The organism is Streptomyces sp. NPDC005496 (assembly GCF_042872045.1).
Taxonomy (GTDB): domain Bacteria; phylum Actinomycetota; class Actinomycetes; order Streptomycetales; family Streptomycetaceae; genus Streptomyces.
This window is the reverse complement of the sequence record NZ_JBIAJQ010000006.1, coordinates 458,753-516,423: the sequence shown is the minus strand read 5'-3', so window position 1 is coordinate 516,423 and position 57,671 is coordinate 458,753. Positions and strand designations below refer to the sequence as shown.

Here is a 57,671-nt window from a genome sequence, read left to right as displayed (position 1 = left end):
CCCAGCCGAACGCGCTGGACATCGTGCTGCGCCTCAAGCCCGCGAAGTGAGAGGGGACCGGCAATGACCGACCACGACCAAGAAGCGGCGGCACCCTTCGGCACCCGTCCCAGCCAGGCCGGTGACACCGTGCTCGAAGCACGCGGCGTCACCAAGCACTTCCCCGTCAGACGGACCGCCCGTGAAGTCCTCGGCCGTCGGCGCCGCGCCGTCCGGGCCGTCGACGACATCTCCCTGTGTCTGCGGCGCGGCAGCGTCACCGCCTTGGTGGGGGAATCGGGCTCGGGCAAGTCGACGGTGGCCCGTCTGCTGTCCCAGCTCCACCCGCTCACGCAGGGCGAGATCCGGCTCCTCGGCGTCCCGGTCACGGCCGGGCGCGGCCGGTCGTTCCGCGCCTATGTTCGGCAGGTCCAGCTGATCTTCCAGGACCCCTTCGCATCGCTCAACCCGGTCCACACGGTGCGCTACCACCTCACCCGGTCCTTGCGGATCCACGGCAAGCAGGCCACCGACGCGGAGGTGTTCCAACTGCTCGAGCGGGTGCAGCTGATCCCTCCGAACGAGTACGTCGACAAGTTCCCGCACGAGTTGTCGGGCGGCCAGCGCCAGCGCGTGGCCATCGCCAGGGCGCTGGGCGCCGACCCGAAGGTGCTCCTCGCAGACGAACCGGTCTCCATGCTCGACGTGTCCATCCGGCTCGGCGTCCTCAATCTGCTGCGGGACCTCAAGACGCGGCTGTCGCTCGCCATCCTCTACGTCACGCACGACATCGCGTCCGCACGGTACTTCGCCGACACGACCCTCGTCATGTACGCGGGCCGCCTCGTGGAAGGCGGTGACAGCGAGACAGTCACCCAGCGACCCGCGCACCCCTACACCCAGTTGCTGATCGCCTCGGCCCCCGACCCCGACCGCATCGCCGACCCAGGGGAGCAGGAGGAGACCGGCAGCGGCGAGCCCCCCTCGCTCATCTCCCCGCCGCGAGGGTGCCGTTTCCATCCCCGCTGCCCCAAGGCGATGGAGCGCTGCCGCACCGAGCTCCCGCCCCGCTTCGAGATCGGCGACGACGGGCAGTGGGCCGCGTGCTGGCTGTACGAGGACCGCCCCGTCACCACCCGGATCCCCGGTGCCGCTCCGTCCGCCGGCGCCTCGGCCCCCGGCGTGGCCGGGACCATGACGGAGGCGACGGCCTCGTGAAATACGCACTGCAGCGCATCCTCTTCTACGCCGTCACCGCATGGGCGGCGATCACCATCAACTTCCTGATCCCGCGGCTGATGCCGGGCGACCCGCTCCAGGCACTGCTCACCCGTTTCCAGGGGCAGCTCGACACCAGTGCCATCGCCTCGATCGAGGTGCTCTTCGGCCTCGACGAGGACCGCTCGCTCTGGCAGCAGTACACCGACTACTGGGGCCAGCTCCTGCGGGGCGACCTGGGTCTCTCCTTCACCTTCTTCCCCACGCCCGTAAGCGAGGTCATCTCGCAGTCGCTGCCCTGGACACTGGTGCTGGTGGGTGTCACCACGCTGCTGAGCTTCGTGCTCGGCACCGGCCTTGGGGTCTACACCGGCTGGCGGCGTGGTTCGTGGATGGACGGTCTGCTGCCCGTCACCACCTTCGTCTCCTCCATCCCCTACTTCTGGCTCGGTCTCATCTTCATCGCCGTGTTCGCCGTGAAGTGGCCGGTCTTTCCGGCCGCGGGCGGCTACGACAACTCGCTCGTCCCCGCCTTCGACGTACCGTTCGTGTCCAGCGCGCTGTACCACGGCTTCCTGCCCGGTGTCACCATCATCCTCAGCGCCGTCGCCAGCTGGATCCTCGGTATGCGGAACATGATGGTGACCGTCTCGTCCGAGGACTACGTGATGGTGGCGCAGGCCAAGGGACTGTCCGAGCGCCGCGTGATGTTCTCCTACGCCGCGCGGAACGCGGTCCTGCCCAACATCTCCGGATTCGCGCTCTCGCTCGGCTTCGTCGTCGGCGGCACGCTGCTGGTGGAGATGGTCTTCTCCTATCCGGGCATCGGCTTCCAGCTCTTCCAGGCGGTCGGTGCCCGGGACTACCCGCTGATGCAGGGCGTCTTCCTGATCATCACGCTGTCGGTCCTCGCGGCGAACCTGCTCGCCGACCTGGTCTACATGCTCCTGGATCCGCGCACCAGAAAGGAGGCCTGAGCCATGTCACTCCCCTCGACCGAGGTCGCCGTCCTCGATACGGCCCCCGCTCCGGCCCCCGCAGCCGACAAGCGCGCCCGGCTGCGCTTCCTGCGCGGCAGGAAGACCCTCGCGGGCCTCTCGATCCTCGGCTTCTTCACGCTGCTCGGCGTCATCGGGCCGTGGATCGCCCCCTACGACCCTGACGCGATGAGTGACGCACTGCTCCAACCGCCGTCCGGCGACCACTGGTTCGGCACCACGCACACCGGTCAGGACGTGCTCTCCCAGATCCTCGTCGGCACCCGGGGCGTGCTCGTCGTGGGCTTCCTGGCCGGGCTCCTCGCCACGGTGCTGTCCGTGCTGATCGGGGTCAGCGCCGGCTTCCTCGGCGGCGCGGTCGACGAGATCCTGTCGGCGCTGTCCAACATCTTCCTCGTCATCCCGGCACTGCCCCTGGTCATCATCATCGCCAGCTTCGTCACCGACGCGGGAGACCTGCTGATCGCCGTGGTGATCGCCTTCACCTCCTGGGCCTGGGGCGCCCGCGTGCTGCGTGCCCAGACCCTGTCGCTGAGGCGGCGGGACTACGTCGAGGCGGCCCGCGCCACCGGTGAACCCACGTGGCGCATCATCGTTTTCGAGATCATGCCGAACCTCACGGCGGTCATCGCCTCCGGCTTCATCGGCACCGTCATCTTCGCCGTACTGCTGGAGATCACGCTCGCCTTCATCGGGGTGGCCGACATCTCCCACTGGAACTGGGGAACCGTGCTCTTCTGGGCTCAGTCCAACCAGGCCCTCGCCCAGGGCGCTTGGTGGTGGTTCGTGCCCGCCGGACTGTGCATCGCCCTGCTCGGCACGGCCCTGGCTCTGGTCAACTTCGGCATCGACGAGTTCGTGAACCCACGGCTGCGCACCGCGGCCGGCACGTCCCGCAAGGTCCGGATGCGGGTGGGCTTCACGCCGGTGGCCCGCACGGGGCGGACGAACGGCGCCGGGCCCGGGGGCGACGAGGCTTCCGGCGGTGCCCCGAGGGCCGTGCGGACGCCGCAGCCGACCCCCGCCCGCCCGCACGACAAGGAGCCCCACGCGTGACCAGGCGCCCCGTTCTGACCATCAGTGGACTGCACGTCGACTACGGCACGGGTCCCGCTGCGGTCCACGCGCTGCGCGACATCAACCTCACTCTGCACCGCGGCGAGATTCTCGGCCTCGCCGGCGAGTCCGGTTCCGGCAAGTCCACGCTCGCCTACGCCGTGACCCGCCTGCTCTCCCCACCCGGAGTGATCACCGGCGGCGACGTCCACTACCACCCGCCGCAGGACGGCGCAGACCCGATGGACATCCTCGCGCTCACACCGCGTCAGTTGCGCGCGTTCCGCTGGCAGGAGCTGTCCATCGTCTTCCAGGGCTCGATGAACGCTCTCAATCCCGTGCACACGGTGCACAGTCAGCTCACGGATGTCCTCGCGGCGCACCGCCCGCAAATGTCGGCGGCCCAGCGCACGGCCCGGGCCGGGGAGTTGCTCACCCTCGTCGGCATCTCCCGCGACCGGCTGAGTGCCTTTCCGCACCAGCTCTCCGGCGGCATGCGCCAGCGCGTGATGATCGCGATGGCCATGGCCCTGGAGCCCGAGATCGTGATCATGGACGAACCGACCACCGCCCTCGACGTGGTGATGCAGCGCCAGATCCTCCGGAAGATCGCGGCACTCCGCGACGAGCTGGGCTTCTCGGTCGTCTTCGTCACGCACGACATCTCGCTGTTGATCGAGTTCTCCGACCGCGTCGCCATCATGTACGGCGGCCGCATCGTCGAGCAGGCGAGCGCCGCGGACATCTACCGAGACCCGCGCCACCCCTACAGCGAGGGGTTGCTCCACTCCTTTCCGGCCCTGCACGGCCCGCGCCGCGAGCTGACCGGCATCCCGGGCTCGCCGCCTCACCTCGCCGCCATGCCGTCGGGCTGCGTCTTCCACCCGCGCTGCGGGAGGTCGTTCGACCCGTGTGACCGACACGTTCCACTGTCGGCCGCGCCGGCGGACGCACCGGGCCGGTCCGTGGCGTGCTGGCTCCACCACCCGGCCCCGGGACCGGCCTCCGCCCCCGGGCACACGGCGACGACACACGTTCCCTGACCCGGTCTCGCGTCGGACGCGCGTGGCTCTGCCGAGGACGCACCAAGCGAGGCTGCGCGAGGCGGCTGCCGGATCGGGCAGCCGCCTCGCGCTGTGTGGTCTTCTCGGGCAGAGCCCGCAAGAGGTCTGCCGCCGGCCGGATGGCGGGGCGGACGAGCGACTCCAAGACCGCCACGTGCTGTGCGTCAACCCTCGGAGTGGGCGCCGTGCGCCCTGCGCCAAGCCCCGGGAGCCACCCCGCAGGTCTCCGTGAAACTCGCGTAGAACCTGCTCTGAGAGCCGAACCCGGACATCGCGGCCACATCGGAGACCGACATGCCCGTGGTCGCGAGGAGCCGTTGGGCCTCGGCGACGCGGCACTGCGTGAGATAGGCCTTCATGGTCATGCCCAGAACCGCCCGGAAGGCGGTCATCGCGTAGTTGGGATGAAGTGGAACCGCGGTCGCGATCTGCTCGACGGTCAGCTGCTCGCGGAAGTGCCGCGTGATGAACCGTGCCATGAAGACCGCGTGTCGTACCGTGCCTTCATTGGCCGCTCCGGTGCCCGGCAGACGCGCCGTGACGGACTCGCTCGCCAGCCTGCGCACCCAGGCCTCCATTTCCAGGGACGCCGTCCGTCTGCGTTCCAGGTCTCCGCTCTCCAGGTCGGGCAACCACTGGCCGAAGAGTGCCGCGTCCACTTCCCTGCGCGGGCTGGGCGGTGTGATGACCGGACGGCCGTTGAGGAGCGTCATGACGAGCTCGCCCGGGAGCTGCCAGCGCAGGAACACCCCGAGGGGCACGTTGACACCCCGCATCACGGCGCCCGGCGCCCTCTCGATGAGCTGGTGAGGAACCGCTCCCCAGAACATGACGGTCGCATCCCTCGGGACGGTCAGCTTCCGGCCGCCGTAGCGATAGGTGAGTTCACTCTCGACCGCGAGGTTGAACTCGATGTTGTCATGCCGGTGCGCACGGTCCATCAGCATCGCCTCGGCCTGCCAGCAGGACAAGTCATACACCTGATCCACGAGGTGGACGGGCGAAAAGGTCATCTGAGCTTCCGGGAAAGAGTAGAGAGGCAACGAGAAGAACACAGGGCATGGACCTGGTTCGCTGGTCGTCGTGCCGAGGCACGCGATTCGTCCACCGAACCGGGGAGTATTACGGATGTCAACCATCACAGGAGCGCCGGCCCGCGCCTATCACCTCAGTCCTGAACAGATCAAGTCCTTCGACGAGCACGGATACCTCGTCCTGCGGCAGCTCCTCGCCCCGGAGCTTGTCGAGCGCCTCCGGCAGGCCGCCGACCGGTGGATCGCGGCCGGCTCGGAGAACCCCGACCACCCGGACTATCTGTTCGCCGACCGGCCCACCGGCCGGGTGATGTGGCGCGTGGACTACCTGCACAACAAGAAGGAGGCCGCCTCTCTCGAGCTGCTGGGATGCCCTGAGGTGCTCGGCGTCGCGGAGAGCCTCGCGGGTCCCGACTTCGTGCCCACCTACGAAGCCCTCGTCTTCAAGCACGAAGGCGACGGGGTGGCGGTCCCGTGGCACCAGGACGCCGTGCACCCCCGCAGGCACCGCATCTTCAACGTGGACGTCTACCTGGACCCGTCCCGGTCCGGAGAAGGTGCTCTGCGGGTCGTTCCCGGTTCCCATCGCTCCAAGGCGGACGTGTGCGCCATCGAGGAAGGCTTCGGCTGGGAAGTCCCGAACTCGACGGTGGTGGAGATGGAGCCCGGTGACGTGCTGCTCCATGACGTCATGCTCGTGCACGGATCCGAGCCGGTGGTGGGGAACAGGCTGCGTCGCACCATCTACTACGAGTTCCGCCCGGCGCGGCAGATCCTGAGCGAAGGCCCCTGGGACGCCGAGTGGATAGACGCCCGGCTGCGGCTCGTGCCTGTCGCCCTGCGCGCCTTCCACGACCGCTATCCGGGGCGGACCGGGTTCGGGTGGAATCCCCCGGAGGCCCTGCGGCCCGAGCCGGCGGGCGACACGGAGACCGAACTCAGGGTCGCGCACAGGGTGCACACTCCCGGGTCGTACTGCAGCGCCGGAGATGTGCCCGCTGCCGAGTGAGCGGGCACATCCAGGAGCGCCGACGGGTCGAAGCCACCTCGACTCCCCTTGTCATGCGGTGGTGGTGCGGCGAACCGCCCGGGCAGTGCTGCGTGGCGGGCATGCCGTCAGGGCTGGGAAGGCATGCCCGCCACGCGGTCGGGGCGCTGCGTGGACATCAGCGACAGTGTGGACGACCGGTCGGGCGGAGGGACGTCAGCAGCACCGGCCCGGGGACTCGCTCTCGCTCCGGAGGGTGCGCAGAAGCTGGTACTCCCGGCGGGTGGGCACCGGTGCGTGCGGGTGGCGACGGTGGTGGTACCGGCAGTACCGGTCGTACTCCGCCTCGCCGGTCAGGGCGCTCCGTATCGCGGCTCACGGATCTCACATTGAGATCCGAGCCCAAACGGAGCGCAGGGCGCCGATCCTGGTGCCGGACGATCGTTGGGAGCGAAGCCCTGCCCGGGCTCGTTCCGCCAGGCAGAAAAACACCGCTCTCTGCGGCCGCGTTCTCGCCGGCCACGCAACGGACCTGGTCGCTGGATCGCTCGACTGAGGCGCGGCCGCTGACCAGTGGAAACAGCCTTGGTGCGCTCGGTGGCCCACGGGCATCACCGGGGTCCACCGAGCGCACACGCCCCTGCTTCAGCTGGCAGCGTCGGCAGAAGAGGGACGAACGAGCGTGCGCAGCTCAGTGGCGCATGCCAGAGCGACGCCTAGGCACATCGCTGTGGCGGCGGCGACGACCAGCATGTCCGGGCCGATGGCTTCCCTCGTCATCTTGGCCAGGAAAGTGACAGCGACGGCGACCTCTCCGAAGGCCAGGACCACGAGCCAGACGGCACTCAGGGCACGGGGTGTACAGGTCCGCGCTTTGTGCAGTCCCAGGAGCGCGGCTCCTCCCGCCCATGTGACCACCACGGCGATGCCGGCCGCGGCATACAGCATCCCGCCCGAACTCGAAGGGTCGGTGTGGTCCAGCTCTGCGGTGTCAGGTGCGAGAGCGAACATGGCTTCGAACAGAACGGCATACGCGAGTTGGACCAAGGCCAGGACGGACGCAATGCGTCGGCCCAGTATCCGCCTCATCCGTTGCTCCTGGCTGGGTTGCCGTTCTGGTCCATCGTCCTCGCGGCTGGTGACTGTGCCGGACAACGCCAAGGGCCTAACCGACCCCGTGGTTCTCCGCTTCACGTTCCCCCCTGTTCACTTCGCTGATCAGCCACACGGTGATCAGGGTGAGGGGGACCGTACCATGATCATTGCGCCGGAAGCCCAGGGCCGGACTGGCTCTGCCGCGCGCCCAAGTCGTTTCCGCTTCCTCCCTCAGCCGTACCGAGATGCGTCCGTCGCCCCTCGTTTTGGGGGCGCTGAAGGCATGACTGATCAGCGGGTGCGGGAACCACACCAAGCAGGACAGGTGCCCGAGGACTCCGCCGACTTGCAGGAAGTCACCGCGCTCATCCAACACCGCTTCCCCCTGCCAGCGTCCACGGGACGCCCTGCAGCCGCCCGACTTCCGGTTCCGGTGTGACGTCAGGCGGGGCCGGCCGTCGCCGTGCGGTGGTCGGCGATCAGTTGGGCGTAGCGGTGACCGCTCGCCTTGATCGTGCGTCCTTGCGTCTCATAGTCGACGTGGACGAGCCCGAAGCGCTTGCCGTATCCGAGAACCCATTCGAAGTTGTCCATCAGCGACCAGGCGTAGTAGCCGTGCAGCGGCGCGCCGCGGCGGACCGCTGATGCGGCGGCCTCGAGGTGACGCTCCAGGTACGCCACGCGGTCGGGGTCGTGCACGCTGCCATCCGCGCCGATCTCGTCGTCGTAGGCCGATCCGTTCTCGGTGACGAGAATGGACGCGGGAGCGTACTCGTCGTGCAGCCGCATGAGGAGTTGCTCAAGGCCGTCGGGGTGTACCTCCCAGCCCATCGCAGTCGTCGGGGCGCCCGGAACGGGAAGCACGCGGTAGGAAGGTGCGCGCAGTTCGGGGGCGTCCTGGATGATCTGCCGGAAGTAGTAGTTGAGGCCGAGATGATCGAGCGGGGTGGCGATGGTCTCCGCGTCGCCGGAGCGCTCCGGCAGGTCGACTCCATAGATCTCCCGCATGTCCGCTGGGAATCCGCGGCCGTGAACGGGGTCGAGCCACCAGCGGTTGTTGTGTCCGTCAGCGCGTCGCGCGGCCTGTCGGTCCGCATCCGAGTCGCCGGCTGGTTCGCAGGGAGTCAGGTTGAAGACAAGGCCCACGTTGGGCTTGGTCCCCGCGTGTGACCGGAGCGCCTGGGCGGCGAGGCCGTGTCCGAGCAGGAGGTGGTAAGAAGACCGCACGGCGGCGGTGAGGTCCTTCACCCCGGGTGCCAGGACGCCTTCGAGGTGCCCCAACCACGCCGAGCAGAGCGGCTCGTTCAGGGTGGCCCAGTCCTGTACGCGGTCACCCAGGGCGCCGGCCACCACTGCGGCGTAGTCGGCGAAGTGCTCGGCGGTGGCGCGCTCCGGCCAGCCGCCGACGTCCTGGAGCGCCTGTGGCAGGTCCCAGTGGTAGAGGGTGACGTAGGGGCGGATGCCCGCTTCGAGCAGGCCGTCCACCAGCCGGTCGTAGAAGGCCAGTCCCGCCTTGTTGACGGTGCCCTTGCCGGTGGGCAGGACCCGCGGCCAGGAGATGGAGAAGCGGTAGTCGCTGACGCCCAGCTTCCCCATGAGAGTGATGTCGTCCCGCCAGAGCCGGTAGTGGTCACAGGCGACGTCACCGGTGTCGCCGTTGGCCACGGCCCCGGGAACGCGGCTGAACGTGTCCCAGATCGACGGGCCTCGCCCATCCACGTCGGCTGCCCCTTCGATCTGGTAGGCGGCCGTGGACACTCCCCAGCGGAACTCGGGGGGAAAGGACTGGATGGACTGCATGGGTCACTCCCGGGAGAGATGGATGATGCCGCGGACGAGGCGCGACGGCGTACGTGTGGGGATGTCGGTTGGGAGGCGCGGCGTACGTGCGCCGACGGATTGATAGGCCACACCGGTTGCCCTGGCCGGTCCGGTCCGAACGCCGGCCGCGGAACCAGCCGTCGTCCAGGACGTCTCGCCCGGCGCCCACTCCGGCGACGAGTCCGGACAGCGAGCGATGCGTCGGATGCCTGCCGGAGGGGCGGCCTGGTCGCCCGGCACTGCGGGTCGCCTTCAGGGGCCGGTGACCGCAGCGGAAATGGCCAGTGCCCGATCGAGGACCGGGTGGTGGGAAGGAGCGAATCCACCGGGCAGACTTCTCTCGTCGCAGGGGGAACAACGCAGGACGTGCGGCTTCCGGACCACCACTGAAGGCGGGCCGACGTCGCTGCCGCCTTTCCGTTCACTCACGGTTCCGGCGGTCTCCATCACATCGCCGTTCGCCTGCTGTTTCCTCCCGCTGGCCCCTTCGTCCTTCCAGGATTCTCAGATGCTCTCCGGACCAGGCACCGGCCGGGACCTCTCGACCGTGGCCCGCGCCACTGCCGGATCCACTCCGGCGACTTCGTTCGACGGGGTGCTGCTGCGATGGGCACGGCGGTAGTTGCCGGGCGAGGTTCCGCAGAGCTCCGTGAAACTCGAGTAGAAGCTGCTCTGCGAGCCGAATCCGACGGCGGAAATCATCTCGGAGATCGGCAGTTCCGTGGTGATCAGAAGGCGTTGGGATTCCGCGATCCTGCATTGTGTGATGCGGGCGTTGATGGTCGTTCCCAGCACTTCCTTGAAGAGGGACATGGCGTAGTTCGGGTGCAGGGGCACCACGCTCGCTATGTGCTCGACGGTGATGGGCTCGCGGAAGTGCGCGGCGATGAACTCGGCCATCCGCGCCGCGTGTTCCACCGACCGATGTCCAGTGGGTTCTTCCGGGCCGAGCACGCCGCCCAGAGCACCGTGGGTGAGTCTGCGCAGCCGCGCTTCGATTTCGATCTGGCAGATCCGGTGGAGCTCGGCGTCGCTCGTCGACAGGTCGAGCTGCCAGCGTTTCAGCAGTACGGCGTCGTCCCGGTGACACTCGTGGGGAACGGCCCGCATCGGCTGCCCACGCAGGAGAGCCCTTACGCCGGCGGAAGGCAACCGCCAGCCCAGATAGGTCCGCAGCGGCACGTTCAGCCAGTACATCGGAGCAAGCGGCCGGGCCTCGATCAGCTGATGCGGTATCGCTGCCCAGAAGGCGACCAGTTCCCCCGGAGGCACGACCATGCGGCGGCCTCCCAGCAGGTAGACCAGTTCGGAGTCGGTCGAGAGGTTGATTTCGATGTCGTCATGCCGGTGGGCCCGGTCCATGGGGGTGGGCGTTCCGTGCCAGCAGGCCAGCATCGAGACGTCGTTCCGCGGCGGCAGCGTGTCCATCTGAGGATCCTGGAAGGTCGGAGGAGCCCACAGGAGGCACCTGGAGGTGTGCTGGAGTTGTATGGCGGTCGACCGCAGCGTTCACTTCCGGTCCCCACATCGGCCAAGGGATCAGGCCGCCTCCACGGTCCTGTTCACCCCGGGAAAGTACCTGACAGATACGGACATCAGGAAGGCCCAGAGGACGCGAACCCGGCACTCCGAGGTACTTCGGCCGGGGCCTTTGCACGAGGCCCCGACGGTGTAACGGGATACGCCGTCCTGATGGAACCCGCGCGCCGGGTGATGTCCCTCAGGGAAGACAGCCACCGGAGCCACACCCAATGGATCTCCGCCTGCCAGTGGAAGGAGCCGATCGGCATGGCCGTTCATTCGACCGGAATCCTGGAAGCACTGTCCGCGTCAACTGCGCTGCTGGTGACATCCCTCCTGGCGGTGCCACGGCGCAGCCTACCGGGCGGACCTATTACGTCAGTGCGTTGACGGGCTCGGGCTCCAGCAGCGGCCGCTCCGCCACACACCCGTTCAAGACGATCCAGAAGGCCGCCGACCAGTCACCTCCCGGCGGCACCGGGTACCTCGTGCACGGGAAGTACGACGACCTGAACCGAGGTGGCCTCGTACGGATCACTCTTTCCGGCTCCCCAGGGAGGCCCATCACCTGTCGTCCGCGCGAACCGTCCGTAGAAGAACCGGCTTTCGTCCGCACGAAATACGTATCCGTGAGCGACCGTAAGGCAGCAGAGATGTCGGCAGGGCATGACGGGGAACCACGGTTCGGCGTGAACTACGTACCGAGCAAGCACTGGTGGTATGCGTGGCTGGAGTGGGACGCCGCGTCCGTCCTCGAGGACCTACGGGCGATCGCCAGCCTGGGAATGGACCACATTCGCGTGCAACTGCTGTGGCCCGTATTCCAGCCCGATCCGTCGGTGGTCAGCGCGATGGCATTGGAGCGGCTGCGTGATCTGCTGGATCTCGCCGATCACCCCGACGTCTCGCTGGATGTCTCGGTCTGCGTCCTCGACGGATGGCTGAGCGGTTTCACGTTCCTTCCCGCGTGGCTGTCCGGCCGCAGCATGATCACCGACAACGAGGTGGTGTGCGCGGAGCTACTGCTCCTCGACACGCTCGCCGGACACATCGGCGGCCATCGGCGCTTCCTCGGCTTCGACCTGGGCAACGAGCTGTCGGTGCCCAACGGCGACGTTCCCGCGGAGCGAGGCGACCAGTGGGCCGCGCTGCTCCTGGACCACTGCGAGCGCGTCGCACCCGGACGCTTCCACGTCAACGGCATCGACAACCAGCCCTGGTTCGAGGCGCGGACGTTCACGCCGGCAGGAGCGGCTACCCAGGGCCGGGCCAGCGTCCTGCACACCTACCCGTACTGGACCGGTGCGATCAAGCGCTACGGGCCGGACGGCACCGGCGTGCTGCATCTGGGCGAGTACATGGCCGAGCTCGCCGAGGCCTTCTCCCCCGTCCGCGGGCGGGCGAAGTGGCTGCAGGAGTTCGGTGCCTCGCCAACGGAACGGCCGGTGGACTCGATCCCGCAATGGGCCGCGTCCTTCGTGCGCAACACCCTGTCCTCCGGCGGCATATGGGGCTGCACCTGGTGGGGCAGCCACGACATCGACCGCCGGTTCACCGGCTTCGTCGAGTACGAGTACGACCTGGGCCTGCTCACCGTCGACAACGCCGTCAAGCCGACGGGAGCCCGGCTCCGCGACCTGATCAAGGAGCTGCGTGACGCACCGGTCCGGCCCGCCGCCCGCCCGGTCGCACTGGTCCTGCCGGATTCCCGGGAACTGGGGCTCCAGGTCGCCGACCGCTTCTTCGCCCTCGTGGAGGAGGGGGTCCGGCCCGCGCTCGTCACCAGCGAGAGAGCCGACGACGCGGCGCACCTGTCGGCCCGCGGCATCACCGAACTCGTGCACTTCTGACGCCCCCCAGCACCCGTACACGCCGTTCCACGCCCCGAGGAGCCCTCCGTGTTCGCACCGTTCCCCGTACTGCACCGCCAACTCCGCGTCATGCTGCGAGACAAGGAGGAACAGGGCAGGGACGTCACCGGCCTCGCGGAGCGGCTGGCGCGGCTGCCGGACGACTACCAAGCCGTCGCGGACCTCGCTGCCGCCATCGACACAGCGCCGATGCGGGAGGACTGGCCCTACGTCGAGCCCAGCGACCTGGACGGTATCCGGGCGGAGCAGGCACGGCCCGCCGAGGAGCCGTCCGCGCCCCTGGTGCCCGGGGCGGGAGAGCGCGCACGCGCGGGCTTCCTCGGCTCGGTGGCCGGATGCATCCTGGGCAAGCCGGTGGAGGTCATGCCGACCCTCGACGAACTGCGCGACGCGTTGCGTCGGACGGGCGAGTGGCCGTTGCGGGACTACATTCCCGCGCGGCTGTGCACGGACGGAGGATTCCGCGCGTTCCATCCGGACTGGCCCGGGACGGTGCGGGAGAACATCAGCCGAGTCGTTCCGGACGACGACATCAACTACACCTTGCTGGGCATGATGGCGCTGGAACGGCACGGAGCCGGTTTCACCAAGTCCGACCTGTGCCGCCTGTGGCTCGACAACATCCCGCTGGGTCATACCTGGGGCCCCGAACGCACCTTCCTGACCCGGCAGGGGCTGGCGATGGGCATGGACGACTGGCCGGCGCTGAACGAGGAGGTACTGGCGGTGGCGCCGGCCCGGCTCAATCCCGGCGACGAGTGGTGCGGAGCCATGATCCGGGCCGATGCGTACGGGTACGCCTGTCCCGGCCGTCCCGGCCTGGCCGCCGAACTCGCTTGGCGCGACGCGTCGTTGACGCACCGAGGCAACGGCATCTACGGCGCCATGTTCGCCGCGGCCGCCATCTCCGCCGCCTTCACCGCGAGCGGCCCACTGGAGATCTTCACCACCGCGTTGCGCTACGTGCCGCAACGCAGCCGTTTCTTCGCCATCGTCAGCGACTCGCTGGAACTTGTGGCCGGGGCCCATGACTGGCTGGAGGGCTACCGCGCCATCCACGGCCGGTACTCCGCCTACGGCCACTGCCGGGTCTTCCAGGAGAGCGGGACGCTGATCAACACTCTGCGCTTCGCCACGGACGTCGGTGACGGAATCTGCAAGCAGGTCAGCCAGGGCAACGACACCGACAGCTACGGCGCGACGGCGGGCTCCATCCTGGGGGTGTACTTCGGCCCCGGCCACCTGGAAGAACGCTGGATCACCCCATTCCGCGACGTCCTGCACACCAGGCTGGCCGGCTTCCACGAACTGTCTCTGACCAGGACCGCCGACCGCATCGCCGCGCTCCCGGTCCGCATCCCGGGACAGGGCTGAGAGGTTCGTTCAGGTCTCCCCCAGCAATCGGACCGCGATGCGGGACAGACGGCACGCGGCCACTCCAGGCGGCCATGTGGGCAGGACGAGGTGACTGATGGTCATCCGCACCACGACATCGACCACCTCCTCCAGGTGCTCCTCTCCCTGGTGAGGAAATCGCTCTGCCAGCCAGGTGCGGAGCACGTTCTGCACCGCGTCGAGGAACGGGTCGGTACGCGCCGTGAGGTAAGCCAGCAGGCTGTCGGAACCTCGGCGTGCGGCGGTGACGACGGACCGCAGCAGTGGATGGTGCTCGGCCGCCGTGAGAACGAGCAGTAAGGCGGTCTCGAGGGCGGCTCGGGGGTGCCGGTCGCTGGTGGCCAGGGCGCCCGCGACGTCGTCGAGAAGCTGCCGGGTCTCACGGGCCACCAGAGCGTGGCCGAGGCGGGCGCGACTGCCGAACTCCTTGTACACGGAGGGACGGGAGACCTGCGCCCTGGAGGCGACGGCCGAAAGGCTCGCCCGGTCCCAGCCGTGGGCACAGGTCAGCTCGTGTGCCGCGTCCAGAATCCGCTCGCGCATGTTCTCACGCCGTGCGACACGAGGCGGATCGGCCGGTGCCTCGACCGCAACTGCCGGACCGGGGTTCTGGTGCATCGGCATGGAGGCAAACCTGTCCGTGCGAGGGCCACGTCACGATGGCGGCTGCAAGCACCGCCGTGACAGGGGGAAGGGAGTCGCCCGACGTCCGGACCGGGGCCCCACGAAGGACGGGGCAGCCGTTCTCGTCGACGAACGCGGCCCGTTCGGGCGTCCGGTGGAATGGGAACGCCGCGTTCTCGCTGAGACCCTTCACAAGTGCTTCTCCTGAGCTCGGGCACAGGCGATCCTCTGGCAGGATCGGGATGACTTCACCGAACCACGTCAGAGAAGTCCGTTCCTCCGACCAACTCGCCTCTCTTTCCTGGATCATCACTTGCTGCAGTCCCACGAACCTCGGAGCGACGACTTCGGCCTCGCCTGCTGGCAGGGCCGGGTCTCCGTCATGGACCGCGCGCACCGACATGACGACATCGAGATCAACTTCGCCGGCGACAGTGACCTGGTGTACCTGTTCCGTGGACGGAGGACCGTGCTCCGGCGCGGCGGGATCGCCGCCTTCTGGGCCGCTGTCCCGCACCAGCTCGTCTCCGCGACGCCGAACAGCACGATGCGCTGGCTGACCGTGCCGTGCGAGATCTTCCTCGGCTGGCGCATGCCCGATCCTGTGGTCAGGACCTTGCTGCGGGGAGTGCCGCTGCTGGAGAGCGCGCCGGGCCCGCAGGACGCCGACCACGCGCTGTTCAGCCGGTGGTCCGAGGACCTCGCCCACCCGGACGAGGAGCCACGTCGCATCGCACTGCTGGAGATCGAGGCACGGCTGCGCAGGCTCGCCCTGGCCACCGCACGGGTGCACGGCGAGGCGCACGACCTGCCACGGGACGGCGCCGTCGAGCACGCGGCCCGGATGGCACACTTCATCACGGTGCACTTCCGGGAGCCCCTCACCGTCGAACGCGTGGCGGCCGCCGTCCCCCTGCACCCGCACTACGCCATGCGTGTGTTCAAGGAGGTCGTCGGCACCACGCTGCACGGCTACCTGGCCGAGTGCAGGATGGCAGAAGCGCGGCGCCTCCTGGTGGCCACGGACATGCCCCTCTCGGAGATCGCTCTCGCCTCGGGATTCGGCTCGCAGAGCAGCTTCTACTCGCGTTTCACCGCTGCGAACACGTTGACACCCGGAAAGTACCGTCGCCTGCACCGCTCCTAGCTGAGGCGCTGCTGTGCGCGGTGGCCGCGGGTTCCGCCAGGGCCGGAACGGCCCTATTCGGCGAAGCGCGGATGTCGACCGGGATGCCGCCACGCAGGGCCGATTCGTGAGCGGAGCGGCGATGCCGGGGGCCGTGAACCGGGCCGCACGGACCTGGTCGGTCGCGGACGTCCGGTCCTCGATGACCACCGAGACGGACTTCCAGCACCGACGGGTGATCCCCCAGGTTGAAGAGGGCCTCGACCGGACAGGCCCGGCCCTGAGGTTCCTCGGCGTCCGGCGCGTACCTGGTGGCTACCGCTGCCTCGTCTCGGGCCGATCGGAGGGGTGAGGCTTCGAGCCCTGTGGTTCCCCGGACGTTCGCCGGACAGGACGGGGAGAGCCGAAGCACTCCCACGAAACGCTGATACGGCGACCAGCGAAACCAAACTGACGAAGCGTCAGAACGTTTATAGCCAGTCCCATCTTGTGCCGGCATCCGGAGTCTGCCACCGTCGCTGACTCAACCAGCACCCGCAACGTGGGACTTTACGGGCGAGGTCGCGGACGTCGACTGGGGACTCCCTGATCGACTGGCGCCGCGGTCGGCGCGCAAGCCAACCAGGCTCGGGCGAAGGCCAGGTGGGACGTCGCCCATACGCATACCGCGCATGTGGCACACGCCGGCAGGTGACCGTTCGCTCGTGAGGCCTCACGCGGAACAGGCAGCGCTCCGCCCGGGTGAGGCGCTGGAGTCCGCGTGAGCATCCCCCGAAGGAACGGCAGTAGTGAAACGCAGTAGCGCATACGTAGTGTCATCGGTACCCGTCCGATTGGGGATACCGATCACTCTTGCCGGTTCGCAGACGTCGCACGCGGCTTCTCGAACCAGCCACGTCAATCCTTCGGCTCCGCCTGCGACCCGACGACGTCGCCGGCAAAGCCGTTCCGGCCGTTGCGGAAAGCCGCTGACAGCACTGGCCCACCAGAACCGGTGTCCGAGGCGACGATGGCAGTGGGCCGCCAAGTCAGACGGGAGCCGGTCGGGCACGGCCGCCCGGACGGGCCACAGGGGCACTGGGGCCCCACCGAGGCGTCTCCTTCTTCCCTGCTCCGTGGAAAATCCCTCCTGACGGCGCCGAATTCCTCCTGGTCCCCGCTGCCCGGGCACCCTGTCGACGCCCTGAGCGGGCGCCCGGGCAGCGGCTCCGCGCGTGGTCGTCGCAGTCCCGCACACCGGCGTGGCTAGAGACCGACGCGATCCAGCCGGACACGGAGGCACAGGCCGCGGGCGCACGGGACCGGACCCTTGACCACGGGCCCGCGTCCTCACCAGACGCCCAGCTCGACGCCACACCACCCCCGTACCGGGTGCCAGTCGCACGTACCGGCAGTGATCCCGCCAGGGAGACGACGCCGATCGCCCTCCGCACCAGCATGCCCCTGCGTGCCGGCAGCCGCCCAGGTCAGACTCCTCGCCTGCCCAAAAGAAGCGCCGCCGTCAAGGCGTCGTGCCGCGACACGAGAAGCCCCGTTCATTCTCGGGCACACAGACCCAAGGAAGACACGCGACATGGCACTTCACGGATTGACTCACGCAGCGAAGGACAGGCTTTGTCAGAGATATCTCGATGCATGGTGGCCGGCCATGCTGCAGACGTCTCGGAATACGGGGCTGGCTTTCCCACGTGTAACGCTGCTGAGGACTATTGACGGACCGGCGCACTATGACGAAAAGGAGCCCTTGCCACCGATACTGACCCTCGACCGGTTATTGCATCACAGCGCTTCTCAACAGATGAACCTCAGCCGCCGTCGAGCACATATGGTGGTCATTGCCCGAGAGCGGGAGAGCTTCGAGAATGTTGTGACGCAACTTCGTGCGCGCTTCGGATCACTGGCCGATCTGCCGGTCAGGGTGGAGGTGCGGTGCGGAGACGCCGCCCGGGACACCCTGCCTGTGCTTACCGGTCTCGGCGCCTGGGGCAACCCGATCTTGGGTCTGTTCGACAGCTTGTCCGGAATCAACATTCCGCTGGAAGTGATGCGCCGGATAGCGCACAACCGCGCCAGCGAGGCCATCGTCGCCTTCGGACCACATGTGCAGAAACCTCGCGATACAGGGCCCGCTCACGCTCTCGACTCCGCCCTCGGCGGTCGCACCCCTAGGGAGGCGGCGGCTTGGGAGTCACGACTTGAAGAGAGCTGGCGCGCGTGGCTCAACGGGTACGGCCGGGCGCTGCGGCCGGCCGGTTTCGCATACCGGCTCAAATTCAGAATGACCGCGGGAAACGGACCGCCTCTTCATCTCGTCTTCGCGACCTCACGCCTCGACAGTGTGAGCGCTATGAAAGACGTCATCACGGTTTCGCGCCACCGGGACGGTGTGCGTTTCCACGATCCTCGCAACGCCGCGACCGCCCCAGCCGAATCCCTCGAGCCGGTCCAGGTGAACGGTGAGGTCAATCCCGAGCTTGCGGAGCTCGTGATCCAGCGTCTTGCCGGGGGCAGCCTTTCAGTGGAGGGCATAGGGAAGTGGCTGCTGACCGAGACGGCACTCTGGTTGCCTGCGCACGCACAGCCGGCCGTGCAGGTGATGCTCGAGGACGGCACCCTTGTGAAGCAGTCCGTGCGGAAGCTGTCCCGGAGAAGCTTGATCGACCTACCCGGCAACGGCGCTCCCTGAGCTCTGCCACGGACACAGGGAACACTCCGTAGGAGGTGTTCGGCCCGCAGGGAACCTGCCCGCCTGTGTCTTCGGCACTGCGTCCGGCCCCGCCGATCCAAGACGCAACCTCGCGTACCAGATAGCTGGCGCAGCGCTTCAGGCAAAGCACAGTTCGCTCACCCCTCAAACGATCTCGGCGACAAATCCACACCATCGGTGGTGGAGTCGCCCTCCCGGCAGGAGCTTGATTCGCATGACGAAAGTGCTGTTCGTGGTGTCTGCGGCCGACCGTTGGACGCTCAAGGACGGGGACGTGCACCCGTCGGGCTTCCGGGGAGAGGAGGTGGCGGTCCCCCACCGGATCTTCACGGAGGCCGGGTGGGAGATCACGATCGCCACGCCGGGCGGGAAGGTTCCGACGCTGGACCCTGCGAGCATGTCCCGAACGGCCGGACGTCCGTCGAAACTGCGTGGGGTCGCCTCGTACCTGGAACTGATCAAGGCCGAACTCAACAAGCCGCGGGTACTGGCAGAGATGGACCCGGACGAGTTCGATGTCGTGTTCTACCCGGGTGGGCCCGGTCCGATGGAGGATCTCTCAGCCGACCCGCTGTCGGGAGCGCTCATCGCCCGGGTCCTCGCCTCAGGCAAGCCCCTGGCCCTGCTGTGCCATGCCCCCGCGGCGGCCCTCGCTGCCCGGAACGGGGACGGATCATGGCCGTTCGCCGGGTTCCGTATGACAGGCCTGTCCAACGTGGAGGAGAAATTCACCGCTTTCGGCCGCAAGGCGCCGTGGCTGCTGGAGGACAGGCTGCGGGAGGGCGGTGCGGAGTACGCCAAGGCACGTCTGCCGCTGCGGCCGTACGTCGTCGTTGATCGCAACCTGTACACGGGCCAGAACCCGGCCTCCTCCGAGCCGCTCGCCAGGCGCATCGTCGCCGAACAGGGAGCGCCGGTGTTGGAGGTGACCGTGTCCCGGCTCATCAAGGCCCGGCGTGAAGAGCTCCATGCCTTCGTCAGCGACCTGACGCGGATGGGAGAGATCAGCCCGGAGAACAGGAGCACCCGATGGATACAGCCGGACAGGCGCTTCACCGGCCGCAACGCGATCGGCCCGTTCTACCGGTGGTCGATGGGCGGCACAGTGACCGAGAACGTTCCCGGCTCCTCCTTCGCCTTCCTGACCGACTCGCCCTCCGAGACGTACTGGCGCTACACCTTCACCACGACCGATCAGGGCACTTTGGTCACGGAGGCGATGCGCAAGCACACCGCGCAGATCCGTCCGGTCGTCTTTCTCCAGGATGTCAGCGGCGCCCGGGACCGCCGGGCCCACTTGGCGGCGGGCATGCGGACGACCCTGGAGCGGCTGGCCGCCAGGTTCGAGGGCGCCCAGTGACCGACGGCCCACCGGGCGACGCCCCCAGGGCGCGTGGGACCACGGCTCTTCTCGCTCCTCCGCCACCGGCACGAGGACCTGACGAGACCGGAGACTCCCCTGCTGGCTGCCGATGTCTCGTACCGCGGCTGCTGGACATGCGGCGATTCAAGCGCGCCCGAGGGTGATGCCGAAGTCCCTAACCGCAGAGACAGCTTCGCTGCCCGCCTACGCTTGTCCGGTTCCGTATCTCGGGGCGCTCGGCAGGACCAGGACGAGGAGCGCGCCGGGCGTGTGATCGGCCACGAACAGGTTGCCTCGCTGACGGGTGGCCAGGTCCCGAGCGATTGCCAGGCCCAGACCGGCGCCGCCCTGTCGATGATGGCGCGCCTCGTCGAGTCGAGTGAAGCGTTCGAAGATGCGAGCGCGATCCTGAGGAGGTATCCCGGGACCGTCGTCCCGTACCTCCACGACCACCGTGTCGTCGGGCTGGCTGCGTACGACTACTTCGATGTGACGCTCGGCGTACTTGACCGCGTTGTCGAGGAGGTTGCGCAGAATGCGCTCCAACGGTCCGCGTGCGGCGAGGGCTCGGAGCTCACCTTCTGCCACGACGCACGTGACTGTGGGCGACCCGTCGGTCATCACGGCGAAGTCGTCCACCAGTTGGCCTGCAACGGCGCCCACGTCCACGGGAGTGAGCGACGGAAGGGCCGATTGGCCGTCCAGCCGGGCGAGCAGGAGGAGGTCGTCCGCGAGGACGCGTAGACGATGGGCTTGCGCTGCCGCCCTAGTGGTGACGGCTGTCCAGTCTGCGCGGTCCGGGTAGGCGAGGGCGACCTCCAGAGCCGTGATGAGCGACGCGAGAGGGCTGCGCAGTTCGTGGGCCGCGTCTGCCACGAAGCGGCGTTGCGAAGCGGAGGCGTCTTCAAGGCGTTGCAGCGTGGCGTTGATGGTGACGGCAAGCGCGTTGATCTCGTCGGACGTGTCAGGGACGTCGACGCGCTCACGCGGATCGAAGGCGCTGACCGATGCGGTGCGAAGGCGGATTGCCTCCACGGGTCGCAGTGCTCGCCGGGTGGCGACGTACGCGACGGCGCCGACGAGGAGGGAGCCGAGGGGAACGGCCGGGAGCAAGACGCGGTCGACTGCCGCGCGGGAGGCTTCGGCCTGGAACGGGGTGATGACGACGTACACGCGCAGGACCGCGTCGTCGGGAAGGTCTCCGGCCAGCGTGTTCGGGGGCTCTGGGCGCGAGTCACCGGCTCGCAGGTCTCCGCTGACGGCAGGGAAGACGCGGTTGGCCAATTGGGCCGCTTCGGGATCCGAATCGGCGCCGTCGGCCGGTAGTTCGGGGACGGACACGGTGCGCCGCGCGCCGATGAGGCCGTTGCCGCCGCCGAATTCGGGCTGGGGGAAGACGGGTCCGCGTTGTTCGTAGGGTTGCAGGTCGGGACTGGAGCCGAAGTAGGCGTCGCTGCCGCTGGCGACGACCTCATAGGGCAGTTCGCCCCATGCGCCGGTCATCACTGTGCCCTGGGAGACCAGACTCATGACGCGTTCGAGCTCGTCGTCCGCCTGGGTGTACGTGGCGGACATCCGTTGTTCGTAGACGGCATCGCGCATCCAGAGGGCGCCGAGAGTCAGCAGGACGGCGGATGCGGCCACGGCGCTCAGCGCTGCTCTGGCGCGGACGGACCGGAGACGGCGCCGCAGGTGTCGCCACGGCCTGTGCGGCGGCGCGGTGTCAGGGGTCATGGCGTTCTTGGTCGTCGACCAGGCGGTAGCCGCTGCCGCGTACGGTCTGCACGGATCGCCGTCCGAACGGTGCGTCGACCTTGCGGCGCAGAGCACTGATGCGGGCTTCGACGAGGTTGGGGTTGTCGGCGTCCTCGGGCCAGGCATGGTGCAGGATCTCGGACTTGGTGACCGTCTCACCAGGGCGGCGGGCGAGCACTTCGAGGAGCGTGAACTCCCGCGCCGTGAGCGCGATGCTCGTGCCGGCCCGACGGCAGGTGCGAGTAGCGGGATCGAGGATCAGGTCACCCGCGCCGAGCTGCAGCGGGGCACCCGTTGCGCCCCGTCGCAGGAGAGCACGCAGCCGGGCGACCAGGACGAGGTACGAGAAGGGCTTGGCGAGGTAGTCGTCGGCACCGGTGTCCAGTGCCTCGGCCTGGTCGAAGTCCCCGTCCTTCGCGGTGAGGACGAGGATGGGCGTGGTGCTTCCCTCACGCCGTAGCTGGCCGCAGACGCGATACCCGTTCAGTCCGGGGAGCATCAAGTCGAGGATGACTGCGGCGTAGTTGCCCGTGCGTGCCTGCCAAAGCCCTTCGGGGCCGTCGTAGGCGACGTGGACGGTGTAGCCCTCTGCGGTGAGGCCGTACTTGAGGGAAGCGGCGAGTTCGCGCTCGTCCTCCACGATCAGGATCCTCATCCGCACATCCTGGCACAGGGCTCTGTCTCGTCCCTGATCGTCCGGTCAGGTCGGGTCAGCAAGCTGTCAGCATCCCTCAGGCACGGTGGCGCGAACACACGTCTCACCAGAGGGCCACCATGCAGAGCTTGAACGACCGCAGTCCCCGGCCTCCGTCCCGCACGGGGTTCCCCGACCTGTCACAGGCACGCGGGCCCCTCCCAGGAGTCCGCCTCAAAGTCTCTGATCGGCAGCGGAGTTGGTTGCTCGCCGGGTTGCTGTTCACCTTGTACACGGCGCTCTCGGTTCGGACGCACCACAGGATGCTGACGACTGGCTACGACCTGGGCATCTTCGAACAGGCAGTGCGCTCCTACGCTCATGGGCACCTCCCGGTGTCTGAGGTCAAGGGCTCCGGCTTTCCCCTTCTGGGGGATCACTTCTCTCCCGTGCTTGCTCTGATCGCCCCCGTGTACCGGTTGTGGCCCACTGCGGAGACCCTGCTGGTGGTGCAATCCGCGCTCCTCTCCGTGGCCGTGGTGCCCCTGATGCGCAGGGCCTCGGAGACGGGCGGCAGGCGGGCAGCGGTGGTGGTGGGCGTCGGCTACGGCGCCAGCTGGGGTGTGGCGCAGACGGTCGGCTTCGACTTTCACGAAGTCTGCTTCGCCGTGCCGCTCCTGGCCTTCTCGCTGTGCGCGCTGAGCCGCGGGCGTGCCCTGGCGGCAGCCGCCTGGGCCGTGCCGCTGCTGGCCGTGAAGGAGGACCTCGGCCTGACGGTGGCCGTGGTGGGTGCCCTGCTCGCCTTCCGGGGAGCGCGCAGGATCGGCCTGTGGACGTGCGTCGTCGGAGTCGCGGGCACGGCGATCGAGATGGCGCTGATCATTCCCGCGTTCAATCCCGGCGGCGCGTTCTCCTACGCCGACAAGCTGCCGCGTAGAGGATCACAGGACGGCGTGCTTCTCCAAGCAGTGGACGTGCTCGTCGGCCTGGTCACACCTCAACAGAAGGTCGTGACTCTGCTGATGCTTCTCGCTCCCACCGCCTTCCTCGCTGTGCGTTCTCCTCTGATCTTGGTGGCCGTCCCTACGCTTCTGTGGCGCTTCGCTTCCGACGATCCGGCGTTCTGGGGCACGAATTACCACTACAGCGCCATTCTCATGCCGGTGGTGTTCGCCGCCTTCGCTGACGGTCTGGCCCCTCGCAGAACGGACCCGCGCACGGCCCGCCAGAGTTTGGTCGCGTCCGCAGCCGTCACCGCTCTTCTGCTGCCTTCCGCGCCGCTGTGGCACCTCGCGGAACCGCGCACGTGGCGGACCGAAGCCCGCCTGGCAACCGCTCGCGACATGCTGGAACGCATACCTGACACGGCGTCCGTAGCCGCATCCAACCGACTGGTGCCGCAACTCACCAGCCGCATCGACGACGTCTCTGTCTTCGGATATCCGGGACGCCCTACAACAGCGCAATGGGTCCTTGTCGACACGGCGCAGCCGCAAGGCTGGCCCATCGGCCCTGAGGAGGAACGCGCCCTTCTCGACGATGCCCGCTCCAGGGGGTACCGCACTCTGGCCGAGCAGGACGGATACCTCCTGCTCATCGCGCCTGCGTCTGCGGAGGCACGATGAGCCATACCTCTCTCCTGCGCCGTCTGCGGCTGCCGACTGCACCTGGCGCCACGCCGGCTGGGCTCCCCCACGTCAATCGGCGGCACCAAGGTACGGCGGCAACACCGTCGCATGCGGACGGGGTACGACTGCTGGGAGCCCTCGTCAGTGCCGGGGTGCTCATGCTCGCAGGCTGTACCTCACTCGACCGCGACGCCGCCGCCCGCCCCGCTCCCACTGTCCAGGAGCCTGCGGCGGGGCCGGCGGACCTGGCCACCGGCCAGGCGGCTCGACGTGCCATCGCGTCCGTGGCGCCGGCCAGACCGCGTGTCGGGAGCCCCACTCCAACGGGCAGACATCTCGTGGGCCTGCCCGTATTGATGTGGCTGGAGGAATCGAGCGGCAGCGCCTCGCGGACGGCCACCACCACCGCGAGCGGTGTGACCGTCACCGCAACTGCCGAGGTGGTCTCGGTCCGCTGGTCCACCGGTGACGGGACAATGATCACCTGCGGCGATGCCGGGCCGGGGAGGCCTTCCTCGAGCGCGACCGCAGGACGTCCCAACTGCGCCCATGTGTACCGGCATTCGTCGGACGGCGAGCCGAACGGCTGCTACCGCGGGACCGCCACAGCCCTGTGGCGCGTGCACTGGAAGTCGGTGTCCGGATCACGTAAGGAGTCGAGGGGCCAGGTACTGATCAAACGCGCTGCTCCCTTCACCGTGCGAGTCCACGACCCGCACTGACCGGCGCTACTCGACACCGTCCGGCCTATGGGGCCCGGCGAGCCCAACTCGCTGCGGATCAACTGCCGTTGTCCTGAGTCGCCCTCCTCGCGCAGGACGGCCAGTGCTCCGGTGTGCGGGCGGCTATGTGACCCGGCGCAGACGGACCACCGTGCTGGAGAGGTCGCCGCGTGGCATGTCGGGGATCGGCAGGCCGAACCCGGTCAGCGTCGCGCCGGACCACTGCGTGCCGGTGTCCTCGTCTTCGACTGTGCTCTCGGGGTTGAGCCCTTGTAGGCGCAGCGGGGGGTGAGACGGTCCGAACGAGGTCGACACCCGCCAGACGAACACCACGATGCGGTCGGTGTTCGCGTCGGAATACTGGACGGCTGCCAGCGGTCCCTGTCCGGGTGGCAGAAGACGGTACTGCCGTCCGTGCTGCACGACCTCGCGGATGTCCTTGTACAGCTCCACCATCTGCCTGGCTTCGTCCAGGTCCTCGGGCGTCCAGCGGGTCAGGTCACCTCCTATGCCCATGACGCCGGCCATGGCGCTGTGGAAGCGGAAGCGCAGTGGGACGATGCGTCCTGTCAGGGGGTTGGGGCTGTCGGTCACCCAGGCGGACATCACCGCGGCCGGGTAGACCTGGCTGAAGCCGTGATGGATGGCCAGGCGGTCCACCGCGTCGGTGTTGTCCGACGTCCATACCTGGTCGGTGCGTTCGAGGATGCTCAGGTCGACCCGGCCCCCGCCTCCTGCGCACGCCTCGATACGCAGGTGCGGGATATCGTTGCGCAAGCGGTCTAGTACGCGGCTGAGGCCCTCGGCGTGCTCTACGTAGACCTTTCTCGCGTCCCGTCCCCCCGTACGGGTTCCCGCCTCCGTGAAGGACCGGTTGAAGTCCCATTTGAGGAAGTCGACGTCGTTGTCGTGAACGAGGTCGCGGAGCCATGCGTACGCCCAGTCCCGGACGTCCTGCCGGGAGAAGTCGAGTACGAGCTGATGCCGGAGTTCTGTGGCCCGGCGGTCAGGCAAGTGGAGCACCCAGTCGGGGTGTTGCCGGTACAGGTGACTGTCGGCGTTGACCATCTCCGGCTCCACCCACACCCCGAACGCCATGCCCAGCCGGTGCACCTCGTCCGCGAGTGGTCGCAGGCCGTGCGGGAACCGCAGCCGGTTCGGCACCCAGTCGCCCAACCCCGCCCGGTCGTGGAGGCGTTCGCCGAACCAGCCGTCGTCGACCACGAACAGTTCCACGCCGAGGGCTGCGGCCCGCCGGGCCAGGTCCCATTGGTTGGCTTCACTGACGGCGAAGGACGTGGCCTCCCAGGAGTTGTAGAGCACGGGGCGCACCTCATCGGGATGGGGCAGCACGTGCCGGCGTACGTAGGTGTGGAGAGCTCGGCTGGCTCCGCCGAAACCGTCCGGGTCGTACACGCCCACGCTGACGGCGGACGTGTGCCGCTGCCCCGGAGCAAGGGCGATCTCCACTCCCTCGTGGCCCGGCGAGGTCACGACACCCACCCGCTCCGCGGCCGTGCGCTGCACCGTCATGCGCCAACTGCCGCTGGTGGCCAGGGCTGTCGCCCAGACCTCCCCGTACTCCTCGTCGGCTTGCCCGGCGTCGAGCATGAGCCATGGGTTCGCGTCATGGCCGGTGTGACCGCGTCTGCTGGTCAGGGTCGTTTCCCCGAAGGCCAGGGGGGTCCGTTCCAGTCGGTTCTCCGAAGACCAGCCGCCGTGGACGGAGGACAGCCGCCAGTTCGGCCGCTGCGGCAACGGCCAGTGGGCGGAGGCGTGGCGCAGGAGCAGCAGCGGCTGCGCGCCGGCCTCGGCGGTGTGAACGATCTCCGTCCACCGTTCGATGACGTCCCCGCCGGGCGGAACGCGGTAGTGCAGACTCCAGGCCAGTGGCCGGGCCCGGTCGGTCAGCGAGATGACGACGTGGTTCTCTTCGGCGATCTCGATGCCGGCGATCTGCGGCTCCACCGGGCTGCTGCCGTCGGGGAACCGTACTTCGAGCGCCGGCGTGCCGAACCGGGCTCCTCCCTCGACCGGATACTCCTCCACCCCGTCGAGTCGCCCCGCGAAGCTGTTGTCGTGGTCGGCCCACGCGGGGAGCGCCGCGGCGTCCGCGAGAGGAACGGGTCTGCCCCAGTGGATGTGGCGCACCGTGCCGGCCGCGGTGTCGACGCGCAGGACGTAGCAGGAGGCGGCCGTACCCAGCAGCACCGTGCCGGTGGGGTCGTCGATCTGCGCCGTCCCGCGCGGGGGCTGTGATGTCTGGGCAGGCATGAATGGCTTCCTCGTAGGGCGTGGAACGCGGTGCGGGACCGGAGTGTGGTGTCGGGGTTACGGCACGACGTTTGCCTCGCGCACCACGGCAACGCCGCCGGCCGGGATCTTCGTACAGGACTCGTCGTCTGCCGCGTCCAGGAGGCCGGTGCCGTGAACGGGCACCTGGACGACGGCGTTGGTGTGGTTGACGAGAAAGAGGAAGGACCCGTCGGCTCCGGTGCGGCGCACGGCTTCCACGCCTTCGGGGACGTCGGCCACGGGGCGGATGCCTGCCGTGTCACTGACCTGTTGCATGAAAGTGCGCAGCGTGGCCGCCGAGGCACGGGTGGCCAGGTACCAGCTGGTTCCCTTCCCGTAGGCGTGTCGGGTGAGGGCAGGCCTGCCCCGGGCGGGACCGCCCTCGGAGGTGTCCGCGAAGTGGAGCATCGGGGTGGAGCCCGTCAGCTCGATCCACTCCGTCCACTGCTCGGCAGTGGTCCCGTCGCTGAGACGGACCCTGTCCTTTGGCCGGAGCGGCAGGTATTCGTCGATGCGCAGTCCGAGGACGTCACGCAGCACGCCCGGGTACGCACCCGGGTGCACCCGGTCACAGGCGTCGACCACGCCGCTGAAGCAGCCGACCGCCAGGTGTCCGCCTTCGCGTACGTAGCGCGTGAGGTCTTCGGCATGCCGCTCGTCGAGGAGGTAGAGGTTGGGGGCGAGGACTGCCTTGTAGCCCGTGAGGTCGGTTCCGGGCGCGACCAGGTCGCAGGTGATGTTCAGGTTCCACAGCGCCTCGTACCAGTCGCGCACAAGGTCGAGATAGCGCAGTTGGCTGGTCGGACGGGCTTCCTGTTCGAGCGCCCACCAGTTGTGCCAGTCGAAGAGCAGCGCGGTGTCCGCCTCGACCTGCGTTCCCATCACGTCGCCGAGGTCCGCCAAGTCCGAGCCGAGCGCGCACACTTCGCGCCAGATGCGAGTGTTGGTGCCACCGTGCGGCAGCATGGCGGAGTGCCATTTCTCGGCGCCGGCGCGGGACTGCCGCCATTGGAAGAACATGATGCCGTCCGCACCCCGAGCCAGATGTGTCAGGCTGTTGCGCCGCATCTCACCTGGTTGCTTGGCGACGTTGACGGGTTGCCAGTTGACCGCGGAGGTCGAGTGCTCCATGAGCATCCACGGGCGGCCGGCGGCCATCCCGCGGGCGAGGTCCGCGTTCAGTGCGAGGTCGATGTGGCCTTTCGGATCGGCGGCGGGGAGGTAGTGGTCAAGGGAGACGAAGTCGCACTCGGCGGCGAAGGCCTGGGCGTCGACCTTCTTCTCCAGTGTTCCCAAGTGGTTGGTGGTCAGGGGTATGTCGGGGGCGAAGCGGCGCAGCAGGTCCACCTCGGCCCTGTGTCGGGTCAGCAGGGCGTCGGAGGAGAAGCGTCGGTAGTCGAGGTCCTGCCCGGGGTTGCGGAACGCCGTCGTGTCACGTGGTGCGTCGATCTCTTCCCAGTCGCTGTACCGCTGGCCCCAGAAGTCGGTCCCCCACATTTCGTTCAGGTGGTCCAGTGTCTTGTACCGGTCGCGGAGCCAGGAGCGGAACGCGGCGGCGCTGATCTCGCAGTAGCACAGGGCGTTGTGGTTGCCCCACTCGTTGTGGACGTGCCACATCACCAGCGCCGGGTGATGCCCGTAGCGGGCCGCGAGTTGCGCGACGAGGGCGTCCGCCGCCTCGGCGTAGGCGGGGTGACTGGGGCAGAAGACCTGACGGCTGCCGTGGGCCAGGCGGGTGCCCGATACGGTGACCGGCCGGGCGTCGGGGTGTCGGTGCGTGAACCAGGGGGGCGGGGCCGCGGTGGATGTGGCGAGGTCGACTGCGATGCCGTGTTCGTGGAGCAGGTCCAGGATCTCGTCGAGCATGCTCCAGTCGTACGTGTCCGGGTTCGGCTGCAACCGGGACCAGGAGAAGACGCCGACGGTGACGAGGTTGACCCCGGCGTCACGCATGAGTCGTACGTCTTCGCGCCAGACGTCGCGCGGCCACTGCTCCGGGTTGTAGTCACCGCCGTAGGCGATGCCCCCCAGCCGGCGGGTGAGTTCCGTCAGGGCATGGGTCACGATTTCACGGCTCCGGCGGCGAGTCCGGCGCGCCAGTAGCGCTGCAGGAGGAGGAAGGTGAGCACGATGGGGACGACCGAGATCAGGGCTCCCACGATAGTGAGGGTCTGCAGTTCGGGCAGTCGGCTGGTCTGTGACTGCCAGGTGAACAGACCGAGGGTCACGGGGTAGAGACGGTCGTCCTGCAGCATCACGAGGGGCAGGAGGAAGTTGTTCCAGATGACCACGAACTGGAACAGGAAGATGGTCACCAGGGCCGGGGCCATCAGGCGCAGCGCGATCGTGCGGAAGATCCGGAACTCGCTCGCTCCGTCCATCCGGGCGGCCTCCATCACCTCGTCGGGCACGGATGCGGCGGCGAAGATGCGCGAGAGGTAGACCCCGAACGGGCTGACGATGCTGGGCAGGAACACCGACCAGAACGTGTTGGTGGCGTCGACCTGGGCGAACAGCAGGAACAGCGGCAGGGCGAGGGCGGTCGCCGGGACGAGGACACCGCCGAGGACGAGGGAGAAGACGGCTTCCCGTCCGCGGAAGGTGTACTTGGCCAGGGCGTAGCCGGCCGCGGCGGCCAGCACGGTGGCGACGGCTGCGCCGGCGCCCGCGTACAGGAGGCTGTTGAGCAGCCAGCGCGCAAACACGCCGTCCTGCTGTGAGAACAGGGAGGACAGGTTGTCGCCGAGGTGCCACTCGGCGGGCAGGAAGCCCGCGGTGGTGACGAGGTCGCTCTGGCTCTTGGTGGACGAGATGACCAGCCAGTAGATCGGCAGCAGCATGTAGCAGGCGGCCAGGACCATGAAGGTCACAGCCGCGACGGTCGAGGCGCTGAAGCGGCGCCGTCCTCTGGCCGGGGTGGCGGCCGCGTGGGCGCCTTCGGTGCGGGTGAGCAGGCTCATCCCTGCCTCCTGGAGGTGAAGCGCAGGAACAGGAACGACAGCAGGAACGTCACCACGGCGAGCAGGACCGACAGAGCGGCCGCACCGCTGTAGTCGTCGCCCGAAGCGAGCGAGTATGCCGCCAGGTTGGGTGTGTAGGTGCTGGTCACGCTGGTGGAGATGGAACGGAACACCTGCGGTTCGGTGAACAGCTGGAACGTGCCGATGATGGAGAAGACGCCGGTGAGGACGAGGGCGGGCCGGATGATCGGAAGCTTGATACGCAGGGCGATGGTCAGGCCGTTGGCTCCGTCCACCCGGGCCGCCTCCTCGATGTCGGAGGGCACCGCCTGCAGCGCGGCATAGAGGATCAGCATGTTGTAGCCCGTGTACGTCCAGGTCACGACGTTGCCGATGGACCACAGGATGGCTCCGGGACCGAGCAGGTCGACGTGAGCTCCGGCCGAGTCGAGCAGGTCCACGATGGGTGACAGGCGGGGGTCGTACAGGAAGGCCCACATCAGGGCGGCCACCACCCCGGGGATGCCGTAGGGCACGAAGTAGACCAGCCGGAAGAACCGCTTGGCCCGGGCGACCGCGGAGTCCAGCAGCAGTGCCAGGACCAGGGCCAGCAGCAGCATGACCGGGATCTGGACGAGCGCGAAGCCGGCGACGCGCAGCACGCTGTCGGCGAAGAAGGGGGCCTTAACCACGTCGACGTACTGTTCGAACCCGGCGAACACCGACTCTGTGCGGCCGAAGGTACCGCCGGTGCGCTCGATCTTGTGCAGACTCTGCCAGAACGCATAGCCCACGGGTACGAGGGTGAACAGGACGAACGGGATGAGGAAGGGAACGAGAAAGGCGTAGGGGGTGAGGATTCGGCGTGCGGGCTTGCGGTGTGCCCGGAGCGGGGCTGCGGAGGTTGTCACGGAGAGGGCCTTTGGCAGGGGTGCCGCCCCGCCGCGGGTGCGGCGGGGACACTGCTGAGTGGAGGGACGGGGTCAGTTCTTCACGTCGAGGTTCTGCTTGCGCAGGGACTCGACACTCTGCGTCTCGGTCTGCTTCAGGACATCCGCGAGCGTGCCCTTGCCGCCGATGGCGCCGGCCGTTCCGTCGCTGATGAAGCGGTAGGTGTCGGTCATGGTCGGCCCCCACGTGAAGTCGGTGTCGACGTTCGCGGAGGCCTCGGCGAAGACGTCGAAGATCTTCTGCTTGCCGTAGAAATCGACGGGCTGCTTGAGGGCCGGAAGGTCGAGTCCGGCCTTGGCCGCCGGGTACAGGCCGCCTTCACGGTTGAGGATCTCGAGCGCTTCGGGATCGGTGTTGAGCCAGAGGGCGAACTTGGCCGCCTCCGCGGGATGCTTGCTCTTGCCGAGCACCGCCGTGGTCGATCCACCCCAGTTGCCGGCCTGCTGCTTTCCGGCCTCCCACTGCGGCATGGGAGCAACCGCCCACTTGCCGTCTGTGGACTTGGCGTTGTCACGGATGGTGCTGTAGCCCCAGGCGGCACTGATCCACGTGACCACCTCGCCGGAGTTCCAGGACTTGTACAGCGCGGGAGAGAAGCCCTGCAGATCTGTGGCGACGAGCTTGTCATCGATCAGCTTCTGCCAGTAGTCGGCGACCTGACGGCTCTCGGGCCGGTCGACGGTGACCTTCCAGGCATCACCTTCGCGCTCGAACATGGTGGACTTGTTCTGCCACAGCAGACCGGTGAACCAGTTCGGGTCGGTCTGCGAGTAGTGGGTGATGTACTTGCCCGCCTTCTTGAGCTTGCGGGCGTCCGCGGCGTACTCCTCCCAAGTGGTGGGAGCCTTGAGACCCATCTTGTCGAAGATGTCCTTGCGGTAGAACAGCGCCATGGGTCCGGTGTCCTGGGGGACCGCCCAAATGCCGTCCTTGCCGTCCGCTCCGAAGCCGACCTGGGACCAGGTCCAGTCGACGAACTTCTGCTGGGCGTCGTCCACTCCGGGGCACTCGGCGATGTCACGCAGCCCGCCCTTGAGCCGGAAGCTGGCCAGGGAGTCGTATTCGATCTGGCCGAGGTCCGGAGCCTTGCCGGCCTTCAGGGCGTTGGACATGTTCTGGTAGGTGCCCGCGTTGCCCGCCGGCGTGGTCTTCAGCTTCACCTGCACGTCTGGGTTCTCGATGTTCCACAGGTCCACCGCCTTCTGCATGCCGGGGACCCACGACCAGTACTGCAGCGACACCTTGCCCGAGGCAGGCTTGCAGGACGAGTCCGCCGCGTTGTCGTCGCCCTTGTCGGTTCCACCGCCACATCCGGTCGCCACCGTGAGGACGACGGCCACCGCACCGATCGCGCAGCGTCTTGCCGCCAGTGAAGAGCGATCACGCATCACCATGAGGTTGCTCCTTGCCTTGGAATCCGCTCCGTCGAAGCGGTGGCCGCAACCATCACAACGTGAATCCACAGAAGTCAACAAGTTCGACAGAATTTCTCGCATCGAGCCCGACTCGTGACCGAGCCGAAACGATGCCCAGAACCCGAGTTCAATAGGTCTGACCTGCGAATTTCCTCTAGCGTCGGACCTACTCCCACCGAGACCCTCGCCATGCGGAATCGATTACGCTACGGTGTCGCAGAGGCACCGACAGGGCCCTTTTCGGACAGGCGGGGGTCAGGGCTGACGGTGATCGACGCAGATGAGGTCGGCCGGACGCGGGGTCGGTCAGACCGAGGCGCGGGCGATGAACTCCGCCTTGACCTGCACCGTGCGACGCACGCTGCGGCCTTCGAACCGCTCCTTGAGCAGCCGGGCCGCCGCCCGTCCCACCTCGTCCGCGGGGTACCGGATGGTGGTCAACTGCGGCCTTACCAAGGAGGCGAAGAAGGCATCGTCATGACCCACCAGCGCCACCTCACCGGGGATGTCGATGCCCAGCTCGCTCGCCTTGTCCATGGCGCCGATAGCAATGACATCGTTGGCGCAGAACACTGCATCCGGACGGTAGCGGCGACTCATCAGCTCGGCGAATCCGGCCGCACCGGCCTCGCGGCTGTGCTCGCCCCGGACCACCAGCTCCCGCGGCAGGGAGGTGCCGAACTGGGGGGCGAGGGTTCTGAGCAGTTCCAGACGTGGGTCGCCGCCCGTCGCATCTCGCGGACCCGCGATCATCGCGATGCGTCGCCGCCGGGCCGCCTTCACCTTTTCCAGAGCCTGCCGAGTCGCCGCCTTGGCCTCGGGGACCACCAGGTCTGCCGATCCGAAAGGAACATCCGCGCTGACCACGACCGGTATCCCGGCCTGATGGAGGGCGTCCAGGTCCCTGGGCAGCAGCCGGAACGGCGTGATCACCACGCCGGCGAAGCGCTGTTGCAGCGCCTCGGCGAGCAGGGCCCGCTCCTCGTCCCGGCGAGCACGGGTGTTGCAGACAAGGATGTGGATTCCCAGACCCCGCAGCTCTTCCTGCAGAGTCGCCGCGAGCTGGGCGAAGAACGGGTTGGCGATGTCCGGCACGATGAGTGCCACCAGGCTGGACCGCCCTGTACGCAGGCTGCGAGCCGCGGTGTTCACGGCGAACCCCAGCTCGGCGATGGCAGCCTCCACCGCCTCGCGAGTCTGCGGGGCGACGGGACGCTTGCCGGACAGAACGTAGGAGACAGTGGCGGACGATACGCCGGCGGCCCGTGCGACGTCCGACATGGTTACCCGCTCTTGCACTCCTCACGCTCCTCTCGAGCCGTCACCTTACTTCACGGAAGTCCAGGCGATGGAAGCGCTTCCACGACGTGGAACTGCCGCGACTGTCGTGCCTGGGGTACGGCCTTCGCCACCCAGGTGTTCCCCCAGCCTCCGCGGGCTGCGCGACCCGAAGCGCTCGCCCGAACCACACCGCCGACCCTGACGCCCCATTCCCGGCCGGCGTCCGGTCTGCTCGAACAGCGACGACGACCACTACCCCGACGCGGCGACCCTACGATCGCCGCCAGGACCCACCCCGAGGGGGAGCAGCACTCGTGCATGATGCACCGATCTACGCCCAGCTGATTTCTGAACGCGGCGACATACCGCTGCAGGTTCGAGAGGAGGCCCGCAGGATCCGCCACGAACTGGACCGGGTCCTCAACTGGGGACCCCCGTCCGACGGACTCCCCCACGGCTCGTCCGCCGCGCCGTCCCGCGGTTCCGGGGCCCGACAGCACGGCTCAGGCTCCGACGAACGGTTCTGACCCTGAGAGGGGAGTTTTGGCCGCCCGCTCACGAGCCTCGTCGAGGCGCGCGGTGCACGGATCGCTCGAGCGCACAACAGCGGTTTTTCGGCGCCCACATGGCCCCCGCATGAGCGGGAGGGGCGGGAGTCGGCTCATAGCTCCTGTGCTCTCGGTGCGGCGGAGAAGAGGACACGGGGTGTCCGCATCCTCTGCGAGCCTGTCCATCGAATCGGACGAGCTGAGCCGGGAAGGGGCCCTCGCGACGGGCATGTCCGCGAACCGGCCGAGGCGGTTCGGTGTGCCTCGCCGTGCCGTGGACACCGGCATCCGATGCGCGGACCGCCGTCCGCTGTACAGGGATGTCCGCTCGCCTCGGGGGAGGGTTGGCAACGATCTCCGGCAACGAGCGACCTGAACGTCAGCACCACCACGAGGGCAGGGACGAACAGTGAAGCTGCACACCACGGGCCGCATCGTGATGCCAGACATCCCCGACAACGGCGGCCGACGCGCGGCGAGCCGATGACCGTTCTCAGCACGCGAGCCCTGGGCCGGGCCACCCTGGCCCGCCAGCTGCTCCTCACCCCCTCCGACCTGCCGGTCCTGGACGCGGTGGCCCACCTCGGCGGTCTCCAGGCGCAGGAACCACAGGAACCCTTCGTCGGACTCTGGTCCAGGCTGCACGCCTTCGACCCGGCCACGCTGTCGGGCCTGCTCCTACGGCGACAGGTGGTGAGATGCCACCTCATGCGACGTACGGTCCACCTCGTCACCGCCGACGACACGCTGGCCTGGCGAGCTCGCCACGACGCGATGCTGCGCCAACGCGTGCTCGGCACCTACCGCCGTGAACTCGCCGCGGTGGACCTCGAAGAGCTCCAGGAAGCCGGCCGGTCGGTGATGTCGGACGGCCGACCGCGCTCGCCGGGCGAACTCGCCAAAGCGCTCGCGACCCGCTGGCCCGAACCCGGACTCCGACCGCTCAGCGAGATGCTGGTCGCCGCCCTCCTTCCGATGGTCCAGATGCCCCCGCGCGGCCTGTGGAAGGAGAAAGCCGGCGTTCGCAACGCCATGATCTCCACATGGCTCGGCCGCGAGATCGATCCCCTGCCGTCGGACACCGACGATCCGGTGGGCCAGGCGCTCGTACGGCGTTACCTCGCCGCATACGGCCCCGCCGCCTCGTCGGACCTGCGCGCCTGGTGCGGCCTCGCCGGGCTTCCCGCGGCCGTGGCCGCACTACGGGCGGAACTCATATCCTTCCGCGACGGACGAGGCCGTGAACTGCTGGATCTTCCCGACGCGCCACGCCCGGACCCCGATACCCCGGCCCCGGTGCGGTTCCTTCCGGCCTTCGACAACGCGATCCTCGGCTATCACGACCGCAGCCGCATCATCGACGATCGCCATCGCCCCCTGTCCGTCTCGGGTGAACGTGTCGTCCTGGTCGACGGTCGCGTCGCAGCGACGTGGACCTTCAAGAACCACGTGGTCACCACTACCCCACTGCGTGCCTTCTCACGGTCCGACCGAATCTCGGTCACCGAACAGGGGGAGGCGCTGGCCGCGTTCCTGTGCGATGACGGAAGCCACCGCATGGAGCGAACCTGATATGCGCACGATCGCCATGGGCGCGGCCGGTGGCAGCGTCATAGACCGCGCCCACGGCGAAGGGGCCGATCCGGGCGCGGACTTCACCTACGCCGAAGTCCTGACGGGCAAGGACGTGACCGGTCGCTCGCCGGTACCGGGCCCATCGGGTTCGCAGCGGTGGCGTCGGTCTGCCCGAACACCAACCTCTTGGTCCGGTCCAGGGTATGACGCAACGTCAGAACATTGACGCCCTGTCACTGCTTGCCCGGAAACACGACGTCTGAAAATGTCGTTCCGTAGTCAGGACCGCAGTAACGGTGACCGGTGCGAGACGTCGGATCCGCTGTGCCGCCGCCATGTCGCCGACGGGGCGTCGACACAGCCGCGTTGGGGCTGCAGGCGGCGACGGAGCGAACAACTCCGCAGTGCGAGCCCATCGATGACGCGCGAAGGCTCCAAGACCTGGAGGTCGCACGAGCTGCGCGGCCCGATGACAGCCGGCCCCCTGCCCCTTCCCCGCTTTCGTTCAGCACTCGGTTCCTTGAGGATAAGCAAGTCGATATGAGCTATTCAGCAGGTGGCGCGCACCAGGATTCCAGGGACGACGACATAGTCCCGGATCCGCCACGCGTGGCCTGGCGCAAGGAAACGCGTCGCCAGGTCCTGGCCGCGGCACACCAACTCGCCTCGGAAGCGGGTTGGGACAATGTGAGTCTGGCCGCCGTGGCGGAGCGCGCCAACGTCTCGCGGCCGTCGGTCTACAAGGCGTTCGGGAATCGGGCAGGACTAGGGCAAGCCCTGGTTCTCCAGGAAACACAGCAGCTCTTGCACGGTGTCGCGGAACAGCTCGGCGGACCGGACGCCGGGCTTGCCGCAAGCCTCGAGAGGGCCATGGTCTTCGTCCTTACCGAGGCGGAACGCAACCCCCTCGTCAAGGCGGTCGTCGCTGCGGCGCGACACGGCTCAGACAGCTTGCTGCCTTATCTCACCGCGCGTCCTGATCCGGTCTTCGACGCGGCTCAGGAGCTCCTCCAGGCGTGGTTCGGGGTTCACTACCCGCACGCTTCTGCGGAACAACTGGAGCTTGCCGCCGACGTCACTGTGCGCATGACCATCAGTCACCTCATCCTGCCGGCCTGGGAGCCAACTCTCGGGGCACAGAAACTGTCCCGGATAGTGGTGGCGGTCATCACTGAGCTGGAAATCTCCGGAAACTGAAAGTCGGCCGAGACGACGCGGAGCGTCAGCGGGAGCAGGAAAGAAAAGCGCCGGCGACGCGCTCTTCGGCTGCCACGCGCCCGAGGGTGCCTTCGGCGACGAACGTCACACGAGGAGCGGTGCGTGCATTCTTCCACCATCCGGCAGTCGGAAAGACCGTTCCACGAGCTGCCGGACGACGAGCTACTGGACCTTGTGGGTGCCGGTGCCCCCGCGGCCCTGCCTGCGATGCAGGAAGTGGAACGGCGCCACGGCGAAGCGGTCGACAGGCTCGCGCGACTCTGTGCCTCAGATCCGGCAGCGGCAGAACAGCTGGGCACTCAGGTATTCGCCCAGGTGAAACGACTCGCCTGCAGCCGTGACATACCCAGGGCGAACTTCAGGCTCTTCCTGTTGTCCTTGGTGCTGCGACTGGCGGCCGAGTGGACCACGGACACGCGCTGCCGTCGGCTGGGGCCCGAGTTCACGGAGTATGCACAAACGACTCCCGACGCGGTCCTCCTCTACCCGTCGTCGCAACAGGGCAGCCGGTCGACGCTGTCGATGGTCTTCCAAGAACTGCCCGTCCGCGTGCAAGGGGCCCTGTGGTACACCGTCGTTGAGAAGGAAACCCCTCGAGAGACGGCTCGGTACCTCGGCCTCGCACCGAACGTCCCGCTCCCCTCCGCCGAGTCTGCTGTGCAAACCTTGTCGAGGCCCTATCTGAGAAGGCTGCTCGAGAGCGGTGGTGAACCCACATGTGTGGGTTTCCAACGCCTGATCGAGGCAACTCTGTGGACGGGTCGGCCTCCCATCGATGACCTCCAAACCCATCTTCTGGAGTGCTTGGGCTGCGCCCATGCGGTGCAAGAGCTGAGGCGGCTCGCGGAATCCCCCCGGACCACTCTGGCGAGCCGGCTCCTGGCCTGGGGAGGACCTGAATACCTCGACGCCCTCGCCGGCCGGAACACGCAGGACTACTCGGCCACGCCTGCCTCCCCAACCTCCGCCTCGCTTCCGGGAAGGTCGAGGCGTCCGGCCACCAGGAGAATCCCCCTACTGGCGGTCCTGCTCGGGTTCTGCGCGGCGGCGGCCGCGGTAACACTCCTGTGGACACCGTCGCCGCCCCAGAGGGACCACCCGCAGCAGTTGCCGCCGCGAGAACCCCTCCAGATCCCCTCCTCACCTCCGGCAATGCCCAATGTGACCCCGAGGACCCCAACGCAGGCCGTCACCCCTTCTCGTAGCGCACGACCCACGCCCTCGACCAGCCGGCCTCACCGCACCCCGTCGAAGTCACCGACGGGTTCTCCGACGACCTCTGCGCCCTCCTACACCGACGCGCGATCACAGGTCTGCCTGCACATCGACAAGGAATCGGGGCGGCGCAGACTCGAAGTCATCAATGGCGATACGAGAGTGTGGGTGGACTCCGCGGAGAGCGGCGAGGCTCTCGAGCAGCTACCCGGCTACGAGACAAGCTCCGAATACATTCATTGCGTCTCTTCCTGAGAGGGCTCTAGTTTCCCGGGACACCAGACGGGCACAAATCCCGCGGATTCGAGTCGAATTCGACGAGAGTAGAGCGGCGCCGCGACTAACCGAGCCCCCGTGCGCCCTGCTCGCTCGCATTCTTGCCTTCTCCCGCAAGGCCGAGTCCCGTGGTGACACTTGCATATGCGGTGGGGAGTCGCAAGGCGTGACAACGAGTCAATGATTTGACGCACCGCCAGATTCCGCCGGCGCAACAAGACCATGTTGAGCTCTCGTCCGGCTGGGCGGCCTTGCAGGGCTGAGCTCTGAATGAGCGGAGTATTAGCGCAACCTTAAGTTGGGCCCTCACCGGGACACTTGAGCGAAGTGCCGCGCTACGGTTCGACCGCAGCCCCATCGAGCTTGCGGGAACGGTTGCTCCATGAAGTCCCGTACTTCACTCACACAAGCGATGAATCTGGCTGTGGGTCACGTCGGCACACGACTCGCACCAGAGCATGAGGCGCTGCAGCAGGATCGGAACACGCAACGGAGAAAGCCATATGCTCACCCCCTCTCACGGCAATGCCGAGGGCATCACCAGGCGCAGGCGGCGCCGAAGTACCACAGCCCCGAGCCGAGCCCCGCAGCGACGCATGCCCCCGGCCGCCGCCCAGTCCTGAGTTAAGTGTCGTAAAGGGAACCACCGCACCGGGTCGTGAGGGCAGATGACGCCTGTTCGTCACCCTGTCGTCGGCATCGACGCCGCCGGAACGACCCCTTGCGCTGGAAACGGCTGTGTCTTGTCCCGCCTTCCGGCCCTCCGCTTCGCATGTTGCGGCGGTCGATGGTGAGTGCTGCCTCCGTTCCCACTTGTCCAACTCTCAGCTTTGAAGGAGCAGGATCTTCCATGCCCAGGTCATCATCGGGTCTCCGGGCTCGCCGTCGCTCCCGCACCGTGAAAATCGTCGGTGCCGGAGCCGTCGCGGCAGCCGCACTCGGCACCATCACGGTGGTCCAGCCTCACGCCGATGCCACGCCGGTACCCGCACATCTCAACAGCGTCGAGGCGCAGCACCTGGCCCAACGGCTGGAGCTGCGACTGGGGGAGGATGCCGCCGGCGCCTACTACAAACCGAAGACCCGGGAGCTCGTCGTCAACGTGACCGACGGCGGCGATGCCGAGACGGTCCGTGAAGCGGGAGCCGTACCGCGCTCCGTTGCTCACTCGGTCAAGGACCTGCGTCGCACCGCCTCCACCCTCGGTCGGACCCGCATACCGGGCACCGCCTGGGCAATCGAGCCGCGGACGAACAAAGTCCTGGTCACGGTGGACGCCTCCGTGAAGGGGCGGAAGTGGACTGCGCTCAAGGGCATCCTCAAGTCCGTGAAGGGCACTACTAAGGTGCAGCGCATCGAAGGCACTTTCCGGCCGTTCGTCAGTGGCGGGGATGCGATCGTGTCAGGCGGGGCGCGCTGTTCCGCCGGCTTCAACGCCACGAAGGGCAACAAGGCCTTCCTCATCACTGCCGGCCACTGCTCGCGCACCGGTGCTCGCTGGAGTGAGGGAACGTCATCCCAGCGCAAGCTCATCGGCACCACCGTCGAAAGCCGCTTCCCCGGCGACGACTTCGCCGTCATCCGCTACGACAACCCGGCGGCCTCCCACCCGTCCGCCGTCGACCTGTACAACGGCAAGCAGCAGCCGATACGCAAGGCCGTCGACGCGTTCGTGGGCATGAAGGTCACCCGGAGCGGCAGCACCACGGGCGTGCATGGCGGGTCGGTGCTGGCGCTGAACGCCACCGTCACCTACCCGCAGGGCCGTGTCCAGGGGCTCGTGCAGACGAACGTCTGCGCCGAGCCCGGGGACAGCGGAGGCGCTCTCTTCTCCGGTTCCTCAGCCGTCGGCCTCACCTCCGGCGGCAACGGCAACTGCCGTCGGGGCGGCGTCACATTCTTCCAGCCTGTCACAGAGGTCCTGTCCCGCGAGGGACTGAAGATCGGCGCCGGTGGGGCACAGGCTTCCGAGAAGCCGGATCCCCGGCCGAAGCCTTCCAAGGCGGCCAAGCCCCGCCCGAAGCCCTCCCCCGCCACCCCGGCCGGGAAGGTGGCGGAAACACAGAAGCAGGTCCTGAAGCTCGTCAACCAGGAACGACGCGCGGCAGGTTGTCGGCCTCTGGTCCCGAACCGGTCCCTGAGCCGTGCGGCACAGGCCTACACGTCCGTCATGGCCCGCGCTGGCGTGCTGTCGCACACCGGTCCCGACGGCTCGACGATCTCCACGCGCGCCAAAAAGGTCGGCTACGAGTTCAGCTCGCTGGGAGAGAACATAGCTCGCGGACAGCGCAGCCCTCAGCAGGTCATGAGCGCGTGGATGAACAGCTCCGGGCACCGTCGCAACATCCTGAACTGCACCTTCCGGGACATCGGCATCGGCTTCGTCGCCGACCGCAACGGCCCTTGGTGGACGCAGGACTTCGGCACGCGGCGGTAAGGGCGACCGCGCCCCCGCTCACCTCCTGACCGGCTCCACTGTCGGTACTCGCGGCCGCCTGCGTGTGATCCTCCGGATCCCCAGGTGGCCGCGTTCGCTTCCACCCCATGGGCCGGGCAGTGCCACAACCCGCCCACCACCACGGACCGTTGCCCTCCCCGCGCCTTCCGCCTGCGGGGAAAGGTCGCGTGGGCAGTGCGAACCCTACGACCACCTGACCGTTCGAGAGCGAGACGACCATGTCAGCAACGCCGGACCCCGCGCATGTCCTTGCCGCAGGCCGATACGTGATCGAGGCGGTGGCCCAGACCCCTCGCCATGCCGACCTCCGCGCCTGCGACACCCATCAGCAGAGGCAGGTTGCCCTCCGGCGACACCGTCTCCCCGCAGACGCGGACCAGTCCGTCCGGGAGCTTCTCCTCCAAAAGATACGCGAGCGGACCGATCGTGCGGCTCGGGATGGCGCTGCCTTGGTCGCTCCCCTCCTCGATGTGTTCGTCGAGGACGACCGCCTCTGGACAGTCACACCGTGCGAGGGGACCATCACCCTGGGGGCCCGGCTCAGCGGCACGCCGCACATGTGTGGAATGCACGCCGCTCGACTGGCCAAGACGATCGCGGCCCACCTCGAGGCGCTCCACTCGGCCGGCCTCTCTCATGGCGGGCTGGACCAATGGTGCGTACTCGTCGACGATCAGGACAACGTGCAGTTCGCCGAGTACGGAGTCAGCACATCCTTGCAGTCCCTGGGCGACAAAGCGGCAGCCAATGAGACGACCAGCCCTCCCACGAGCTTTGCGCACATGCAGGCTGTCGATGCCTACAGTCTCGGAGCCATCTTTCTGGTTCTGCAGAAGGCGGCTCAGCGCCCTCATCCCGGTGCCGCGGCAGAACGGTGTTCGCCTGCGGATCTGCGCGCACTCCGCACACTGCAACTGAGCGTCACCGGACTCACACGCATTTCCCTCATGGAACGCTTGCCTGCGTCCGTAGCGCGCAGAGCACTGGAACGCGTCATAGCGGAGAGTCGCTTCATGGCCCGACAAGGCGATCGCGGCGATTCCTATGCGGAGCACTGAGCGGCCGTAGCCTTTGATGGACCTTCCCCTGCTACGAGCTGAGGCTCCAGGGCTTGGATCAACTTGTTGGCACTGTACGGCAGAAGCGCGATCAGGACCCACGTCCGTCGATTCTCCGACGCGGTCCTCACCGGTCAGCCCGCCTCTTGCCGGACCGAAACCTGGTTTCCCGGGGCCTGGCCCACGACTTCGGCAGTCGCCCGCTCGCTCGTGAACGTCACCACGAGCCGCTGCGGCGAGCGGCTGATGTCCACCGTGAACTCCGTGGCCGGAACGGCAGAGACCAGGCACACGCGATCGCCGTCGAAGCGCATCACCACGCGCCCGCCTGTCGTCTGCACCGTCCGAATCCCCCCGACACCCCCTGCGCAGGTGCCGCTCGCCGGAGTGGCGGAGGAAGAGGCGACAGCACTGGGCGTGGCTCTCTCGGCGGCCCGTGCCGGAGGTCTGACCGTGGCCGGCGTCGAACGAGTCGGGACCGGAGTGGAAGACACCTTCCTTGGCTGCCGTGGAGAAGGTGATCCGGGTGTGTCCACGGCTATCGGAGGACTCGGCCGGGTCGAATCGTCGACGAAGCGAACTGTGATGCTGACTCCGGTCACGCTCAACGCGGTGCATGCTCCCCACAAGGAGACGTTGCGCAGGTAACGGTGCATCAACCCATACTGCCGCACAACTGACCAGCTGTGGCGCCACACTTGTCTGCCCCAACGGCCTCCACGGATACACTTCTCCGGTATGGCATCCGTACTCCTCGTCGAGGACGATCCCTCGATACGCACCCACCTCACCGATTTCCTCAGCGGCCAGGGTCACGTGGTGCGCAGCACCTCTCACGGCTTCGAGGCTCTCCGAGAGGTGACACAGAGGTCACCCGACATCGTCATCCTCGACCTGGGGCTGCCCGACCTGGACGGAATCGACGTCTTGCGGATGATCCGAGGGATATCGCAAGTGCCCGTCCTGGTCGCGACTGCCCGCGATGAGGAGGCAGAGGTGATACGTCTTCTCAACACCGGCGCCGACGACTACGTCGTCAAACCCTTCTCCGGCGGCGAACTCCTCGCTCGACTCGGTGCCGTTCTGCGCAGGACGACATCCCGCGCGGCACCGGGCACCGCCTATGCGAAGGCCACCTCGGACACGGTGCGAGTGGGCGGGCTGCTGATCGACCCCGGAGCACGAACTGCGCATCTGGACGGAGTCCAGGTGCCGCTCACCCGACGCGAGTTCGATCTGCTGCTGTACCTGGCGCGCCACTCCGGCCGGGTTGTCTCCCGACAACGCATCCTCACGGATGTCTGGCGCCAGGCGTACGTCGAGGACCAGACACTCGACGTCCACGTGTCGGCTCTGCGACGCAAGCTGGGCGAGCGCGCCGCCCGGCCCCGCTACCTGCACACCGTACGCGGAGTCGGGATCAAGCTGGTGAGCCCTGCATGAGAAGGGCACTGGCCGGCATGGCCCTGGCCGTCACTTCGATGATCGCCCTGTCCTTCCTCATCCCTCTTGCCATGCTCGTGCAGAGCGAAGCCCGGTCCCGGGCCGCCACCGCCGCCGAGCAACGCGCTGCGGCCCTTGCCCCCGTCCTCACCCTCACCACCAGCCCGGACCAAGTCGCGCAGGCGGCCGCCAGCGTGGACGGCTCCGACCGGCTCAGCGTTCACCTGCCCGGCGGTGCGCTCGTGGGCACGGCCCGGGTGTCCCCCAAGGTCTGGAGACAGGCAGCCGCTGGACACCGGGCCTTCACCACCGACACCGACGCCGGGCCTGTTTATCTGCAGGCCGTCGTCCTGCCGGAGGGCCGTACCGCCGTCATCGAATCGTTCATTCCCCGGGCGGAACGCGACCGTGGCGTCACCGCGTCCTGGACCGTGCTGGGAGCGCTCGCGGTGGCCCTCGTCGCCGGTTCGCTGCTCGTGGCGGATCGGCTCGGGACCCGAGTCGTCGCGGCGTCACGAGAGCTCTCGCGCGCGGCTCTGACGCTGGGCGAAGGGCGACTGGAGGTACGAGTGCGGCCGGCCGGCCCCCCGGAGCTCGCGGAGGTGGGAACCGCGTTCAACGCCATGGCGGACCAGATGACTGGCCTCATCGCGATGGAGCGCGAACTCATAGCAGACCTCTCCCACCGGTTGCGTACCCCGCTCACGGCTCTCCACCTGGTGTCGGATCGGCTCACTGCCACGCACGGCGAACAGCTCGCGACCGGCCTCGACGTGGCCATCACCAGCCTCGAGGCCGAGCTCGATGCCATCATCACCGCGGCGCGGACCCCCTTGGCCCTGAGTGCCATAGGCCCCGCTGCGGCCGACGTCGCCGCCTGTGAGGCCGGCCAGGTCATCGCCGCACGGGCGGAGTTCTGGTCAGTGCTGGCGTCCAACCAAGAACGGCCGTGCGGCCTCAGCATCACGAGTGAGGCGACACCGGTGGCGCTCCCGGCGGAGGAACTCGCGGCGGTGGCCGACGCGTTGATCGGCAATGTCTTCCGTCACACACCCGGCGGGACGCCCTTCGAGATCGGTGTTCACCGTACGGCTCACACCGTGGTGTTCCTGATCGATGACGGAGGGCCCGGAATCAGTGATCCCGAAGACGCCCTGACACGCGGCCAGAGCGCGGAAGGCTCTACCGGCCTGGGACTCGACATCGCCCGACGCGCCGCGAGTGTGTGCAGTGGTTCCATGAGCATCGAGACATCTCCTCTCGGAGGTACGCGAATCCGCGTCGAGTTCTCCCTGGCAACCCGCCGGGCCGACAAGCGACGGTCCTCCCGAGGCCCTCGGCGCGGCAGACGTCAACGTACCGGAGTCTTCAGAAGCTCTTGAGGACGGCGTGGGCAAAGCGTCCGCCGGTGGAAGATCCTTGCCCGGGCGGGTTCGCCGGAGACACCATCGACCCAGGCGCGCCTCTGGCGGAATACCCGGGCCGACGGCTTGGGAAGGGGTGAGCCGATGCGTCGCGGTACCTCGTCAGCCGGTGGTCACGGCCGTGTCGTCGATCAGGAAACCGGTTGCCCGGGTGAGGTTCTCCGTCCCGGTGAACCTCCGAGAGCGGGCCGCACTCGCCGAGTGCCCCAGATGCGCCGACGCGCTCCCCCTCAGCAGGCCAGTACGGCCCAGGCCCGTGTCCCCCTCGCGGTCTTCTGATGACCGTGCGCGACCGCGCAAGCATCCACCAGCGACAGGCCCCGGCCGAATTCGGCGAGGTCGTCCTCCACCGCGCGTCGTTCAGGAGGACGCCACATCCCGTTGTCGCCGACCTCAATGAAGACGCCGCGCGCCACTACCCGGATTCGCACGGTGATCTGGTCACCCATGCTGTGCAGGAGGGCGTTGGTGGTCAGTTCCGAGACGATGAGACAGCCGGCCTCGGTGACGTCACTGGGCAGGCGCCATCGCTGCAGTCGGCGCCGTATGAACGCCCTCGACTTGGCGGCGGCATCGCAGGTCGCGCCGGTCTGGAAGTCCGCCGCCTCCAGAGGCCAGCCAGGAGGAGGGAGCAGCGCCCCTGTCCGGTCTGCCGGCGAGGGTCGGTGCCGGGTCGAGGCGGTGAGTTGCCTGGTGATGGGCATGTCTCGTTCTCCTTGGTCCTCCTGCGCCGGCCCCGGGTGGTCGGCTGCGCGAGCAGAGCCGTGCTGGAGGTGGGTGGGTCAGGTGCGCGGAGTCTGCCGACGGGGAATGTCCAGAGGGTTGGCGTGCTGAAGAGCAGGGGGAAGCAGCACGTCGGGAAGGTTCTGGTAGACGACGGGCCTCAGCCACCGGGCAACGGCCGTACCGCCGACACTGGTGTGGAGCGGCGAGGTGGTGGCCGGCCACGGGCCCCCGTGCTGCATGGCCGGACTGACGGCCACGCCCGTGGGCCAGTTGTTCCACAGCACCCGGCCTGCGGGCACCGAGGACATGACTCGCCGGGCAAGCAGGTCGTCATGGCCCTCTCGGCCCTGGACGGTGACGGTGAGGCTTCCGGGAACCAGAGCGAGGGCGTGGAACAGCTCTTCTTCGGTGCCGTACTCCACGATCAGAGAGGCAGGCCCGAAGCACTCTCGAAGGAGCTCCGGCGCTGCGCGCAGGTCCCCGGCGTGGACGCTGAGCAGAGTGGGAGTCACCAGGGTCTGATCGTCCGCCCGGGGTGCCAGTGGCATGAGGATGCGAACCGCCGAATGCCGTCCGACCTCGTCGACGGATGCCAGGTATCCGTCGTGGATCCACTGGCCGAGCATGGGTGCCGCGGGCACCGCCTGCGCCTCACTCGTCAGCACCTCGGTGAGGCCGTGCCCCTCGGGCAGGAACAACAGGCCGGGCTTGGTGCACAGCTGCCCCTGGCTGAAGGTGACCGAGGCTATGTACTCACGGGCGAGCTCGGGCCCTCGCTCGGCCAGAGCTGCGGGCGTGACGACCACCGGGTTCAGGGAGCCGAGTTCTCCGTAGAAGGGGATGGGATCGGGGCGTGCGCAGGCGAGGTCGAAGAGTGCCCTGCCGCCGGCGGTGGAACCGGTGAAACCGGCTGCCCGTATCCGGTGGTCCTGCACCAGCCGGCGTCCTGCTTCACGGCCGTGGACGACTGAGAGCGCTCCGGGGGGCAGGACCTCGGCGGCCAGTTCCGCGGTCAGGGAGGAGAGCTGCGGATGCCCTTCATGCGCTTTGACGACGACGGGGCAGCCGGCTGTCAGCGCGCTGGCGGTGTCACCGCCCAGCACGGAGAAGGCGAAGGGGAAGTTGGAGGCCGAGAACACGGCCACCGGGCCGAGCGGCACCAGCATGCGGCGCAGGTCGGGCCGGGGAGCGGGGAGGGCCGCCGGATCCGGCAGATCGATCATGACGTCGAGATAGGCGCCTTCCTCTGCGATGTCGGCGAACATCCGCAGCTGAACCTGGGTGCGCAGCACTTCGGTGGTGAGTCGTGCGTGGGAAAGCCCTGTCTCCTGCTGTGCGACCGCGACCAGCTTGCCGGCCTGGGCGGCCAGGGCGTCGGCGAGGCCGTGGAGCAGGCGGGCCCGCTCGGGTAGTCCGAGGGCGGCGAGATCGGGGGCGGCGCTTTCCGCCGCGGCGGCGGCACGGTCGACCCCGTCAGGGGAGTCGGCGTGTGCGCGCTGGGAGGGGACGAGGGGCTGGGAAGTCATCGGAACCTCACTACAGATGCGTTTCCGGCAGGTGTCCAAAGAACTGCGGACCAAGGTCTTGCGCTTGGCATGCTGGTATACCACGATGTCAGCATGCCAGAGAGCGAGCCCACACAAAAGGGGGCAAAGGTGTCTACGTCGATCGATCTTCTGCCTCCCCTGAGGCGGCCCGCGTCGCGCACCGACCGTGTGCGGGACGCACTGAGGCAGGCCATCCTGGAAGGCTCACTGCCTCCCGGCCGACCACTGGTGGAACGGGAACTGGCCGAGATGCTCGGCGTGTCCAAGACGCCGGTGCGCGAAGCCCTGAAGCAGTTGCGCTTCTCAGGGCTCGTCTCCGTCAACGCCCTCCAGGGAGTAAGCGTCCGCTCTTCGGACGCCGAGACAGCCCGCCAGCTGTATACGGCCCGGCTTGCCACGGAACCCGCCGCTGTACGCATGGCGGTCGACGTGCGCGGCGCGGGCGCGCGCCCCTCGGCTCGGCAGGCACTCGCCGATGCGGCGGCATCGATGGACGACGCGGACGTCACCGGGCTGGGCCTGGCCAACAGGCGGTTCCACCGAACGCTTTACATCGGTTGCGCCAACACCTGGCTGCACCTGTTCCTGGACCAGCTCCAGGATTTGACAGCGGTCGTCGCTGCTCGCGGCTGGCGGCTACACGCGACGTTCCAGGAGGAAGCCGCCGAGCATGCGGCCATCCTCCATGCGGTCGAGAGTGGAAACGCCGGGATGGCGGAGCTGCTGATGCACGCCCACATAGAGAAAGCGAAGCACACAGTGCTCGCAGCCCTGGATCACGCCGAGAGGGCTTCCACATGAAGGTCGAGGTCTTCGCCCATCCGCTCTCCTTCCGCGCCGACGCCTCGGTGCAGGCCGAGACGCTGGCCCGCAACGGGGTCGACGGGGTACGCCTTGCGTACGCCTACCACGGGGGACGCTGGCTGCTCAGCACCAGCGAACCGGGCCGCGTCGAGGACTTCACGGCGGGCCTCTGGTTCACGCCTGCCGGCGTACGACGAAGCACCGGTTCCACGCCGGCGCTCCCGGTACTGGGAGACCAGGCAACCACGGCGACCTCCGCCTTGACCCGTGCAGGCATACAGGTCACAGCCTGGCTCGTGGGCCTGCACCAGTCCCCACTGGCACGCGCCCGCCCTGACCTGGCCCTGCGCAACGTCTTCGGACACCGCTACCAGCACGCGCTGTGCCCGGCGCAGCCGGAAGTCATACGCCACGCACAGTACCTGGTCGCCGACGCGGCCTCCCAGCCCGGGGTCAGCGGACTCGAACTGGAAGCCTTCGGCTACCTGGGGTGGGCCCACCAAAGCGCACACGACAAGTTCGGGGTCGCCCTGCGCCCGGTCGACCGGTGGCTGATGTCCCTGTGCCTGTGCCAGGCGTGCAGTAATCACTTCACGGCAGCCGGAATCGACACCGCGGAGCTCACGGCACGAGTGCGAGGAGCCCTGCGAGATCAGTTCACCCATGCCCGCCCGCCGAGCGATCGCCTGCAGGAGGACGCGGTGGCCGCGCTGGGCGGCGAGACACTGTCCGTGCTCCTGCGTGTACGCGCCCGCGTCACACAGGACCTCGTCCGGGCCGCGGCCGCGGCCGCGCCCCAATTGCCGGTGTCCATCCGCACCACCATGAACCCCTACGCCTGCGACGGAAAAGCAGCAGGCGACTTCAACGGTCTGGCCGCGGCGGCGGGCGGAGTGACCGTGACCAACCTCGCAGGCAACCTCAAGGACCTCCGCGCGGACGTGTCGGCGGCCCTCCGCACGGAAGCAACGGTCACAGCCGGCTGGAGTCTTTCCGCCCTTCACACACTGAACGAGTCCGAATTGCTCGAAGTAGCCACAGCGACACAATCCTGTGCCGCTCTCGCCCTGTACGCCTACGACCTCGCACCGCCTGATCGTCTGTCCTGGCTGCGCCTGCTGCCGCGCTCCGGGCGACACGGTGACGGCGTCACCCACTCCCCCGGAACGGAGGCCGCCCGATGACCGGATACCTTCTGCGCAGACTCATGCAGCTGGTACCAGTGGTGATCATCGTGTCGATGGTGCTGTTCATCCTCCTGCGCCTCATGCCCGGAGATCCCACCTCGGAGATCCTCGGTCAGGAAGCAAGTGCCGAGGACCGCGCCGCGCTGCGCTCCGACCTCGGTCTCGACGCGCCCGTCGCACGGCAGTTCATCGACTGGTTCACCGGCCTCTTCCGCGGCGACCTGGGCCGGTCATGGCTCACCGACGAGTCCGTCGGAACCATGATCAGCGAACGCCTGGCCGCCACAGTGGAATTGGGGATCATCGCCCTTCTGCTGGCCGTCGTCCTCGGCATCCCGGCCGGTGTCATCGCCGCCGTACGCAAACGCACCAAGACGGACGCCGCCCTCAACTCGGCCAGCGTCCTTGCCCTCTCGGCGCCCCACTTCTACCTTGCCGCGATCCTGATCCTGGTCTTCGGACTGTGGCTCAAGATTCTCCCTCCGTCCGGTTACGTACCCTTCAGCGACAGTCCCGGCGCGAACCTGGAGCACATGGTGCTGCCCGCCCTGACGATCGGGCTGTCGATGGTGGCCGTGACCATGCGTCAGACGCGCGCCGCGCTGCTGGCGACGTTCAACGAGGACTACATCCGCACCGCGGAGGCAACCGGTCTCTCCCGGCGCCGAATCGTGACGGTGTACGCGCTGCGCAATGCGATCGTCCCCGTGGTGACGGTCCTGGCCCTGCAGATCGGCGCGCTGATGAGCGCCACCGTCGTCACCGAGACCGTCTTCACGGTACCCGGCATGGGGACCCTGATCGTCAACGGGATCTTCAGCCGCGACCTGCCCGTCGTACAGGGAGCCGTGCTGATGGTCGTGGTCTTCGTCCTGCTGGTGAACCTCTTCGCCGACATCGTCTATGCGTGGCTCGACCCGCGCATCACGTACTGAGAGGCGCGACGGTGACTACCTCTACCGCTACCCCCGCTCCCGAGACCGTGTCCCGGCGGCCCGTCCTGCGGCGACTCGTGCATGACCGCCGCGCGCTGCTCGCGTTCCCCGTCCTGGTCCTGATCGTGCTCGCCGCCGCGACGAAGCCCTTCCTCGGCGACTGGATCAGTGACACCGACACCTCGCACCTCCTGGCCGATCCGAGTGCCCGGCACTGGCTGGGCACCGATGAACTGGGCCGCGACATTCTGGCCCGTGTCTGGGCCGGTGCCGCCGTCACTCTTCAGGTCGCCGCCATGACCGTCGTGGTGGCCCTCGTCGTGGGAACGGTGCTCGGTCTGGTCGCCGGCTATCGCGGTGGCTGGGTCGACGCCCTGGTCATGCGTACCGCCGACGGCCTGATCGCCTTCCCGCTGCTCGTCCTCGCCCTGACCGTCGTCGCCGCCCTCGGCCCCGGACTCGTCAACGCGCTCATCGCCATCGCCATCGTGACGACACCCCGCTTCGCCCGGGTGGTACGCGGCGAAGTCCTGTCGCTGCGCACCCGCGAATGGGTGTCCGCCGCCCGCATCGTAGGCATCCGGGAACGCCACATCCTGCGACGCCACCTGCTGCCCCATCTCGCCGGCACGCTGCTGGTGTTCGCAGCCCTCCAGGTCTCGACGGCGATCATGGCGGAGGCCGCACTCAGCTTCCTCGGACTGAGCGTCCAGTCCCCTCAGCCCAGTTGGGGAGCGATGGTGGCCAGCGGAACCGATCACCTCAACACCAGCTGGGCTCTGAGCGTCTTCCCCGGCCTCGCGATCCTGTTGACGGTCGCGGCCTTCAATCTCCTCGCGGACGCCCTGCGGGACGCCCTCGACGCCCACCGCCCCGAGCTCTCCCCGCCTCGCTGAACGCTCAGGACGATTCGTCCCCTCCTCCCCCACACCTCCATTTGTCCGTACCCCGCAAAGGAAAGACTCGTCATGCAACTACCAGCCAACCCACTCTCGCGCCGCACGGTGCTGGCGGGGACCTTCGCGACCATGTCCATCTCCGCGGTCGCCGCGTGCAGCAACTCCTCGGGGTCATCGGACGGCGGCTCGTCGGGAGGCACCCTGACGGTGGGCTTCGACAACGAACCCCTGACCCTCGACCCGGCGATGAGCGCCGCCATCTCCTCCGACCGCAACGTGCTCAATCTCTTCTACGACACACTCCTGCGCCAAGACCGCGACGGCTCGTTCGAACCCGCCCTGGCCAAGAGCTGGAAGAAGGACGACCGCTCCATCACCTTCACCCTGCGTGACGGCGTGAAGTTCCACGACGGTACGCCGTTCGACGCCGAGGCCGTCGTCTTCAGCCTGGAACGGGTCATGAACCCGGCCACGAAGTCGACCAAGGCCGGCGCGCTGTCGAAGATCGAATCCGTCAAGGCGGTCGGACCGTCCACCGTGAAGATCACTCTCAAGAGCCCTGACCCGCTGCTGCTGACCCACCTGGCACACGAACCCGGCATGATCGTCTCCCCGAAGGCGGTGGGCAAGTACGGCGGCGACTTCAACCGCAACCCCGTGGGCACGGGGCCCTTCACCTTCAAACTGTGGCGCTCGAAGGTCCAGCTGACCGCGGAGCGCAACGAGAACTACTGGGCCAAGGCGTCCGACGGCAGCGCACTGCCCAAGCTGGACAAGGTGATCTACCGCTTCGTCACCGAGGCGAAGGTTCTGCGTGCGGAACTGTCCACCGGTGGAGTGCAGTTGGTACGCGCTCTGCCCCCGGAGGAATACCGGCAGCTCGAATCGAACAGCTCCATCTCGATCAAGGACGAGGGTGTGCGACGCGCGTACTACGTGTCGCTCAACACGACCCGCCCCCCGTTCGACAATCCCGAGATCAGGGCGGCCTTCGCCCAGGCGGTCGACGTGCGGGCCGTGGGCAAGGCGGCCGCTGGCGACGAATTCGACGTCGCACCGTCCTTCGCCACCAAGCAGGACTGGTTCTACGACGGCAGCCTCCCCGTCCCCTCCTACAACCCCGACGCGGCGCGTGAGGCCCTGGAGCAGGCGACCAACGGCAAGGGAGCGGCCGTGACACTCCTGGCCCGGCGTCGGGCACCGGACCCCACCATCGCCGAACTGCTGCAGAACCAGCTGAAGAAGGCCGGCTTCACCGTCGAGGTCGCCGTGCTGGAATTCCAGACCATGCTCGAGCGCCTCCTCAAGCACGACTTCGACGCCGGCATGCTGGTCATCGACATTCCCCGCCTGGACCCCTCCCTCTCCTTCGACCCGTACTTCTCCAGTGCCGGGCCCAACAACTGGTCGGGCATCAAGGACACCAAGCTGGACGGCCTGCTCGAAAAGGGCCGCGTCACGGAAGACCGGGCCGAACGCAAGAAGATCTACTCCGACGTCCAGCGACGCCTCCTCGACCGGAACTACTGGGTCTTCCTCCACCAGCCGAAGTCACCTCTGGTCAACAGCAGCAAGCTCAAGGGCGTCGTCCTCAATGCCGACGGCCAGGTCCGCCTCGACCAGGCCCACCTGACCTCCTGAAGGACGTCCCACACATGAGCCTTCTTCACGTCAACGACCTCGGAGTCACCTTTCACCCGACGCAAGGCCCGCCGGTGCGGGCCGTCGACAGCGTCTCCTTCCACGTCGACGCGGGGGAGATCCTCGCCGTCGTCGGGGAGTCCGGATCGGGCAAGACGGTGACCGCGCTGAGTCTCCTCGGCCTCACGCCCGAGGCCCCGGGGTGCAGCACGACCGGAAACATCACCCTCGACGACACCGAGCTCCGCTCGCTGGACAGCAGGGGCTGGCGTGCCACCCGAGGCGCCGAGGTGGCCATGGTCTTCCAGGACCCGAGCTCCGCGCTCAATCCCTTGCTGACGATCGGCACTCAGATCATGGACGCGGTCCGCGCCCACGAGACGGTCACCCGGGACGAGGCACGCCGGCGCGCCGTCGAAGCGCTGACGCTGGCCCGGATGACCGAGCCCGAACGCAGGCTCAAGCAGTACGCGCACGAGCTGTCCGGCGGCATGCGTCAGCGCGCGGCGATCGCTTTGGCCATCGCGGCACGTCCGCGGCTGCTGATCGCCGACGAACCGACCACAGCACTGGACGTGGGTGTCCAGGCAGCCATCCTGGCCATGCTGAGGTCCCTGTGTGACGACCTCGACATGGGTCTGATCCTCATCACCCATGACCTCGGGGTCGTGGCCGAGCAGGCGGACCGCGTGTGTGTCATGTACGCGGGCCGCATCGTGGAGTCAGGGCCCACCGCGGAGGTTCTCGGGAACCCGCGGATGCCCTACACGCAAGCACTCCTCGCTGCCACTCCCCGCCTCGACTCGCCCGCACGGCAGCGCCTGTCGTCCGTCACCGGGCAGCCGCCGAACCTGGCCGAGCGGCCTCCGGGATGCCCGTTCGCCCCCCGATGTCCCCTTGTCACGTCGGACTGTACGCACAAGGTTCCGGAGCTCGTCCCGCTCGAGAACGACCATGCGGCGGCCTGCCTGTTCGCCGAAGTCCCGCAAGAGCTGCTTCGCCGGCCTGCTCCTTCCTCGTCGGTCACGGTGACGAAGGCCGCGCCGGTCACCGCCGGCCTCCCGGAACCGAATGAGGCACTGGCCGAGTTCGAGGCGGTCGAACTCCACTACCCCGTGCGCAGCGGACCCTTCAGGCGCGTCACAAGCCACGTGCGGGCGGTGCAGCAGGTGAGCCTGCGGGTGGCGCCGGGCCGCACACTGGCGCTCGTGGGTGAGTCCGGTTCCGGCAAGACCAGCCTGACCAAGATGCTGCTGCGTCTGGAACGCCCTACGGGTGGAGCGGTGCGCTTCGACGGCATCGACGTCACCCGGCCGAAGCCGGCCGAACTGCGCCGCCTCCAGCGGGAGGTGCAGGTAGTCTTCCAGAACCCCTACGCCAGCCTCGACCCGCGGATGACGGTGCGTCAGACGCTCGCCGAGCCGCTGCGCGTGCACGGCCTGGACCACGCCGAGGAGGACCTGGCACGGCTGCTGGCGGACGTGGGGCTGGATGCGGCAGCGCTGAACCGCTTCCCCTCGGCCTTCTCAGGAGGTCAGCGGCAGCGCATCGCCATCGCCCGCGCGCTTGCGTTGCGCCCGCGACTGATCGTCTGCGACGAGGCGGTGAGCGCACTCGACGTCTCGATCCAGGCACAGGTGCTGAACCTGCTGGCCGACCTTCAGGCCCAGCACGGCATCGCCTACTTGTTCATCACCCACAACCTGGCGGTGGTCAGATCCGTCGCTCACGAGATAGCAGTCATGCGCGACGGCCGGCTCGTGGAACAAGGACCGGCCGAGCAGATCTACGCCTCCCCCGCGCATGAATACACCCGGGAACTGCTGTCCATGGCACCGGGCCACCCCACTTCGGTGGCGAACCCCGGTACGGCGGGCGACGGCCTCGGCCGTCCCGACCGTACCTCTACGCCGGCATCTCCCGACGAGGAAAGGAGCGCCGCATGGCCCAGATAACGCGGGTCCGGCTCACTTCGATCAACACTCCCCGCCACAACAGCATCACCTGTGGCCACATTCTCGTGGAGATCTTCACCAGCGACGACTCGCTCGTCGGGCTGGGAGAGATGTCCGACCTGCAGCACCTCCCCCGTTTCCACTTCGACGTCCCCGAGCTGGAATCCACGCTCAACGAGCTCCTGGTCGGTCTCGACCCGCTGCGACTGACCGAGATCGAGCGCCGTCTGGAGGCCAACTTCCCCCAGGCTGGCTACATCTACGACAAGAGCCGCGCCATCAAGTGCGGTGTGGACATCGCCATCTGGGACCTCTCGGCGAAAATCCTCGGCCTGCGTGTCTGCGACCTGCTGGGCGGAGCCGTGCGCAACTCGGTCCCCATCGCCTACCCCATCTTCCGCCAGCAGCAGGAAGAAGACGTCGAGCGGAACCTGGCGATGGTCGAGCGGCGGCTGTCGGAAGGCTTCGAGTACTTCCGGGTCTACGTGGGACGTGACCTTCGACTGGACGAGCTGTTCCTACGGACCGCCCGCGAGCGGTTCGGTGACCGCATCACGATCAAGTCCCTGGATTTCTCCAACCTGCTCGACTCCAAGGCGGCGTGCAACTTCGTCGACCGCGTCCACGACGTGGGATTCGACCTCGTGGAGGCGCCGGCGCCCAACCACGACGTACGCGGCCTCGTCTACGCCAGGGGGCGGCTGCCCGTCCCCATCAGTGAGCACGTCTACAGCTACCGCTGGGCGCTCGACCTGGTCGGCGCCGACGCAGTCGACGTGTTCAACGTGAGCGTCATCGCCATCGGAGGCATCACGCCGGCCCGCAGGATCTTCGCCATCGCCGATGCGGCCGGCAAGTCCTGTCTGATCGGCACCACTCAGGAGCTGTCGATCGGAACGGCGGCAGCGGCCCACGTGGCGATGGCGATGCCTGCGGTGACCGTGCCCAGCGACCCGGTCGGGCCCCTGCTCTACACGCGTGACGTGGTCGAACAGCCGGTGAGCTACGCCGGCGGGCACCTCCACGTACCGGACGGCCCTGGTCTGGGCATGCGGCTGGACCCGGACCTGGTTCGGGTCTCGGCCTCCCCGCTGACATGGGCCAAGACCGACGCGAGTGCAGTCGTGGACCGCAAGGCGCAGTCGTGAGTGGCCGTTTCGCCGGCAAGGTCGTGCTGGTCACCGGTGGAGCACGCAACATCGGCCTCGCCATCGCCGAGCGGTTCGCCGCGGAAGGCGCGGCTGTGGCCGTCAACAGTGACAACGAGCAAGAAGCGGCAGCCGCCGTGACCGCTCTGCGGGAACGCGGTTGTCGCGCCGCCGCCTGCCCCGGGGACGTCTCCGATCCGGCGCAGGCGGAGGACCTCGTAGTGCGCGCCCAGAGGGAACTGGGAGGGCTCGATGTCCTGGTGAACAACGCCGCCGTTCCGATGCTGGGCCGCACGAGTCTGCTGCAACTCGACCCGGGCGACTGGGACCGTAGCTTCGCCGTGAACACGCGCGGAGTCTTCCTCTGCTCCACAGCGGCAGCACGCCTGATGCCACACGGATCGAGCATGGTGAACATCTCGTCGATCGGGGCGACACGGGCGCACCGGGGCTGTGTCGCCTATGACGCCACCAAGGGCGCCGTCGAAGCGGCCACCCGTGCGATCGCTCTCGAACTCGCTCCGCACGGAATCCGCGTCAACGCGGTCGCACCCGGCTCGATCGCCAACGACCGTTTCGCGGCGCTCAGCGCACAGGAACAGCGAACCCGTGCAGCCCCGGTACCGGCGGGCCGCGTCGGCACGGGCGAGGACGTCGCCGGCGTCGTCGCCTTCCTCGCCTCGGCTGACGCCGCGTACGTCACCGGTCAGGTCATCACGGTGGACGGCGGACTCACCGCTCAGGCCAGACCCGCCGGAACCGACCCCTCTCTTGATGCTTCCAGCACTCCTCATCCTCCTCCTTCCGAAGGACACACCACATGACCGAGACGCAGCAGGCCCCGCTCGACCCCCACGACCTCGCCGCGCTCGGCCGTGCCAGCACGGCCACGATCACCACCCAGCTGTTCAAGCACGGATTGCGCAACACCTTCCTGCCGGGACTGCGCTCCCAGAGCCCCAACGCTCCGAGGATGGTCGGCGAAGCGTTCACCCTGCGTTACATCCCCGCCCGCGAGGACATCGACGTACTGGAGGTCTTCGACGACTACGACCACCCGCAGCGCAAGGCGGTCGAGCTCGTCGGCCCCGGTCAGGTTCTCGTGATCGACTGCCGCGGAGACGGCCGCGCCGCCTCGGCCGGCCACATCCTCCTGACGCGGATGGCATCGCGTGGCGCGGGCGGCATCGTCACCGACGGCACCCTCCGCGACATCGAGGGCATCAGCCGACTGGAACTTCCGGTCTACGCGACCGGTGCCGCTGCCATGACCAACCTGGCTCTTCATCACGCAGTCGACATGCAGGTCCCGATCGGCTGTGCCGGCGTTCCGGTCTACCCCGGAGACGTCATGGTGGGAGACGGTGACGGCGTGGTCTGTGTCCCACGCCATCTCGTGCCGGTCATCGCCCAGGCCGCGGCCGAGCAGGAGCAGCTGGAGGCCTACCTCCAGCAGCGAGTCGCCCAGGGCGCTCCGCTACGCGGAACCTATCCCGCGGACGCGAGGACTCTGCAGGCCTACGATCAGGCTCGGGGGCCGATCGAGGTCAGCAGCAACTGAGCGCCGCCCAGGCGACGTACCGGCATACGACTCATCGATCCTGATCGCCCACCGGGCTACAGTCCGGCTCTAGCAATCCTGCCGGCCGCTGCCGCGGACGCACACGTGTCCGCGGCAGCGGCCGGCACCGGAGACGTTCCATGGACGCTGCACTGCACCGACAACTGCGAGCCGTCGTAGGCCCCGATCACGTTCGGGACTCCGAGGGCGAACTGATCCCCTACGGACGTGACGCCACCCCCCTGTTCTTCAGGCGCCCGGACGCCGTGGTCTTCCCCGGCAGCACCGAAGAAGTCGCCGCGGTGCTCCAGCTGGCCACTCAACGCGGCGTCCCCGTCATTCCCCGAGGAGCGGGGTCCAATCTGTGCGCGGGGACGGTGGCGCTGCAGGGCGGCATCGTCCTGGCCCTCACCCGACTCGACCGGATCCTCGAACTCAGCCCTTCCGAACTCCTGGCCCGGGTGCAGCCCGGAGTGACAAGCGCCGCGCTCGCTTCCGCCGCCGCCGCCGAGGACTTGCTGTGGGCGCCGGACCCTGGCAGCCGCACGGTGG

46 protein-coding genes and 1 pseudogene (2 of these 47 running past the window's edge) are annotated in these 57,671 nt (G+C 68.1%); 30 read left to right on the top strand and 17 right to left on the bottom strand.

Going from position 1 to position 57,671, the window contains the following annotated elements; genetic code table 11:
• The 5 genes in view from ACFYQQ_RS21395 to ACFYQQ_RS21375 are tightly spaced (at most 13 nt apart) and all read left to right on the top strand, a layout consistent with a single transcriptional unit that may run on beyond the window.
• A protein-coding gene (locus ACFYQQ_RS21395) for an ABC transporter substrate-binding protein (protein ID WP_355791453.1) crosses the window boundary here: on the top strand, nucleotides 1-50 show its 3' end. Its footprint begins 1,489 nt before the window's first position; the window shows 50 of its 1,539 coding nt (coding positions 1,490-1,539); its start codon lies beyond the left edge, outside the window; the stop codon is at nucleotides 48-50.
• A gap of 13 nt (nucleotides 51-63) precedes the next feature.
• Nucleotides 64-1,197, top strand: coding sequence for an ABC transporter ATP-binding protein (locus ACFYQQ_RS21390; protein ID WP_388904973.1), 1,134 nt, complete (start codon nucleotides 64-66; stop codon nucleotides 1,195-1,197).
• Nucleotides 1,194-2,174, top strand: coding sequence for an ABC transporter permease (locus ACFYQQ_RS21385; RefSeq protein ID WP_355793345.1), 981 nt, complete (start codon nucleotides 1,194-1,196; stop codon nucleotides 2,172-2,174). The genes ACFYQQ_RS21390 and ACFYQQ_RS21385 overlap by 4 nt, the downstream gene beginning before the upstream one ends.
• Nucleotides 2,175-2,177: 3 nt before the next feature.
• Nucleotides 2,178-3,251, top strand: a complete 1,074-nt coding sequence (locus ACFYQQ_RS21380) for an ABC transporter permease (RefSeq protein ID WP_355793343.1) — start codon at nucleotides 2,178-2,180, stop codon at nucleotides 3,249-3,251.
• The gene (locus ACFYQQ_RS21375) at nucleotides 3,248-4,294 is read left to right on the top strand and encodes an ABC transporter ATP-binding protein (RefSeq protein WP_388904972.1); all 1,047 of its coding nucleotides are present in this window, start codon (nucleotides 3,248-3,250) and stop codon (nucleotides 4,292-4,294) included. Before ACFYQQ_RS21380 ends, ACFYQQ_RS21375 begins: the two co-directional genes overlap by 4 nt.
• Before the next feature lie 185 nt (nucleotides 4,295-4,479).
• Here ACFYQQ_RS21375 and ACFYQQ_RS21370 read toward each other — a convergent pair whose 3' ends face one another.
• Nucleotides 4,480-5,286, bottom strand: coding sequence for a helix-turn-helix domain-containing protein (locus ACFYQQ_RS21370; RefSeq protein WP_388904971.1), 807 nt, complete (start codon nucleotides 5,284-5,286; stop codon nucleotides 4,480-4,482).
• Between the two features lie 157 nt (nucleotides 5,287-5,443).
• On the opposite strand from ACFYQQ_RS21370, the gene ACFYQQ_RS21365 reads away from it, so the two are divergent.
• Nucleotides 5,444-6,358: a phytanoyl-CoA dioxygenase family protein gene (locus ACFYQQ_RS21365; RefSeq protein WP_355785418.1), complete on the top strand. Its 915-nt coding sequence runs from the start codon at nucleotides 5,444-5,446 to the stop codon at nucleotides 6,356-6,358.
• A gap of 195 nt (nucleotides 6,359-6,553) precedes the next feature.
• Here the strand turns inward: ACFYQQ_RS21365 and ACFYQQ_RS21360 are convergent, their stop codons facing one another.
• The 4 genes from ACFYQQ_RS21360 to ACFYQQ_RS21345 form a co-directional block, all read right to left on the bottom strand.
• Nucleotides 6,554-6,694, bottom strand: coding sequence for a YbdD/YjiX family protein (locus ACFYQQ_RS21360; protein ID WP_388904989.1), 141 nt, complete (start codon nucleotides 6,692-6,694; stop codon nucleotides 6,554-6,556).
• 288 nt (nucleotides 6,695-6,982) lie between these two features.
• A complete protein-coding gene (locus tag ACFYQQ_RS21355; protein WP_355785421.1) occupies nucleotides 6,983-7,426 on the bottom strand; it encodes a hypothetical protein in 444 nt (147 codons plus the stop codon).
• Nucleotides 7,427-7,873: 447 nt separating this feature from the next.
• On the bottom strand, nucleotides 7,874-9,232 hold the full coding sequence (locus ACFYQQ_RS21350; protein ID WP_355785424.1) for a GH1 family beta-glucosidase: 1,359 nt from the start codon (nucleotides 9,230-9,232) through the stop codon (nucleotides 7,874-7,876).
• Nucleotides 9,233-9,757: 525 nt separating this feature from the next.
• Entirely contained in the window at nucleotides 9,758-10,681 is a 924-nt protein-coding gene (locus ACFYQQ_RS21345; protein WP_355785427.1) for a helix-turn-helix domain-containing protein, read from the bottom strand.
• A 782-nt stretch (nucleotides 10,682-11,463) separates the two neighbouring features.
• On the opposite strand from ACFYQQ_RS21345, the gene ACFYQQ_RS21340 reads away from it, so the two are divergent.
• Nucleotides 11,464-12,624, top strand: a complete 1,161-nt coding sequence (locus tag ACFYQQ_RS21340) for a glycosyl hydrolase (protein ID WP_388904970.1) — start codon at nucleotides 11,464-11,466, stop codon at nucleotides 12,622-12,624.
• 48 nt (nucleotides 12,625-12,672) lie between these two features.
• Complete coding sequence (locus tag ACFYQQ_RS21335; RefSeq protein WP_355789791.1) at nucleotides 12,673-14,019, top strand: ADP-ribosylglycohydrolase family protein; 1,347 nt, start codon at nucleotides 12,673-12,675, stop codon at nucleotides 14,017-14,019.
• Nucleotides 14,020-14,028: 9 nt separating this feature from the next.
• Here the strand turns inward: ACFYQQ_RS21335 and ACFYQQ_RS21330 are convergent, their stop codons facing one another.
• Nucleotides 14,029-14,664, bottom strand: a complete 636-nt coding sequence (locus tag ACFYQQ_RS21330; protein ID WP_355789794.1) for a TetR family transcriptional regulator — start codon at nucleotides 14,662-14,664, stop codon at nucleotides 14,029-14,031.
• Nucleotides 14,665-14,977: 313 nt separating this feature from the next.
• On the opposite strand from ACFYQQ_RS21330, the gene ACFYQQ_RS21325 reads away from it, so the two are divergent.
• From ACFYQQ_RS21325 to ACFYQQ_RS21310, 4 genes and pseudogenes are all read left to right on the top strand, one after another.
• On the top strand, nucleotides 14,978-15,811 hold the full coding sequence (locus ACFYQQ_RS21325; protein WP_355789797.1) for a helix-turn-helix domain-containing protein: 834 nt from the start codon (nucleotides 14,978-14,980) through the stop codon (nucleotides 15,809-15,811).
• A gap of 1,552 nt (nucleotides 15,812-17,363) precedes the next feature.
• Nucleotides 17,364-18,476, top strand: coding sequence for a three-Cys-motif partner protein TcmP (gene tcmP, locus ACFYQQ_RS21320; RefSeq protein WP_388904969.1), 1,113 nt, complete (start codon nucleotides 17,364-17,366; stop codon nucleotides 18,474-18,476).
• Between the two features lie 235 nt (nucleotides 18,477-18,711).
• Nucleotides 18,712-19,401, top strand: a pseudogene (locus tag ACFYQQ_RS21315) (type 1 glutamine amidotransferase domain-containing protein); the annotation flags it as partial.
• Nucleotides 19,402-19,413: 12 nt separating this feature from the next.
• A complete protein-coding gene (locus tag ACFYQQ_RS21310) occupies nucleotides 19,414-19,857 on the top strand; it encodes an SRPBCC family protein (RefSeq protein WP_355789957.1) in 444 nt (147 codons plus the stop codon).
• 207 nt (nucleotides 19,858-20,064) lie between these two features.
• Here the strand turns inward: ACFYQQ_RS21310 and ACFYQQ_RS21305 are convergent, their stop codons facing one another.
• Together ACFYQQ_RS21305 and ACFYQQ_RS21300 are read right to left on the bottom strand one after the other, a co-directional pair.
• Nucleotides 20,065-21,504 (bottom strand): ATP-binding protein, encoded by a 1,440-nt coding sequence (locus tag ACFYQQ_RS21305; protein ID WP_355789954.1) that lies wholly within the window; start codon nucleotides 21,502-21,504, stop codon nucleotides 20,065-20,067.
• 79 nt (nucleotides 21,505-21,583) lie between these two features.
• Nucleotides 21,584-22,270: a response regulator transcription factor gene (locus ACFYQQ_RS21300; RefSeq protein WP_355789952.1), complete on the bottom strand. Its 687-nt coding sequence runs from the start codon at nucleotides 22,268-22,270 to the stop codon at nucleotides 21,584-21,586.
• A gap of 302 nt (nucleotides 22,271-22,572) precedes the next feature.
• Here ACFYQQ_RS21300 and ACFYQQ_RS21295 point away from each other — a divergent pair, with 302 nt between their 5' ends.
• Complete coding sequence (locus ACFYQQ_RS21295) at nucleotides 22,573-23,874, top strand: DUF2079 domain-containing protein (RefSeq protein ID WP_388904968.1); 1,302 nt, start codon at nucleotides 22,573-22,575, stop codon at nucleotides 23,872-23,874.
• Nucleotides 23,875-24,722: 848 nt separating this feature from the next.
• Here the strand turns inward: ACFYQQ_RS21295 and ACFYQQ_RS21290 are convergent.
• The 6 genes from ACFYQQ_RS21290 to ACFYQQ_RS21265 form a co-directional block, all read right to left on the bottom strand.
• Nucleotides 24,723-26,873 (bottom strand): alpha-galactosidase, encoded by a 2,151-nt coding sequence (locus ACFYQQ_RS21290; RefSeq protein ID WP_388904967.1) that lies wholly within the window; start codon nucleotides 26,871-26,873, stop codon nucleotides 24,723-24,725.
• 57 nt (nucleotides 26,874-26,930) lie between these two features.
• Nucleotides 26,931-28,958 (bottom strand): beta-galactosidase, encoded by a 2,028-nt coding sequence (locus ACFYQQ_RS21285; RefSeq protein ID WP_388904966.1) that lies wholly within the window; start codon nucleotides 28,956-28,958, stop codon nucleotides 26,931-26,933.
• On the bottom strand, nucleotides 28,955-29,854 hold the full coding sequence (locus ACFYQQ_RS21280) for a carbohydrate ABC transporter permease (protein ID WP_355783165.1): 900 nt from the start codon (nucleotides 29,852-29,854) through the stop codon (nucleotides 28,955-28,957). The genes ACFYQQ_RS21285 and ACFYQQ_RS21280 overlap by 4 nt, the downstream gene beginning before the upstream one ends.
• A complete protein-coding gene (locus tag ACFYQQ_RS21275; RefSeq protein WP_355783168.1) occupies nucleotides 29,851-30,765 on the bottom strand; it encodes a sugar ABC transporter permease in 915 nt (304 codons plus the stop codon). Before ACFYQQ_RS21275 ends, ACFYQQ_RS21280 begins: the two co-directional genes overlap by 4 nt.
• Nucleotides 30,766-30,837: 72 nt before the next feature.
• Entirely contained in the window at nucleotides 30,838-32,199 is a 1,362-nt protein-coding gene (locus ACFYQQ_RS21270) for a sugar ABC transporter substrate-binding protein (RefSeq protein ID WP_355783171.1), read from the bottom strand.
• A 327-nt stretch (nucleotides 32,200-32,526) separates the two neighbouring features.
• Nucleotides 32,527-33,501 carry a LacI family DNA-binding transcriptional regulator gene (locus tag ACFYQQ_RS21265; protein ID WP_355783174.1) on the bottom strand — a complete coding sequence of 325 codons (975 nt, stop codon included), beginning with the start codon at nucleotides 33,499-33,501 and terminating at the stop codon, nucleotides 32,527-32,529.
• A gap of 314 nt (nucleotides 33,502-33,815) precedes the next feature.
• On the opposite strand from ACFYQQ_RS21265, the gene ACFYQQ_RS21260 reads away from it, so the two are divergent.
• The 5 genes from ACFYQQ_RS21260 to ACFYQQ_RS21240 all read left to right on the top strand — a co-directional run bounded on the left by ACFYQQ_RS21260 (nucleotide 33,816) and on the right by ACFYQQ_RS21240 (nucleotide 41,849).
• Nucleotides 33,816-34,028, top strand: a complete 213-nt coding sequence (locus ACFYQQ_RS21260; protein WP_388904965.1) for a hypothetical protein — start codon at nucleotides 33,816-33,818, stop codon at nucleotides 34,026-34,028.
• A 504-nt stretch (nucleotides 34,029-34,532) separates the two neighbouring features.
• Nucleotides 34,533-35,621: a winged helix DNA-binding domain-containing protein gene (locus tag ACFYQQ_RS21255; RefSeq protein ID WP_355783177.1), complete on the top strand. Its 1,089-nt coding sequence runs from the start codon at nucleotides 34,533-34,535 to the stop codon at nucleotides 35,619-35,621.
• Nucleotides 35,622-36,164: 543 nt separating this feature from the next.
• The gene (locus ACFYQQ_RS21250; RefSeq protein WP_388904964.1) at nucleotides 36,165-36,821 is read left to right on the top strand and encodes a TetR family transcriptional regulator; all 657 of its coding nucleotides are present in this window, start codon (nucleotides 36,165-36,167) and stop codon (nucleotides 36,819-36,821) included.
• Between the two features lie 2,299 nt (nucleotides 36,822-39,120).
• The gene (locus ACFYQQ_RS21245; RefSeq protein ID WP_388904963.1) at nucleotides 39,121-40,770 is read left to right on the top strand and encodes a CAP domain-containing protein; all 1,650 of its coding nucleotides are present in this window, start codon (nucleotides 39,121-39,123) and stop codon (nucleotides 40,768-40,770) included.
• A gap of 491 nt (nucleotides 40,771-41,261) precedes the next feature.
• Complete coding sequence (locus ACFYQQ_RS21240; RefSeq protein WP_355781383.1) at nucleotides 41,262-41,849, top strand: hypothetical protein; 588 nt, start codon at nucleotides 41,262-41,264, stop codon at nucleotides 41,847-41,849.
• 134 nt (nucleotides 41,850-41,983) lie between these two features.
• Here ACFYQQ_RS21240 and ACFYQQ_RS21235 read toward each other — a convergent pair whose 3' ends face one another.
• On the bottom strand, nucleotides 41,984-42,190 hold the full coding sequence (locus ACFYQQ_RS21235) for a hypothetical protein (protein ID WP_355781386.1): 207 nt from the start codon (nucleotides 42,188-42,190) through the stop codon (nucleotides 41,984-41,986).
• 397 nt (nucleotides 42,191-42,587) lie between these two features.
• Between ACFYQQ_RS21235 and ACFYQQ_RS21230 the strand changes: the two genes are divergently transcribed.
• On the top strand, nucleotides 42,588-43,292 hold the full coding sequence (locus ACFYQQ_RS21230) for a response regulator transcription factor (RefSeq protein ID WP_388904962.1): 705 nt from the start codon (nucleotides 42,588-42,590) through the stop codon (nucleotides 43,290-43,292).
• Nucleotides 43,289-44,674 (top strand): ATP-binding protein, encoded by a 1,386-nt coding sequence (locus tag ACFYQQ_RS21225; protein WP_388904961.1) that lies wholly within the window; start codon nucleotides 43,289-43,291, stop codon nucleotides 44,672-44,674. Before ACFYQQ_RS21230 ends, ACFYQQ_RS21225 begins: the two co-directional genes overlap by 4 nt.
• Before the next feature lie 272 nt (nucleotides 44,675-44,946).
• Here ACFYQQ_RS21225 and ACFYQQ_RS21220 read toward each other — a convergent pair whose 3' ends face one another.
• Complete coding sequence (locus ACFYQQ_RS21220) at nucleotides 44,947-45,420, bottom strand: ATP-binding protein (RefSeq protein ID WP_355785794.1); 474 nt, start codon at nucleotides 45,418-45,420, stop codon at nucleotides 44,947-44,949.
• Between the two features lie 78 nt (nucleotides 45,421-45,498).
• Nucleotides 45,499-46,968: an aldehyde dehydrogenase (NADP(+)) gene (locus ACFYQQ_RS21215; protein ID WP_355785796.1), complete on the bottom strand. Its 1,470-nt coding sequence runs from the start codon at nucleotides 46,966-46,968 to the stop codon at nucleotides 45,499-45,501.
• Between the two features lie 93 nt (nucleotides 46,969-47,061).
• On the opposite strand from ACFYQQ_RS21215, the gene ACFYQQ_RS21210 reads away from it, so the two are divergent.
• The 10 genes from ACFYQQ_RS21210 to ACFYQQ_RS21165 all read left to right on the top strand — a co-directional run.
• On the top strand, nucleotides 47,062-47,790 hold the full coding sequence (locus tag ACFYQQ_RS21210) for a GntR family transcriptional regulator (RefSeq protein WP_388904960.1): 729 nt from the start codon (nucleotides 47,062-47,064) through the stop codon (nucleotides 47,788-47,790).
• Nucleotides 47,787-48,977, top strand: a complete 1,191-nt coding sequence (locus ACFYQQ_RS21205; RefSeq protein ID WP_355785802.1) for a hypothetical protein — start codon at nucleotides 47,787-47,789, stop codon at nucleotides 48,975-48,977. The genes ACFYQQ_RS21210 and ACFYQQ_RS21205 overlap by 4 nt, the downstream gene beginning before the upstream one ends.
• On the top strand, nucleotides 48,974-49,915 hold the full coding sequence (locus ACFYQQ_RS21200; RefSeq protein ID WP_355785805.1) for an ABC transporter permease: 942 nt from the start codon (nucleotides 48,974-48,976) through the stop codon (nucleotides 49,913-49,915). The genes ACFYQQ_RS21205 and ACFYQQ_RS21200 overlap by 4 nt, the downstream gene beginning before the upstream one ends.
• Before the next feature lie 11 nt (nucleotides 49,916-49,926).
• A complete protein-coding gene (locus ACFYQQ_RS21195) occupies nucleotides 49,927-50,811 on the top strand; it encodes an ABC transporter permease (RefSeq protein WP_356242619.1) in 885 nt (294 codons plus the stop codon).
• A gap of 72 nt (nucleotides 50,812-50,883) precedes the next feature.
• Nucleotides 50,884-52,455: an ABC transporter substrate-binding protein gene (locus ACFYQQ_RS21190; protein WP_355793446.1), complete on the top strand. Its 1,572-nt coding sequence runs from the start codon at nucleotides 50,884-50,886 to the stop codon at nucleotides 52,453-52,455.
• Nucleotides 52,456-52,469: 14 nt separating this feature from the next.
• Nucleotides 52,470-54,410, top strand: coding sequence for a dipeptide ABC transporter ATP-binding protein (locus ACFYQQ_RS21185; protein ID WP_388904959.1), 1,941 nt, complete (start codon nucleotides 52,470-52,472; stop codon nucleotides 54,408-54,410).
• Nucleotides 54,398-55,558 carry an enolase C-terminal domain-like protein gene (locus ACFYQQ_RS21180; RefSeq protein WP_355794516.1) on the top strand — a complete coding sequence of 387 codons (1,161 nt, stop codon included), beginning with the start codon at nucleotides 54,398-54,400 and terminating at the stop codon, nucleotides 55,556-55,558. Before ACFYQQ_RS21185 ends, ACFYQQ_RS21180 begins: the two co-directional genes overlap by 13 nt.
• Nucleotides 55,555-56,382: an SDR family NAD(P)-dependent oxidoreductase gene (locus ACFYQQ_RS21175; protein ID WP_388904958.1), complete on the top strand. Its 828-nt coding sequence runs from the start codon at nucleotides 55,555-55,557 to the stop codon at nucleotides 56,380-56,382. Before ACFYQQ_RS21180 ends, ACFYQQ_RS21175 begins: the two co-directional genes overlap by 4 nt.
• On the top strand, nucleotides 56,379-57,119 hold the full coding sequence (locus ACFYQQ_RS21170) for a ribonuclease activity regulator RraA (protein WP_388904957.1): 741 nt from the start codon (nucleotides 56,379-56,381) through the stop codon (nucleotides 57,117-57,119). The genes ACFYQQ_RS21175 and ACFYQQ_RS21170 overlap by 4 nt, the downstream gene beginning before the upstream one ends.
• Nucleotides 57,120-57,385: 266 nt before the next feature.
• A protein-coding gene (locus ACFYQQ_RS21165; RefSeq protein WP_388904956.1) for an FAD-binding oxidoreductase crosses the window boundary here: on the top strand, nucleotides 57,386-57,671 show its beginning. 968 nt of this gene lie beyond the right edge of the window; the window shows 286 of its 1,254 coding nt (coding positions 1-286); it begins with the start codon at nucleotides 57,386-57,388; the stop codon falls past the right edge of the window.

Bases quoted from the DNA above. Each gene is read 5' to 3' on its own strand.
- ACFYQQ_RS21255 (WP_355783177.1), top strand. From the start codon at position 34,533: ATGACCGTTCTCAGCACGCGAGCCCTGGGCCGGGCCACCCTGGCCCGC.
- ACFYQQ_RS21200 (WP_355785805.1), top strand. From the start codon at position 48,974: ATGACCGGATACCTTCTGCGCAGACTCATGCAGCTGGTACCAGTGGTG.
- ACFYQQ_RS21270 (WP_355783171.1), bottom strand. From the start codon at position 32,199: ATGGTGATGCGTGATCGCTCTTCACTGGCGGCAAGACGCTGCGCGATC.
- ACFYQQ_RS21215 (WP_355785796.1), bottom strand. From the start codon at position 46,968: ATGACTTCCCAGCCCCTCGTCCCCTCCCAGCGCGCACACGCCGACTCC.
- ACFYQQ_RS21210 (WP_388904960.1), top strand. From the start codon at position 47,062: ATGCCAGAGAGCGAGCCCACACAAAAGGGGGCAAAGGTGTCTACGTCG.
- ACFYQQ_RS21180 (WP_355794516.1), top strand. From the start codon at position 54,398: ATGGCCCAGATAACGCGGGTCCGGCTCACTTCGATCAACACTCCCCGC.
- ACFYQQ_RS21365 (WP_355785418.1), top strand. From the start codon at position 5,444: ATGTCAACCATCACAGGAGCGCCGGCCCGCGCCTATCACCTCAGTCCT.
- ACFYQQ_RS21380 (WP_355793343.1), top strand. From the start codon at position 2,178: ATGTCACTCCCCTCGACCGAGGTCGCCGTCCTCGATACGGCCCCCGCT.
- ACFYQQ_RS21350 (WP_355785424.1), bottom strand. From the start codon at position 9,232: ATGCAGTCCATCCAGTCCTTTCCCCCCGAGTTCCGCTGGGGAGTGTCC.
- ACFYQQ_RS21330 (WP_355789794.1), bottom strand. From the start codon at position 14,664: ATGCCGATGCACCAGAACCCCGGTCCGGCAGTTGCGGTCGAGGCACCG.
- ACFYQQ_RS21345 (WP_355785427.1), bottom strand. From the start codon at position 10,681: ATGGACACGCTGCCGCCGCGGAACGACGTCTCGATGCTGGCCTGCTGG.
- ACFYQQ_RS21280 (WP_355783165.1), bottom strand. From the start codon at position 29,854: ATGAGCCTGCTCACCCGCACCGAAGGCGCCCACGCGGCCGCCACCCCG.
- ACFYQQ_RS21230 (WP_388904962.1), top strand. From the start codon at position 42,588: ATGGCATCCGTACTCCTCGTCGAGGACGATCCCTCGATACGCACCCAC.
- ACFYQQ_RS21190 (WP_355793446.1), top strand. From the start codon at position 50,884: ATGCAACTACCAGCCAACCCACTCTCGCGCCGCACGGTGCTGGCGGGG.
- ACFYQQ_RS21355 (WP_355785421.1), bottom strand. From the start codon at position 7,426: ATGAGGCGGATACTGGGCCGACGCATTGCGTCCGTCCTGGCCTTGGTC.
- ACFYQQ_RS21220 (WP_355785794.1), bottom strand. From the start codon at position 45,420: ATGCCCATCACCAGGCAACTCACCGCCTCGACCCGGCACCGACCCTCG.
- ACFYQQ_RS21290 (WP_388904967.1), bottom strand. From the start codon at position 26,873: ATGCCTGCCCAGACATCACAGCCCCCGCGCGGGACGGCGCAGATCGAC.
- ACFYQQ_RS21300 (WP_355789952.1), bottom strand. From the start codon at position 22,270: ATGAGGATCCTGATCGTGGAGGACGAGCGCGAACTCGCCGCTTCCCTC.
- ACFYQQ_RS21250 (WP_388904964.1), top strand. From the start codon at position 36,165: ATGAGCTATTCAGCAGGTGGCGCGCACCAGGATTCCAGGGACGACGAC.
- ACFYQQ_RS21265 (WP_355783174.1), bottom strand. From the start codon at position 33,501: ATGTCGGACGTCGCACGGGCCGCCGGCGTATCGTCCGCCACTGTCTCC.
- ACFYQQ_RS21390 (WP_388904973.1), top strand. From the start codon at position 64: ATGACCGACCACGACCAAGAAGCGGCGGCACCCTTCGGCACCCGTCCC.
- ACFYQQ_RS21170 (WP_388904957.1), top strand. From the start codon at position 56,379: ATGACCGAGACGCAGCAGGCCCCGCTCGACCCCCACGACCTCGCCGCG.
- ACFYQQ_RS21205 (WP_355785802.1), top strand. From the start codon at position 47,787: ATGAAGGTCGAGGTCTTCGCCCATCCGCTCTCCTTCCGCGCCGACGCC.
- ACFYQQ_RS21295 (WP_388904968.1), top strand. From the start codon at position 22,573: ATGCTGACGACTGGCTACGACCTGGGCATCTTCGAACAGGCAGTGCGC.
- ACFYQQ_RS21245 (WP_388904963.1), top strand. From the start codon at position 39,121: ATGGTGAGTGCTGCCTCCGTTCCCACTTGTCCAACTCTCAGCTTTGAA.
- tcmP (WP_388904969.1), top strand. From the start codon at position 17,364: ATGGCACTTCACGGATTGACTCACGCAGCGAAGGACAGGCTTTGTCAG.
- ACFYQQ_RS21185 (WP_388904959.1), top strand. From the start codon at position 52,470: ATGAGCCTTCTTCACGTCAACGACCTCGGAGTCACCTTTCACCCGACG.
- ACFYQQ_RS21225 (WP_388904961.1), top strand. From the start codon at position 43,289: ATGAGAAGGGCACTGGCCGGCATGGCCCTGGCCGTCACTTCGATGATC.